Raw genomic sequence first — 57671 nt, 5'->3', positions numbered from 1 at the left:
TATACCATGGCCGTACCGAAATCCGGCTGCAGCATAATTAAAAATACCGGAATAGCTGTATACAGTAATAGCTTACCAAGAAGCTGTATATCAGTCTTTAACGTACTTACTTCAAATTTTTCTTTATGTCTGCTGATGACTGCCGATAAAAATAATATAGTTGATATCTTAACGAACTCTGCCGGCTGCAGCGTCAATCCTGGTATAAAGGTATACCAGCTTTTCGCACCGTTTATTTCTCTCGCAATAAAGTCTGGACTGATAGGGATAAGCGCCAGCAGCACAACCCCGCCTATATAAATGTAGAGGCTTGTTTTATATAACTGCTCTAAGTCTAAAAACTGAATAGCAGCAATCATACCGACTCCAATTGCGTAAAAGAGCATTTGCCGTATCAGAAAGTTTGTACTATATTGTTCCAGCTGCTGTGCATTGTACACGGCCAGAAAGCTTATTATTGCGAAAGCAATCAATAATAAGATTAAATCGGTTTGAAAATAATAATTTTGTTTTTTATTCATCGGATTCCCACCAAATTTCTCCTGTCGCTACCCTTGATTTTCATGAGCCAACCTCACAAGATAAGCTGTTATCATTAATGATAAATTCAACATAATCCATTATGTTACATAAAAATCAATCTGCATTCTTGCAAATCACAAGCTTTCATTATTTACTATTTCTATTCTAACATTAAAGAAGGATTTGCGTTTAAATCAAGTGCTTTAAATTTTTCTTTTTCATACAAAATCGTTCCGGCCGCCGCAATCATAGCGGCGTTATCTGTACATAATTGAATCGGTGGAATGTACAATTCCGTATCTGTATGATTAAAACGATTTTTCAAGCTTTGCCGCAAGCCTTTATTCGCTGCAACACCGCCCGCAACAATGACCTGTTTCATCTTATACTCCTGTGCTGCCCGGTATGTTTTTTCAGTCAATACGTCAATTACACTTTGTTGAAAGCTCGCAGCAACATCTGCGGGATTCAGGGTTTCCCTGCGCTGTTCAGCGTTATGGAGCGTATTGATAACTGCTGACTTTAAGCCGCTGAAGCTAAAGTCATAGCTTCCTTCTTCCAGCCACGCACGCGGGAAATCAATCGTATCCTTCCCTTCTGCACTTAAACGGTCAATTTGCGGCCCTCCCGGGTAAGGAAGCTTCAGCATTCTTGCTACTTTATCATAGGCTTCTCCAGCCGCATCATCTCTTGTTTCACCAATTAATTCATAATCATAATGATCTTTCATAATAACCAGCTCTGTATGCCCTCCAGAAACAATCAGGGCCAATAACGGAAAAGCAAATTCATTTTCTAAACGGTTTGCATAAATATGCCCGGCAATATGATGAACACCAATAAGCGGTTTATTTTTTGCAAAGGCAAGAGCTTTCGCAGCATTGACCCCGACAAGAAGGGCGCCTACTAAGCCCGGGCCTTCTGTGACTGCAATTGCATCGATATCCTCCCAGGTTACGTCCGCCTGATTCACTGCTTCCTCTAAAACCATCGTCATTTGTTCGACATGATGTCTGGAAGCTATTTCAGGAACCACACCGCCGAATCGCTTATGGCTTTCAATTTGTGAGGCAACCACATTTGAAAGTATTTCACGTCCGTTTTTTACAATCGATGCAGCCGTCTCATCACAGCTTGTTTCTATACCTAATATCATTGTATCTTTTTTCATTTTAAATTCACCCACATTACAATAGCATCTTCAAAATTATCCGTGTAATAATGCTTTCTAATCCCGCCAGGTACAAGCCCGAATTTTTTGTATAGAGATTGTGCAACGGTATTTGAAACACGAACCTCCAAGGAGAGACGCTCCACCCCGTTACCGGTCATAAATGTCGTAACATATCCAAACAGCTTTTCCCCGATTTTGCGCCCGCGCATATCGGGATGAACAGCAAAATTTGTAATCTGCCCATCTTCAAATACAACCCATGAACCAATATAGCCGACAATTCTGTCCCTTAGGCAGGCTACAAAATAATAAGCATGATCATTTTCACATAGCTCTTTATGAAAAATCTCTGCATCCCACGGTCCTGTAAAAGCAGCTTCTTCCACTTCCATTACTCCCGGAACATCCTCCAGATTCATCTGACGAATAACAAGCTCACTCATGAATCTGCTTGTTCCTTCTGCTGTTTTTGCCAATTTGCTTCTGCCTCTGCCAAACGAAGATAGTTCGGAACGAGCGCATGCACAGAATCAGCTTCTCTTTCTCTTCCCAGCAAAGCCAAGTGGGCTGCTCTCGGGAGCTGGAATGATGAATCAGCAATCACAGCCTTATCCTGTAAATGCTCTTTAATAACTTCTTTAAATGCCTCGATATCCTGGCTTAAGAACAAAACGTTTTCTCCCGTTTCTTTCAGTTTTGCCAGCCATTCTGTCATTAAAATATTTTCTTCTTCCATTACCGTTTCAAGCTCTCCATTTTTCCATCGATACGCCCCTGTATAAACTAAACCGCGTCTGGCATCAAAAAACGGACAAATGATTCCATCAAATAAAATCCCCTGGTAAGCGAATGCTTCCAAGCTCGATACACCGATAACCGGTATGTTTAACGCCCAGGCCATTGTTTTGGCTGTAGCCAGACCAATTCGAACACCTGTAAAGGAACCGGGGCCTTTCGCAACGACAATACGGTCTAATTCAGATGGAGTGATATGTACATCCTGCATCAGCTTTTCCACCGCCGGCATTAAACGTACGGAATGGTTCTTAGCAATATTCGTAGTGATTTCACCGATTAATTGTTTATCTTCTAATAATGCCACACTTAAAACCTGATTGGAAGTATCCATCGCAAGTATTTTCATAAAAAAACTCCTAACTTAATGCTTTGACAACTTGTTCAAAATGCTCCCCGAAAGGAGTAAGTGTTATTTCACGCTGATCCGCATCTTCTGTATAATGCAGTTTGATATCCAGCCGTTCCCTTGGAAGAAAATCTTCAATAAAGCTTGCCCATTCAATCACAGTGACACCATCTCCAAAGAAATAGTCATCAAAGCCGATATCCTCCATCGAATTTTCCAAACGATACACATCCATATGATAAAGCGGCAAACGCCCACGGTATTCCTTTACAATTGTAAAAGTCGGACTGCTGATATTCCGCTTGATATCTAATCCCTGTGCCAGACCTTTTGTAAACGTCGTTTTCCCGACACCTAATTGACCTTCAAGCGTCAAAACATCGTTCGGCTGTAATTTTTCAGCCAGGCGGCAGGCAAAATCCTGTGTATCTTTTTCTGTTTTTAATAGCCTCTGCATCAACGCATTCACCTACTTTAAATGTGTATATCCACTTTTCATTAATTTTTTCGTCTCTCCATGCGTCTGAATGAGAACACATGGCTCTTCTGCTTCACGGACATAGCCAATCTGCTGGATAGGCGTATCTGTCTGGACAGCAATTTCCTGTACTCGCGGCCAATGCACCTCTGACACAGTCCCCAGGAGCTCAAAGTCTTCTCCTCCTGACAGCTTCCAGTCATACTGCTGCTCTTTGGAAAACTGTTGAAAACTGTTAGAAACAGGAATTTTTTCTTCTATAATTGTAAGCTCCACATTGGAAGCCTCTGCTATTTCATTTGCTTCACTTGAGATACCATCACTGATGTCATTTAAAGCCACACGGTCTATCTCACATAATCCTGATGCCAATGCCACTCTCGGATTCGGCAGGCGATGACGTTCTATATAGTAGTCTTTATCTTTACATTCCTGTCCTTGCAGCAATATCTCTAATCCTGCTCTGGAATCTCCTAAGGTTCCAGTCGCAAAAACAATATCATTTGGCTCTGCATGGCTTCTGTATCTTGCTTTATTCTCTGGCACGTAACCCATTGCTGTAATCGAGATCATCAACCGTTCACTCGATACCGTATCTCCGCCAATCAAGTCCATTTGATACATCGATGCCAATTCATGCATTCCTTGATAAATCTCCTCTAACGCTGATTGTTTCCATTTTTTTGGGATACACATCGACACCAAATAAAAGGCGGGCTCTGCTCCCATAGCTGCTAAATCACTAATATTGGCAGCCAGTATACGATACCCAATATGAAAGGGAGCCATTGTTTCTAAGGAAAAATGGATATCTTCCACAAACGTATCTACTGTGGTGACAATATCAGATGTGCTGCGGAAAACAGCAGCATCGTCCCCGATTCCTTTAATCAATGCAGGTTGATTATATGTATTGGGTTTAATGGCGTTAATAAATGAAAATTCATCCATGCTATCACCAATTCCTTTATTTTCTACTATTTATCATAGCAAATCAACGGCAAAAAATAAAAATTTATGTCATGCAAATCAATATAAATTATTCCGACGGCCTGTTTTTCTTATTTTCACACACCTAAGCATGCTTGCTTCATTTATTGCATTAAAAAAACACATGTTTCTCATCGGAAACCATGTGTCGCTGATTACTATTATTTTTAAAAATCATGGCGGTCCGGACGGGACTCGAACCCGCGACCTCCTGCGTGACAGGCAGGCATTCTAACCAACTGAACTACCGGACCTAAGTATGTATTCTCTCTTATCCAGTACTTCGATGGTGAATCTGGATCTTATTTGGTTGCGGGGGCAGGATTTGAACCTGCGACCTTTGGGTTATGAGCCCAACGAGCTGCCAGACTGCTCCACCCCGCGATGTGAATAATCAATTTTTTTCAATGCCTTATTTAAGGACAAGATTTATTATATCTCTTTTTAGAGAATAATGCAATACCTTTTTAAAACTTTTTCATTTTTATTTGCTTATCTATAAGTTTATCCAGTAGAAGCGTTATTTATAACTGTTTTGGAGAATGATGAAAGATTGTTTACAAGCAGTTATATGTTTTCTTTAAAACAGTTATTATCATTTAAAACAGCATCTGATACAATTTGTTAATAAGTGACATTTATCTTATATACATTTCTAGCTTCAAAAATTATTAAATAAGAAATAAGGAGAATATTGAATTGACTTTTTTAACCCTTTTTATCCTGATTTTGCTAATCATACTTCCACTTATTGCATATGTTTTTTTCTCAGTCTATAAAGAAAAAAAGCTTAGATTACTTTCTTATTACTTAATGGAAGCTATTACTATTTTATTGCTCACAACGATTGGTCATATGTATTATTATTACGTTTATAATTTGAATGTTTTACCAAATACTAAAAATTTAAATACGATGATTTTTATCCTATTAGGCGTAACGATCATCCTCTATATTTTTAACAGTATCTCCAGCAGATTAAAAAAAACAAAAAAAGTATCTATTCAAGCGGTCGCTGTTTTCTTTCTCATCATATTACTCTTTCTCACTTGGATAATTCCTTTAGGACATAAATATTTATATGTGAACAGGCTGGATACAAAAGAGGAATTATTTGCAAACCCAAATGAAAAAAGTGTAGTGACAGATGAAGATAAGAATATGATGGTAGCACTCATTGACTCATCATACGATCCATTAACGCGGCCGCGTACCGGCAGAACATATGATAATTATTTTCACATAAGAAATAACGGAAGCACTCCATATAACGGAAATATTTACTTAACACTGTTTAATGAAGATAATGAGACTACCGATGTAAAATTGTTTAAAGATGTAACCGTTGGTCCAAATTCTGAACAGCTCCTTATCGAAACAAGAAAAAATTCGTTTCAGGCCAGTGAGTGAGTGGAACGAGCAGTCTTTTACTACAAAGCAAAAGGTTGAAACCTTTGAGGCGTTGATATCAGGCAAATAAATCGTTTATCTGATAATGCCTGAAAGATGAATAGACATTAATAAAACGCTTATTTCATCTATTAGATTAGACAAAATAAGCGTTTTTCAGAGCATGTTATCAACTTGACTTCAGTATGGAAAAGAAATTGATATTTTTTATATTCCTTTATCAGTCTCTTTTACTAATGCACATATTTTTTTATAATCAGTGTCTGTACAATCATAAACATTCCGCCGACAGCCCAATACAAAGGCAAAGCCGCAGGTGCATTTAAAGAGACCACTCCAATCATAATCGGGGATATAAAGCTCATAACAGCCATTTGCTTTCGCTGCGTTTCATCCATACCAATCAGACTCACTCTTGCTTGAAGATAGTATATGAGTACAGCAAAAACAACAAATAAAATATCTGTTTCTCCTAAACTAAACCATAGAAATGAGTGCTCAGCTATTTCCGGAGTCCGCATAATAGCATAATAAAACCCCAGAAGAATAGGCATCTGAATGATTAGCGGCAAACACCCCACAGCCATCTTTACCGGATTAAAATCATGCTTTTTATAAACTTCACTAAGCTCTCTCTGCATGCTTAGCTGATCTTCTGTACTGCTCTTTCCTTTATATTTCTTTTGAATCTCATCCATCTCAGGCTTCATAACTGCCATTTTCTTTTGCGAGTCTTTACTATTCTTTGACTGGCGAATAAAGAACGGCATTAACACAAATCGGATAATAATTGTAATCAATACAATAGCAATTCCATAGTTACCCTGAAATAAAGAAGCAATCTTTTTTATTAGCAGAGAAAAGGTATATACAAAATAATGATCAAAGAACCCTGTTGATGAACTGTCAATAGGTGTGTTATTACCTCCACACCCTGCAAGTACAAAGACTAACAATATTACTAAAAAGAAAAACCTGTATTTTTTAAAGGCTGTGAGTAAGCCATGTTTTCCCATAATTCTCCTCCTCTTATTTTAAACTCATTTTTAAAATAAGAGGATACATTGTCCATTTTATCATCTTTTTGGTCGACTCTTTTAAATGTGATGATGAGCCAAATCAGAAAGGGTTCATTAATAATTAAAGTCTTTCTCATTTGATTCATATTAATTTTAATATTTTGGTGTTTACTGCCAAAAGAGTATTCATAGATAACCGGAGTATTATGATGCAGATTAACAAAATACATAATTCCCATCGTCATAAAAATAACACCAAAATACATATAAAAGATGGAAGAATCTATGAAAGCATTATTAAACAATTCCAATAACATACTTACTCACCTCCTTCACATATTAATGTTTAAGCTGATTATAATTATATCAAAAAAACAAACGATTTCCTATCTGCATCTGCTTTCAGAACTAGAGAGTTTATTATTGGTTTCTTTTTTGTATTGCTTCAGTCAATAGAGTAAAATAATAAAAAGAACACTGGACTACACTGATACAAAAGGAGTTGACGGGCTATGACAGGATATATTGCATTGTTACGAGGTATTAATGTAGGAGGAAAAAATAAGATTAAGATGGCGGAATTGCGAGAATCCCTTACAGCAATAGGTTTAAAAAACGTTCGAACATATATACAGAGTGGAAATATCTTATTTCAATCCAATAAGCAGGAAAAAATTATTAAAGAGGAAATAGAATATAAAATAATGCAAGATTATCAACTTTCCATTCCTGTGATTTTGAGAACCTCCGAAGAATGGGAACAAATAATGAAAGCTTGCCCCTTCTCTGCAGAAGAGATCACAAAAGCTGAAGCAGATTCTATAGGAGAGAGTCTCTATGTAGCTTTTTTTCCAAGCAATCCGTCGAAAGATAATTTAGTAAGTTTACAAAAATTCCAAAATGAAAAAGAAAAATATCATATTCAAAACAAAGAAATCTATCTTCTATTTTATGATAGTATCCATAACTCTAAACTGGCAAATCAACTTCAGAAACTAGATACCCAATCTACAACTCGTAATTGGAAAACAGTTAATAAATTAGCAACAATGTCCAAAATAACGGAATAAAAAAGGCTAAGGTAAAAGCATTTAAACTTGATAAACTTCGAAATATTGATTATACGAGTAATTGCAACACTTTTAGCCAGTCAGACAAGCTCATATATATACTGAGCTTGTCTTTAGTGTATTAATTAATGTTTACTTATGCAAAAAAGAGCTAAGCATGATGCTTAACTCTTTTTCAATATGCCTGGCAACGTCCTACTCTCGCAGGGGGAAGCCCCCAACTACCATTGGCGCTGAAGAACTTAACTTCTGTGTTCGGCATGGGAACAGGTGTGACCTCTTCGCTCTCGCCACCAGACCTACACGATGTAGGTCGTTCGATGTTGTCCACAAGAAGGTGGACGGTTTTAATCGAACATCCTTCAATGTTTATCTTGTACAGGATATTGCACCCTGAAAACTAAATAAGAGTAACGTGACATGAAAAAACTTAGATAAGTCCTCAATCGATTAGTATCCGTCAGCTGCACGTGTCGCCACGCTTCCACCTCGGACCTATCAACCTCATCGTCTCTGAGGGATTTTACTCACTTCAAGTGATGGGAAGTTTCATCTTGAGGGGGGCTTCATGCTTAGATGCTTTCAGCACTTATCCTTACCACACGTAGCTACCCAGCTATGCTCCTGGCGGAACAACTGGTACACCAGCGGTGTGTCCATCCCGGTCCTCTCGTACTAAGGACAGCTCCTCTCAAACTTCCAACGCCCACGACGGATAGGGACCGAACTGTCTCACGACGTTCTGAACCCAGCTCGCGTACCGCTTTAATGGGCGAACAGCCCAACCCTTGGGACCGACTACAGCCCCAGGATGCGATGAGCCGACATCGAGGTGCCAAACCTCCCCGTCGATGTGAACTCTTGGGGGAGATAAGCCTGTTATCCCCGGGGTAGCTTTTATCCGTTGAGCGATGGCCCTTCCATGCGGAACCACCGGATCACTAAGCCCGACTTTCGTCCCTGCTCGACTTGTAGGTCTCGCAGTCAAGCTCCCTTCTGCCTTTACACTCTTCGAATGATTTCCAACCATTCTGAGGGAACCTTTGGGCGCCTCCGTTACCTTTTAGGAGGCGACCGCCCCAGTCAAACTGCCCGCCTGACACTGTCTCCGAACCGGATTACGGTCCTGGGTTAGAATGGTCATACAGTTAGGGTGGTATCCCACGGATGCCTCCACGTAAGCTGGCGCTCACGCTTCAAAGGCTCCCACCTATCCTGTACAAACTGCACAAACATTCCATATCAGGCTACAGTAAAGCTCCACGGGGTCTTTCCGTCCTGTCGCGGGTAATGCGCATCTTCACGCATAGTATAATTTCACCGGGTCTCTCGTTGAGACAGTGCCCAAGTCGTTGCACCTTTCGTGCGGGTCGGAACTTACCCGACAAGGAATTTCGCTACCTTAGGACCGTTATAGTTACGGCCGCCGTTTACTGGGGCTTCGGTTCAAAGCTTCGCTCCGAAGAGCTAACTCTTCCCCTTAACCTTCCAGCACCGGGCAGGTGTCAGCCCCTATACTTCGCCTTTCGGCTTCGCAGAGACCTGTGTTTTTGCTAAACAGTCGCTTGGGCCTATTCACTGCGGCTCACTCACAAGTGAGCACCCCTTCTCCCGAAGTTACGGGGTCATTTTGCCGAGTTCCTTAACGAGAGTTCTCCCGCTCACCTTAGGATTCTCTCCTCGCCTACCTGTGTCGGTTTGCGGTACGGGCACCTATGATCTAACTAGAGGCTTTTCTTGGCAGTGTGAAATCAGGAACTTCGGTACTCTATTTCCCTCCCCGTCACAGCTCAGAATCATGTCAGACGGATTTGCCTATCTGACTTCCTCGCATGCTTGGACGCACATCCATCGGTGCGCACTCCTTATCCTCCTGCGTCCCCCCATTGCTCAAACAATCATGAGGTGGTACAGGAATATCAACCTGTTGTCCATCGCCTACGCCTGTCGGCCTCGGCTTAGGTCCCGACTAACCCTGAGAGGACGAGCCTTCCTCAGGAAACCTTAGGCATTCGGTGAAAGAGATTCTCACTCTTTTTTCGCTACTCATACCGGCATTCTCACTTCAAAGCGCTCCACCAGTCCTCACGGTCTGACTTCGCAGCACTTTGAACGCTCTCCTACCATTGTTCGTAAGAACAATCCGCAGCTTCGGTGATACGTTTAGCCCCGGTACATTTTCGGCGCAGCGTCACTCGACCAGTGAGCTATTACGCACTCTTTCAATGATGGCTGCTTCTAAGCCAACATCCTGGTTGTCTGTGCAACGCCACATCCTTTTCCACTTAACGTATACTTTGGGACCTTAGCTGGCGGTCTGGGCTGTTTCCCTTTCGACTATGAACCTTATCACCCATAGTCTGACTCCCAAGCGTAAGTAACTGGCATTCGGAGTTTGACTGAATTCGGTAACCCGGTAGGGGCCCCTAGTCCAATCAGTGCTCTACCTCCAGTACTCTCTATCTTGAGGCTAGCCCTAAAGCTATTTCGGAGAGAACCAGCTATCTCTGTGTTCGATTGGAATTTCACCGCTACCCACACCTCATCCCCGCATTTTTCAACATACGTGGGTTCGGGCCTCCAGTCAGTGTTACCTGACCTTCACCCTGGACATGGGTAGATCACACAGTTTCGGGTCTACGACCGCATACTCATTCGCCCTGTTCAGACTCGCTTTCGCTACGGCTCCGTGTCTTCCACTTAACCTTGCATACGATCGTAACTCGCCGGTCCATTCTACAAAAGGTACGCCGTCACCCATTAACGGGCTTCGACTACTTGTAGGCACACGGTTTCAGGTTCTATTTCACTCCCCTCCCGGGGTGCTTTTCACCTTTCCCTCACGGTACTGGTTCACTATCGGTCACTAGGGAGTATTTAGCCTTGGGAGATGGTCCTCCCGGATTCCGACGGAATTCCACGTGTTCCGCCGTACTCAGGATACACTCCGGAGGAAATTCCTTTTCGATTACAGGGCTGTTACCTTCTTTGGCTGACCTTTCCAGGTCGATTCATCTAAAGAATTTCTTTGTCACTCCAATGGAATGTCCTACAACCCCAAGAAGCAAGCTTCTTGGTTTGGGCTCTTTCCGTTTCGCTCGCCGCTACTCAGGAAATCGATGTTTCTTTCTCTTCCTCCAGGTACTGAGATGTTTCAGTTCCCCGGGTCTGCCTCACCTACCCTATGTATTCAGATAGATGTACTGTTCCATTACGAACAGTGGGTTCCCCCATTCGGAAATCCTCGGATATCATGTTTACTTACAACTCCCCGAGGCATATCGGTGTTAGTCCCGTCCTTCATCGGCTCCTAGTGCCAAGGCATCCACCGTGCGCCCTTATTCACTTAACTAAAGTTTTTGAATAAGATGGCTGATTACAGAATGTAATCAGTTGTGTCGCTATATCAATAGCTTTTTTGCCTTATTTTTAAAGTTTGATGTCGTTGTTACTCTTATTTAGTTTTCAAGGTACAAACTTCCTTTGAGAGAATTGCTCTCTCAAAACTGAACCAAACAACCACGTACGAATTCCGTTATATATCCTTAGAAAGGAGGTGATCCAGCCGCACCTTCCGATACGGCTACCTTGTTACGACTTCACCCCAATCATTCGTCCCACCTTCGGCGGCTGGCTCACGTCTGTGTTACCTCACCGACTTCGGGTGTTACGAACTCTCGTGGTGTGACGGGCGGTGTGTACAAGACCCGGGAACGTATTCACCGCGGCATGCTGATCCGCGATTACTAGCGATTCCGGCTTCATGCAGGCGAGTTGCAGCCTGCAATCCGAACTGAGAACGGTTTTATGGGATTTGCTGGACCTCGCGGGTTCGCTTCCCTTTGTTCCGTCCATTGTAGCACGTGTGTAGCCCAGGTCATAAGGGGCATGATGATTTGACGTCATCCCCACCTTCCTCCGGTTTGTCACCGGCAGTCACCTTAGAGTGCCCAACTAAATGCTGGCAACTAAGATTAAGGGTTGCGCTCGTTGCGGGACTTAACCCAACATCTCACGACACGAGCTGACGACAACCATGCACCACCTGTCACTTTGTCCCCGAAGGGAAAACTCTATCTCTAGAGCGGTCAAAGGATGTCAAGACCTGGTAAGGTTCTTCGCGTTGCTTCGAATTAAACCACATGCTCCACCGCTTGTGCGGGTCCCCGTCAATTCTTTTGAGTTTCAGCCTTGCGGCCGTACTCCCCAGGCGGAGTGCTTAATGCGTTAACTTCAGCACTAAGGGGCGGAAACCCCCTAACACCTAGCACTCATCGTTTACGGCGTGGACTACCAGGGTATCTAATCCTGTTCGCTCCCCACGCTTTCGCTCCTCAGCGTCAGTTACAGACCAGAGAGTCGCCTTCGCCACTGGTGTTCCTCCACATCTCTACGCATTTCACCGCTACACGTGGAATTCCACTCTCCTCTTCTGCACTCAAGTCCTCCAGTTTCCAATGCACGTTTGCGGTTGAGCCGCAAGATTTCACATCAGACTTAAAGAACCGCCTGCGAGCGCTTTACGCCCAATAATTCCGGACAACGCTTGCCACCTACGTATTACCGCGGCTGCTGGCACGTAGTTAGCCGTGGCTTTCTGGTCAGGTACCGTCAAGGTACGATCAGTTACTATCGTACTTGTTCTTCCCTGACAACAGAGTTTTACGATCCGAAAACCTTCATCACTCACGCGGCGTTGCTCCGTCAGACTTTCGTCCATTGCGGAAGATTCCCTACTGCTGCCTCCCGTAGGAGTCTGGGCCGTGTCTCAGTCCCAGTGTGGCCGATCACCCTCTCAGGTCGGCTACGCATCGTCGCCTTGGTGAGCCGTTACCTCACCAACTAGCTAATGCGCCGCAGGCCCATCTGTAAGTGACAGCAAAAGCCGCCTTTCAACTTTCTATCAGGTGATAGAAAGTGTTATCCGGTATTAGCTCGCGTTTCCGCGAGTTATCCCAGTCTTACAGGCAGGTTGCCTACGTGTTACTCACCCGTCCGCCGCTCGTTCCACGAACTTCCCTCCGAAGAGTTCCGTTCGCTTCCCGCGCTCGACTTGCATGTATTAGGCACGCCGCCAGCGTTCGTCCTGAGCCAAGATCAAACTCTCCATAAAAGTGTTTGAAACATTAGCTTTCAGAAGTCAACTTCTGACTTATTTTTTAAGAAAAACGAGGTTGTCTTTCTTCTTTCGTACTGGTTGTTTTGTTCAGTTTTCAAAGAGCAATTTGTTTGTCGCCCCTAAAAACAGCGACCAAATAAATATACCATGTTTCAAAATCATTGTCAACAACTTTTTAAACGGAAGTTGTTGAGTGGGCCTGAGTGGACTCGAACCACCGACCTCACGCTTATCAGGCGTGCGCTCTAACCAGCTGAGCTACAGGCCCATAATTCTATGGAGCGGGTGAAGGGAATCGAACCCTCATCATCAGCTTGGAAGGCTGAGGTTTTACCACTAAACTACACCCGCTTGTCAAAATTAAAAGCTTCTGGTCGGGAAGACAGGATTCGAACCTGCGACCCCTTGGTCCCAAACCAAGTGCTCTACCAAGCTGAGCTACTTCCCGATGGCGCGCCTGAGAGGAGTCGAACCCCTAACCTCTTGATCCGTAGTCAAACGCTCTATCCAATTGAGCTACAGGCGCTTTATAAGCGAACTTTTATATAGTAACACATCTTTTAAATCGATGCAATTACTTTTTTAAATATATTTTTCAATCAATCTCTCAACCGCTCGTGCAATCAATCGACTTTTAATACTATAGCACGTCCTTTTCATTGTTGCAAGAAAAAATCATCCAAAAATTATAATCAAACTATTCTTTTAAATAGAAGCTCTTGTTCTCTCATCATTATAGATAACTTCTGTTCCCCATCGCAGTGAAGTCACTTACCCTCCATTCATCAATTCAGCTATCTTCTATATATAGATAGTAATTTCTCCCCAAAGGAAGATTTGAAAATCTTTTATTTTTTAATACTAGTTTTTCAGAAAATGCCTTATTTGAGACCAAAAGCGCAGTAACTCGTCCCGTCAAGACCGTTGGGACTGCGATTACTCGCCCCATCAAGGTCGTTTCTATTTGAAATGGAGAGGACGATTACCGGCTGTAAAGTTTTCTGTTTAAAAACGGGGTATTCTTTTTCCTTAAACGAAGTGCCCTAAAGCCAGTTACACTGCGATAAAAAATCTATCCCATCAAATTCCTTTCTATAATAAGATAATTAAATCACTACTTGTTATTGAATAGTACTGAACAACATGCTATAGTTGGTTTTATCACGGAGCATTGTCCGTAAAACACTCGCTGAATGAAGGTTCGTTTTTATCAGCTTACCTATAAAGAAGGTGACTTTATTGAATGCACAATTTAAAAAAGGGGTTCTTGAACTTTGTGTACTAGTGCTCCTTGATAAGCAAGATTTCTATGGCTATGAATTGATTAAACGAATTACGAATAAAATTGAAATATCAGAAGGATCGGTTTATCCCGTATTACGCCGGATATTGAAACAGGGGTACTGTACAACCTATCTTAAAGAGTCTACAGAAGGACCAAGCAGAAAATATTATCATTTAACGGATGTAGGCAAAGGTTATCTCCTGGAGCTTAAAGAAGCATACGAGAATTTTACACGAGGCGTTGATTCGTTAATGAAGGAGGAAAGTAATGAATAAGTTAGACTTTTTAAAGGAACTCACGGTTTATTTACAAGACTTATCGTCACAAGAACAAGAAGAAATCATTCAAGACTTTGAAGAACATTTTGAAATGGGAAGAGCAGAAGGAAAAACGGATGAGGAAATAGTTCGCTCTCTGGGTTCTCCACAGCAGATTGCGAATGAACTACAATCCACGCAGCAATTTGAAAAAGTGCAAGTAAATCATAGTGAACAGAGTCACCTCCGGAGAACAGGCATCATCATAGGACTCTTTTTCTTCAATCTGATTATTGTCCTTGGTCCTTCTGTGGGTATTGCCGGAATTATTCTGGCTGCATGGGTAACTGCTTTTTCTTTTGTTGCCCAATTGCTGATAGCGGGCGTGCAATGGATTATCCACCCTGAATCATTTTATTTATTTGAATTATTTACTTCCATTACATTTGCCGGTTCTGGATTATTCATTTTTATAGCTGCAAATTATATTACAAATGCTTTTATCCGTCTATTTTCTAAATATATCGGGTTCAATGTCCGCCTGGCGAAAGGAGAAAGCCATTCATGATAAATGTAAAACGAATTATTATTTTAGCTGTTATCCTGCTTCTTATTGGAATTATCGGGATGGCTGCTACTTTTTCCTCTTACAAGGAATCTGCTTTCAATGAAGAATCAGAATCTATCCCTTTCGATGCTGATGAAATTACTGAGATTGAAGTCGATGCAGAAAATACACAAATCCGTCTCCAGCCGGCTCATGTCGAAGAGCCAATCGCTGAATATACGACAACGGGGAGAAAGAGTGAAACGCAAGAACTCAGCACCTCAGTTAATGGAGAAAAGCTAACGATTCAAATCAAAGAAACCTCCTTTCCCTTCTTTGATTTCGATTTTATGTTTCATTCAAATGCTGCATTAGATATTTTTGTTCCTGATGACATGATGGAGAAAATGGAAGTAAAAACAACGAATAGCAAAATAAATGCTGCTGATTTACAAATCGATGCGTTACAGCTTCATACAAGCAATGGAAAAATCGAAGGAGAGAACATAGAAACTTCCTTCCTCGATATACAATCATCTAATGGAAAGATAGAACTTCAAAATGTGCAGGGCGATACTAATTTAAACACCTCCAACGGGAAGATTACTTTAGAAAATATCGTTGGTGAGGTAACAGCAAATACGAATAACGGAAAAATCGAGCTTGCTTCTATACAAGGAAATACGAATGTGGAAACTACAAATGGAAAAGTAGAAGCGCAAGATATTTCCGGGGAAATGAAAGCCAAAACGAATAACGCAGCTATCCATATCGATACTGAAAGCTTCGATACTCCAATGGACCTGCAAACCAGTAATGGAAAAATCACGATTATTTCTGAACAGAAGCCTGAAAATGCCACCTTCGATTTACGGACGAATAACGGAAGAATTCGTGTATTCGATTCAAAGGATTGGGATGTCACGTACGGTGATGGAGAAACACTGATTAAAGCACGTACAAGTAATGGCGGAATCAACATTGAATAGAACTGCTCAGTTTAAATAAAAGCCCTCCTCTGCTAGGAAAGTCACATTTTCTAGAGCAGAGGAGGGCTTTTATTATACTTTTTATAAAACGAAATTTCACTCAGTGAGAATTTTACGAACAGTTCTCCGTATAAACATTCTTCTCAAAGACAGCTTATATATAGCAAACCTGTCATAAAATACTTCTGCTTTACACATTACCAAGCATCGTTCTTAAACAAACACGAGCAAACAGCAGCATCAATTCCTCATTTTAGGATCCAGGACATCGCGCAAGCCATCCCCAACCAAGTTAAAACCAAGAACAACAAGCATAATAGAAACTCCTGGCATAATAAGCGTCCATGGGGCCAGCTGAATAAACTCTCTGGAACTGGCAAGCATTTGCCCCCATTCCGGTGTCGGAGGTTGGGCGCCGAGTCCGAGGAAACCAAGTGCTGCCGCTTCCAATATGGCAGTTCCAAATCCAAGCGTTGCCTGCACAATAATCGGCGTGATGCTATTCGGTAAAATATGATGAAAAATAATTCTGCCATTCTTCATTCCCTGTGCCTTAGCAGCCATAATGTACTCCTCTGCCCGTAAACTAATTACTCGGGAGCGCACAATCCTTCCGAATATAGGTATATTAATAATGGCAATCGCAATCAATGCATTTTGCAAAGAAGCACCAAGAATAGCAACAATGGCAATTGCAAGTAAAATACTTGGGAAGGCCAGCAGAATATCAAATATTCTGGAGATAATCATATCCACCCAGCGGCCGAAATAGCCGGCAATAATTCCAAGAAATGTCCCAAAAACCAGAGCACCTATTACTGCAAAAAAGCCAACCTGCAACGAAACCCTTGCTCCATATGCTATTCTGGTAAGTATATCTCTCCCCAAATCATCGGTCCCCATCCAATGCTCGCCAGAAGGAGGCAGCAGCCGGTTGGCCAGGTTTTGTTCATAATAAGAGTAGGAAGTAAGAAGCGGCGCAATAAGCGCAAGTATAAGAAAAAAGAGAATAATAATCATACCAGCCATGGCAAAACGATTTTTTCTCAAGCGCCTCCATGCATCTCTCCAAGGCGAGACAGTTTCTATCTGCTCCACATCCGGTCGGTCGTCTCTATTAACGGGGCTTGTTATTTGCTGTTCGATTTCTTCCGGCTTTCGTTCATCTAATTTCATCACAGCTTCCCCCCCTAATAATTAATCCTTGGATCAATGATTTTATATAGAATATCTACAACAAGGTTAATGATGACGAAAATAAATGCAACAACTAAAATGCCAGATTGAATTACCGGGTAGTCTCGATAGCTTATTGCTTCAAATACATATCTCCCTATACCGGGCCAGCTGAAAATCGTTTCGGTTAAAATAGCTCCGCCTAATAAAACTCCTGTCTGTAAGCCAATAACCGTTAACACCGGTATCAATGCATTCTTTAATGCATGCTTGTATATGACAAGAAATTGTCCGGAGCCTTTTGCACGCACTGTACGAATATAATCCGACTTCATCACCTCCAGCATGCTCGACCTCGTCATTCTGGCAATAATCGCCATCGGAATGGTACCAAGCGCGATACTCGGCAGAATTAAATGCTTCAATATCGTCCCTGCTCTGGAAAAATCCAAATGAATGAAAGAATCAAGCACATATAAATAAGTTATAGGAGCAATCGGATCCCTGTTGTCCTGTCTGCCATAGGCCGGAAACCATCCAAGCTCCTGCGCAAAAATCCATTGTTCCATCAGCGCAAGCCAAAAAACAGGTATGGAAACGCCAATTAAAGCAAAAAGCATCGCAAGAAAATCAAACCAGGAATTCTGCTTCCAAGCGCTGATAATGCCTGCATTGACTCCTATAAAAATCGCAAAAAGCATGGCGAAAATAGTTAATTCAAACGTAGCAGCGATATACGGCCAGATTTCTGTAGATATTTCCGCATTGGAGCGCAGAGAAGTTCCCAAATCCCCCTGCAGCAGGTCTTTGACATATATTCCATATTGCGTCAGATAAGGTTCATTCAGTCCCATGCTTTCTTCCAAATTTGCGATGGCTGTTTGGTTAGCGGTTTCTCCGAGTATCACCTGAGCCGGGTTTCCTGGAATCAAATGAACAATGGAGAAGGTGATTAATGTCATTCCAATCAACACGGGAACCATCATTAATAATCGTCGGATAATATAGGAAACCATTATTTCACCTCTATTCTTCTTTATGTATGTGAAATGTAAACAGGAGACTCTCTCCAGAAAAATCTGGCCTCTTTTCCAATGAATCAGAAATACCATTATGATTGCTACCTGCTGATTGTAGGAAGAGGACAGAACGTTGACTGGCGAAAGAGTCTCCTTCATTTACTGCTAATTAATTTGCTAGCTCTACTTCTGCTAACGATTCACTTGTCGATGGATGCGGTACATAATTTTCTACAGCATTTGTTGTGGCAAGCACCGGTCTGGAATGCACTAAAGGAACCATTGGTGCGTCATCAGCAATAAGTTCCTGTGCCTGCTGGTAAAAGGACGCCCGTTCATCCTGGTCAATGGATAATTTCGCTTGATTTAAAAATTCATCCACTTCATCATTATCATAGAATTCCCGGTTGCTGCTTCCGACATTATCTCCATGCAATAAGCTGCTAAGGAAGTAATCCGGATCTCCATTTGTTCCTGACCAGCCCAGCATATACATTTGATGTTCGCCATTCATTGTTTTTTCCAAATATGGAGCCCACTCTTCTCTGACAATCGTAACGGTAATACCTACTTCCTCCAGGTTGTTCTGAATAATTTCCGAAACGGTCTCTGGATCAGGCATGTACGGTCTAGCTACAGGCATCGTCCATAATTCGATTTCCAATCCATCTGCATAACCGGCATCCTCCAACAGTTCCCTAGCCGTGTCCGGATCGTACTCAAAGCTCTCTACTTCATTGTTATATCCCATATAGCTAGGCGGTAGCGGAACGGACGCAGGAGTCGCATAGCCAGCATATAAAGCCTCCGCAATAGCCTCTTTATCGATGGCATGACTGACTGCATGTCTTAAATCTTTATTATCGAATGGCTCTTTTTGAACATTAAACCCTACATAGCCAATATTATTCTCAGCCCGCTCATAAAGCTCCAGCCCTTCATCTGCTTCCACGCCTGCTGCATCATCTGGATTCAATCCATCCATAATGTCGATTTCACCAGAACGCAGCGCAATCAAACGGGCAGCATTATCTGGAATGACTTCAAATACAACGCGATCGAGCTTCGGAAGTCCCTCTATACGATAATCATCAAATTTATCAAGTACAATGGAATCATCTTTTGCCCAGCTGACAAATTCAAATGGTCCTGTCCCAACAGGATTTTCGTTAATGGCTGGACCATATTCCTCCAGTGCCGCCGGGGAAGTAATCGGAAAATAAGTCATCGCCATATTCTGCAGGAAGAATCCCAGAGGCTGGCTTAACACAAATTCGATTTCATGATCATTTACTACATTGATCTCTTCAACAACATGATTCTCATCACCTAGAAACCCGCCAAACATCGTACCGTACATGGAATAGACATAGCCGTCATCAGCAAAAGCATACTCATGATCAGGATCTGCCCAGCGTTCAAAATTGACCTTGACTGCCTCGGCGTTAAACTCTGTTCCATCATGGAAGGTTACGCCCTCCTCTAAATAGAAAGTATAGCTTAACCCATCCTCAGAAACCTCCCAGTCATGGGCTAGTCCAGGCAGAACTTCAAAGGACTCCTTATCAAATTCCAAAAGGCTTTCGTAAATTTGCTTGGTAATACGTGAGGATTCTCCATCCGTGGTGCTTGCCGGGTCAAGACTTTCTGAATCTCCGCCCCGGGCGAATATCAACACCTGATCTCCTTCCGCATCTCCAGTATCCGCTTCTGCTTCTTCTGCAGCATCTGGATCACTGCCTTCTTCCGATTCTCCCCCATTTTGTCCGCCATCACCTGAACATGCTGCCAGTACCAAGAAAATGGCAAGCAGCCAGACAATAAAAATTGAGAACTTCAACTTCATTGCTTTCCCCCCTCATATTTTGTTAATTTATCATGAAGAATCGTCCGTAAAACTCCCGCTTCAAAATAAAAAGTAAAAATAAATTTGTTCAGGCGGTAATTCACGGCCGCTAACTCCCTGGATCAATCCACTCACAGCGATTTTCGATGGAACGAGTAATTGCTGTCCCATGCAGAAGAAAAACCTCCCGCTGCATGAAGTTTCGTTTTATAAGATTCATATTTTGTCATCCCGTTTATTTATATAAATGACAGGCAACAAAATGATTATCTTCCACAGGCTGAAAAGCCGGCCTTACTTCTTTGCAGATATCCATCGCTTGCGGACACCTTGTATGAAAAGCACACCCAGAAGGCGGGTTGGCAGGACTTGGTACATCCCCCTTCAAAATAATCCTGTTCCTCGGCATATCTGGATCAGGAAGCGGCACGGCAGAAAGCAGCGCCTGCGTATAAGGGTGTTTCGGATTATCATAGAGCTTGTTTTTCTCTGTAAGCTCAACCATTCTCCCTAAATACATCACACCGATGCGATCACTGATATGCTTGACCACACTTAAATCATGCGCAATAAAAATATAAGTCAAGTTAAATTCATCCCGCAGTTTTTCCATTAAATTAAGTATTTGTGATTGAATCGATACATCCAATGCGGAAACCGGCTCATCGCATATAACCAGTTTAGGATTGTTGGCAAGCGCCCTCGCGATGCCGATCCGCTGCCTTTGCCCTCCGCTGAATTGATGCGGATATCTTTTCGCATGATAAGGACTCAAGCCTACTACTTCTAAAAGTTCGCCTACTCTGTCCAGCCGCTGCTTTGCAGATGTCATTCCATGCACCAGCAATGGCTCACTAATTATTTTTTCTACCGTATGCCTCGGATTCAGAGAAGCGTAAGGGTCCTGAAATATAATTTGCATATCTTTTCGCAAACGGCGCATTTCGCTGTTCGTTAAGCTGGTTATATCCTGATCCTGAAATTTCACTTTGCCTTCTGTCGGTTCAATCAGGCGCAAAATGGACTTTCCTGTGGTGGATTTTCCACAGCCTGATTCTCCTACGATACCCAGGATTTCCCCTTCCATCACCGTAAAAGATACATCATCGACCGCCTTTACCTCGCCGACTTTTCTCCCTATAGGTCCACCTTTAATATCAAAATATTTCTTCAGACCATCAACTTCCAATATCGGCTTTTGCATGCTTTTTTACCTTCCCTTCTGTATCCTCATGTAAAAAGCATCTGCTCTGACGTTGATTACCCAAAGCATAAAGACCTGGATTCTCCTGAAAACAACGTTCAAAAGCAAATTCGCATCTTGGCGCAAAATGACATCCGACGCTGTTCATTTTTGGCTTCGGCACCACACCTGGAATGGAATATAATTGCTGTTCTCTTTCATGCATGTTAGGAAGTGACTTAATCAGTCCTTGCGTGTAGGGATGCTCGGGGTCTTTTAATATTTCTCTGGTTGTCCCTTCTTCAACTATTTGTCCGGCGTACATCACCACTACTCTGTCGCAGATTTCTGCAACAACGCCTAAATCGTGCGTAATCAGCAAAATAGCTGTATCTTCTTCCTTATTTAAATTTCGCATTAAATCTAAGATTTGCGCTTGAATCGTTACATCAAGCGCCGTGGTGGGCTCGTCTGCAATCAATAATTCCGGATCACAGGACATCGCCATCGCAATCATCACCCGCTGCCTCATCCCGCCGGATAACTGATGCGGGTACTCCCCTGCAACCTCGTCCGCTCTGGGTATGCCAACAAGCTGCAACATATCGACCGCTTTTTTTCGTGCTTCTTTTTTTGTTATTTTTTGATGCAGCCGAATCGCTTCAATAAGCTGATTCCCTATTGTAAATAATGGGTTGAGAGATGTCATTGGTTCTTGGAAGATCATGGATATTTCATTTCCCCGCAGCTTTTTCATTCGTTTCTCGGAAGCTTTTACAAGATTTTCTCCTTTAAAATTCATTTCCCCGCTTACAATTTTTCCTGGCGGGCTGGGAATCAGGTTCATTACCGAAAGTGAAGTGACACTTTTTCCGCTGCCTGATTCTCCAACAATCCCGACGACCTCCCCCTTATGGACTTTAATACTTACGCCGTTGACAGCAGGTATTTCTCCGCTCTCCGTAAAAAAATGGGTATGCAGCTCTTTTAGTTCGAGGACGATTTCTGCCATTCGTGTTCCTCCCGTTCTCATTTATAAAGTAAAACGACATTTATTTAGCTCTCTATAAGGAATGAAAATTTGATAAATGAATTAATAAAAATTTGAAGTTGTTCAAACTCGTGGAATTATTTATACTTTTTGGAATATTGCTATCACTAATTATACTGAAAAAAGATGTTTTTGCAAGCGTTTTCAAAAAATAAAATTAATATCTTTATTTACACATTAGAAAACTTGGCTGTCACCACGCCTTTAGATGACAACCTTAGTTACACTTATGCAGTAGGAAAGTTTATACTTTTTTAACTGTCAAAAAAAGCTGTCAGCATTTTACACTAAACAGCTCGATGATCGCTTCTTCCATAGAAGAAAATAACCTCTATTCTTTTTCACTCAATCGATTGAAATTTTCGCTTACCTGTCTGCTTCCTGCATTCTTTGGACAACTGCTGCCCTGGCAGGCATCCCTTCCTGCGCACCGCGTTTTTCTACTGCCAATGATGCGGCTGCATTCGCAAACAGAATGGCTTTTTCAATATTCTTTTCTTTTGCATATTCCGTAACAAAAGCACCATTAAACGTATCTCCTGCTCCGGTCGTATCTTTCACCTCTGCTTTAAAGGAAGGAACTTTTTTCTCTTCTCCATCTGACAGGGTAAATACAACACCATGCTCTCCTCTTGTTTCAATGATTTTCCCTTTTATCAAGGAAGTATCTATCGACTGCTTCATTTCCGAGAGTTCCAAATTATTAGGTGTTAAAAATGCTGCCTTCTCTGCCACTGTCTCTGAAATATCAGCAAATGGCGCCGGATTAATAACTACAGGAATCTGATGCTCATACGCAAGGTTTACCGTAAATTCAATGGTTTCCATCGGTATTTCAAATTGCATTAAAATAATATCGCTGGACAGAATTATATCTTGTTTCTCTTGTATCAGATCAGGTGTGACATATTTATTGGCACCCGGGGCAACAATAATTCGATTATCCCCGTCCGAAACAATAATGGAGGCAACGCCGGTAGATTCATGAGGAACGGCAATAATTGCTTCGTTATCTGCACCTTCGTTTCGGAAACGTTCTTTTAAGCTTTTTCCAAAAGCATCCTCACCAACGGCTCCTACCATAACAACATCTGCTCCCAGTCTGGCTGCTGCAATCGCTTGGTTTGCTCCTTTGCCGCCGGGATAGGTTGTAAACGATTCACCAAGAACCGTTTCCCCCTGTTCAGGTACTTTATCTGTTGTTGTCACCATGTCCATATTGATGCTTCCAACAACACAGACTCTTGGACTTCTTTTCATCTCATTCACTCCTCGTATCAAAACTTCCTCGTTAGGGCGGATAAACGAAATGAAAGACTATCCGCTCACTCATTTTACCGTAGATTAACTGGTTATAAAAGCCGCGGGAAGGAAATGACACCCTATCTATCATGGTGAACCGATCGTAACCTCCGCCGAGCGAAGTTTGACTTTACAGGCTTTCCGGTTCTTTTGGTACTGCTTGTTTCGAACCGCCCTGCAATCGCAGGAAGTAAAATATTCCGGCAATAATTAGTACGCCGCCTATCATTTCCACCGAAGTAAGCACCTCATTCAAAAGAATAACAGCCAGTATGGAAGCACCGATTGGCTCTCCTAATGTACTCATTGAAACTGTTGTTGTATTAACATAGTTTAATAGCAGATTAAAAATAATATGTGCCCCGGTCGGAAAAATAGCAAGCATCAGGAAAACCATCCAATCATTCCCACTATAGCCAGTGAAAGCTATTCCGCCTATCAGATTAAACACGGCTACAGTAATCCCTGCCACCAAAAATACTAAAAAGCTGTACACCCAGTGATTGATAGATTTTACATTTCGTTGACCGATCATTAAATACAGCACTACAGAAACGACAGCAAGAAAAGATAAAATATTTCCTAGCAAGGCTCCGCTGCCGCCGCCAAAACTTCCGCCTCCGACAACAACCACGCCGGCAAATGCAATCCCCATTGCTGCCACGGTACGGATATCTATTTTTTCTTTAAAGAAAACCAGACCTCCAACCAAAGCAATTGCAGGCTGCAGTGCCAATATCAAGGTAGAGCTTGCCACCGTCGTATGATTTAATGATTCGAACCATAATCCAAAGTGACCCGCTAGAAAGATTCCGGCAAAGGAAATAGCTGCCCATTCTTTTCTTTTAATCTTTAAAAAGGATTTTCGGTATTTGTACACGATAGGAAGAATTAACAAACAAGCTAAAAACATCCGATACATTACCATAATGGTAGAAGGTGCATCCGATAATTTTACAAAGATTGCTGATAAGGATATGCAAATAATTGATACTACTAAAAGGATATTAATGGTTCCTTGTTTCAATGATTATCCCTCCTCTGAGAGTGATTTTTATTTTGTTAAGAAGAGATTCGAGTATTTCTATTTCGAAGCCGGCTCTTATATTTACAACAAAAATGAAACAATTACCGGATAATGCTAGCATGATGACATAGATATTTACTAACTACTCAACCACATAAAGTAATACATGTTTTTTTATTGACATACCTAATAAAATCAGGCGACGATTAAGTACATATCACCTGATTTTTTATAGTATTTCATATTAATAAAATTATTTAAAAACTTCGTGTTAGTATTTTCCTATACTTTATCTTATAAATAAATATTTTAAAACCTTTTTATAAAAAATTCAATAAAATTCAAAATAACGGTTAGGATTCTGCTAATATAAAGGATTCGTCTATCTGATTATTAGCCCCATCTCTCTCGGCTAAGTAGATGCATTTTTACTAATAGACAAACTGTGATAAATTCAAATAGAAAGCAATCAACATTAAAGGAGAAATTATGCCAAATTTAAAAGATCAAGTTGTATTAATAACCGGAGCAAATCGTGGACAAGGGAATGGAATCGCCCAACACTTCGCTTCACTTGGCGCAAAAGTTGCCCTTGGAGCCAGAAATTTGGAGGATGCAGAAGCCCTCTCCTTCGAAATGGGGCAAAGCCAGAGTCTTCCTGTCCAATTAGATGTAACAAAAGAAACAGATTGGGCAGCTGCCATTGAATCTGTTATTCAAGCCTATAATAAAATAGATGTACTGGTTAACAATGCAGGTATTTTCATTAAAAAACCTTTATTAGAGACGACTGCAGAGGATTTTCATCAGTTAATCCAAGTGAATCAGCTCGGTGTCTTTATGGGGATAAAGGCGGTCGCACCCTACATGGAGAAACAGCAAAAAGGATCCATTATTAATAATGTATCTATCTCTGCTTTTTCTCCAATCAATGATGCAGCGGCTTATGCAGCTTCCAAAGCAGCAGTGTCCAATCTTTCAAAATCTGCTGCCATCGAATTAGGACCAAAAGGAATCAGAGTCAATTCGATTCATCCAGGTGTTATTCAAACAAACATGGTGAGTAACAGCAATCTAGAGGTAGATGAGGCCGAGGCTATTCCCTTAAAAAGACTCGGACAGTCTAACGATATCGCAAAGGTAGCTGCTTTTCTCGCTTCGGATGAGAGTGCTTATTGTAATGGTGCTGAAATTGTGGTAGATGGAGGGCTTACACTGGGAACCAATATTTAACCGTTGGCTTGCAAGGAGTAATTTAAAGGGTAATGATGTCGCTTCATTCCATATAAAAACAGAGAGACTTTTCAGCTCTCTCTGTTTTCTTCAAATTACTCTAAAATATTCTGTTTTCTATGTAAAACCTCCAACGTAATCCTGCTGCTGTTGGAGGTTCTTCTTAAAAAATATTATATTGTTTTTTCAACCTGGTTGAAGCAGCGGCCATAAATCCATTTATAACCTTCTTCATTCAAGTCTCTCGGATTCCCAATTGTTTGCGGATCTTTCATTGCTTCTTTCGCAAGACGGTCGGTCATATCTGGTGATACGCCTTGTTCTTCTAGGCTGGGAACCTCTAAATCTTCTACCAATTGATAAACTTCATTCACAGCTGCTTTAGCTGCCTCTTCCTCCGTCAAATTAAATGTATTGATACCTAGCCCTTTAGCAATACGTGCAAATTTCGCTGGGTGACCTTTCCAATTATATTCCATAACAGGGCCCATCATCGCTGCGACAGCCTGACCATGCGCTACTGGAATGATTCCTCCAAGTGTTTGCGACATCGCATGTGCTGCCCCTGCTGATTCACTGCCATAGGATAACCCTGCTAACATCGCAGCTTGTGCCATCCCGTAGCGTGCTTCCAGATCATTTCCATCTGAATACGCTCGTCGAATATATTTACCGACGTATTCTATCGCAAGTAATGCTGCAGCATCTGTCACCGGCTGGGCATAATGCATGGTATAACACTCGATGGCATGTGCTAACGCGTCAATCCCAGTCATTGCTGTTACATGCGGTGGCATCGAAACATGCAGCTCTGGATCAATAATTGTTAAATAAGCAGCAATCAATGGTCCGCCTGTATTAAATTTAAATTCTCTTTCTTCATCTGTAATAACAGCCCATTGCGTTACTTCCGAGCCTGTTCCAGCTGTTGTTGGAATTGTTGTTAGCGGAGGTATGCGATTTTCTAACGGTTTTTTCCCATCCGCTGCTTCGTAATCCAGTACGCTTCCATCATGGGTCGCTTCTACACCGATTCCTTTAGCAGTATCCATTGAGCTGCCTCCGCCCACTGCTACAAGTCCATTACAGTCTTCCGATTTATATAAACTGGACCCTTCTGCAATCAAACGCACTGGAGGATTCGGCTCTACTTTGTTGAATAGAACAACTTCTATGCCGGCATTCTTCAAAGATGCTTCAATCGGCGCAGTCACACCTGCCTGATAAATCCCCGGGTCTGTTACTAATAAAGCTTTTGTAACTCCCAAGTTTTTTACCTCTTCCCCAACATGTTTTATCGCGCCGATTCCATGTTTTATCGCTGTTGGTAATTCAAATTGATGAAATTTATGCATATGCTCTACTTTCATATGAAGACTCATTGTACATTCCTCCAAAAACGTATTTAATATCTATTTCATTATCAAAATCATATTCTACTATCCTCAAAACCAATTTATCGGTTCTGGATTTATATTATGGTAAACATGCTTTGTTTCCTGATATTCTTCTAGGCCAAGTTTGCCTAATTCCCTGCCGATGCCTGACTGCTTGAAGCCTCCCCATGGAGCATGCGGAAAGTATACATTAAAATCATTAATCCATACTGTACCCATCCGCATGTTAGCAACACATCGCTCTGCTTTCGCAATATCTTTTGTCCAGACCCCGCCAGCTAATCCATAAATAGAATCATTTGCGAGACGGATAGCTTCTTCCTCATTACGAAATGTTTCTATCGTAATAACCGGACCGAACCCTTCATGCTGTACAACATTCATTTCCGTTGTACATCCAGTCAAGACGGTTGGTAAATAGAAAAAGCCATTTTGCAGTGCTGGTTCATCAGGACGAGTTCCTCCAACCGCAACCTTTGCGCCTTCTTTCACGCCATTATTTACATAGGCCATCACTTTTTCTAAATGTATTTTTGAAATTAACGGTCCCATTTGCGTATTCTTATCAAAACCACTGCCTAACCGAATCTTTCTCACACGTTCCACCAATTCCTCAACAAACGCATCGTGAATACTTTCCTCCACAATAATGCGTGTTCCTGCTGAGCATATTTGTCCTGCATGGAAGAATACCGCATTCAATGCCTGATCAACTGCGGTTTCAAAATTTGCATCAGCAAAAATAACATTGGGATTTTTTCCGCCAAGCTCTAAAGCTAACTTTTTCACATTGGAGCTGGCTGACCGCATAATACGTTTCCCTGTTTCAATCCCGCCTGTAAAAGAAATCAAGTCCACATCTTCATTGATGGCTAACTCCTCTCCAACCGTTGCTCCAGCTCCCAATACAAGATTAACCACTCCTTTTGGCACGCCTGCTTCTTCCATGAGTTCAAATACTTTAATGGTTGTTAAAGGAGTAATTTCACTCGGCTTCATAATTAATGTATTTCCTGCAACAAGCGCAGGAGCTAATTTCCAGGAAGCCTGTAATAAAGGATAGTTCCACGGAGTAATTTGTCCACATACACCGACAGGTTCTTTGACTACCTTGCTGATGGTATGCGGGACGGGTGAATCAATTATTTCACCGCCATCTTTATCTGCTGATTCTGCATAATACCGAAATACGCCGGCAATATCATCCATATCGCCTCTGCTCTCTTCCACTGTTTTTCCAGTATCGAGCGATTCTAATTCTGCTAATTCTTCCTTATCTCTTTCTATCAGTGCTGCAATATCACGAACGATATTTCCCCGTTCAGTTGCTGAAGTCGCTGACCAATCACCTTGGTCAAAAACATTTCTAGCTGCAGCAACGGCCATTTTAGCATCTTCTTCATTACCTTCTGCAACAAGCGCAATGACTTCCTGATTAAAAGGGTTAATTATTTCTCTTGTCTCTCCAGAGAGGGCAAGCACCCATTCCCCATTGATATATTGTTTTCTGGTATCCAAATGAGTTCCTCCTAACTTACGTTAACTTTGTTAAGAAAAAATTTAACGTTTTGAACAAAATTAATAATAACGAATAAAATTAATCCTGTCAAACGAACCCATTTTCTTCTTATATGTAAAAATTATATTGCTTCTGAATCCACGAATCATTTGACAAATTTATTTATTTTACTATCATTAAGTTTGTTAAGAAAAAATTTAACTTTATGGACATTGATCTGTAGGAGGTCATTATTTTGAACAATCCCCATGACGAGAGGGCAAGAGAACAAATAGAAGAGGCAAAAGATCAGGTTATTCAATCGATATCGGAAACGATGGACTTATACGGTGTAACACCAGCTGCCGGTAAAATATATGCAACGATGTATTTTGAAAATCAAATGAATTTGGATGAAATGCGGGAAGAGCTTGGTATGAGCAAGCCTAGTATGAGCACCAATGTACGCCATCTCCAGCAAATTGGAATGGTAAAAAAGAAATTCCAGCGTGGTTCCAGAAAACATACCTATACTGCGGAGAAAAATTTCTTTCATTCCTTTATGGCCTACTTCTGCCAAATGTGGGAACGGGAAGCAAATACAAATATGGAAGCTATCCATCAGGCTGAAAAACCACTTCTTGAAATTATTCATGATGAGCATGTTTCTGACAGCTTCAAAGAAGAAGCTAGACATCATTATGAATTATTAAACCAGTCCAAGGTTTATTACAACTGGCTGGATCAGTTGGTACACAGTATTCGATCCGAAGAAATTTTTGAGTTTTTACCAAAGGACACATCCCAAAAAGACTAAGAGGAGAGATACCATCTTTAACTTTCAAAAACAACCTATAAATATTCTCATTATCACAGCAATTTCGATTCTATTATTAAGTGCATGCGGCGGAAATACATCGAACGAATCCGCGGCAGAAGATGATAACCCCAACAGCCTCGATATGGGCCAAATCAGCTGGGAAGAAAATATCGCAATTACAAATATGTGGAAATTCATTCTAGAAGAAGAAGGTTATGAAGTAAACTTGCATTTATTAGATATCGGGACGCAAATGGCGGCACTTGAAAATGATGAGCTGGATATCAGTCCTGAAATATGGCTGCCTGTTCAAGATGCAGAATATGTAGCACAATATGAAGATGCTATTAATTTCTCAGAAGAAACTTGGTATGATAATGCAAAAGTTGGTTTAGTCGTACCGGCTTATATGGATTATTTGGATAGTATAGAAGATTTAAATGCGAATAAGGAAAGTTTAAATGGAGAAATAACTGGATTCGATGCCGGAGCAGGCACGATGTTAGTAGTGGAAGAAGCAATGGAAGCATACGAGCTGGATTATGAGCTCACGGCCAGCTCCGAACCCGCTATGCTGACCGCGTTACAACAGGCCATCACTAATGAAGAGGATATTGTTGTGCCGTTATGGAACCCACATCGTGTATTTTCAGAAATGGACTTAAAATATTTAGACGACCCTCAAAATATCTTTGGAGAGGCTGAAAAAATTCATCACGCAACCCGCCAAAATTTTCATGAGGATTATCCAGAAGTCGATCAATGGTTGAAAAATTGGAAAATGGATGATGAACAAATTGGTGAATTGATGAGCTACGTCAGTGAGGCTGAAAATGAAGGAAAAGAAGCGCTGGAAGGTGCTGAAAAATGGGTGAATGATAATCGAAATCTTGTGAATCAATGGCTGGAAAAATAACTCGATATGAAGCAGTCTGATGGGAATTCCAATCAGACTGCTTCATTTTATCAATGCAACTATTGATTTTAAAAGCTTAATTGATAATAAACAAAAGTAAGAGGCTTTCCTTCATAAACCGTGTCTTCCCTGTTTATTTCCTCAAACCCTTTCTTTTCCAACACTTTCTGAGAAGCTATATTCTCTGCGGTGGTTTGCGCCTTGATCCCCTTTAATCTTAATGTTTTCTCTGCCTCCACTTTGAGAAGCTCAACTGCCTTTCCTGCTATCCCTTTTCCTGTATGAGCTTCACCAACTCGATATCCTAAAAAGCCGATTTTCTGTGAAGGACAAATATCTGTTAAGTTAACCCTCCCCAAAATTTCTCCGTCCGCATCCTTGATCAGAAAAAAATAAGATTTACTATCTGCCTGTTCCTTCAGCAATTCACGTAGTCTGTCATGAAAGTAATCCTTTTGGTAAAACGCTTCTCCACGGGAAGGAACAAATTTTTCAAAGTACTTTCTATTATGTAATTCAAATGTATAAAGCTTATCCTCATCTTCTATTTGCAACGGAGCAATATGTATCATCTAACAGACACCCTCTTCTGTATCCGACGGTATATATGACCTCGATACTTTTTTCATATATTATTTCACAACAAAAGCTTTCTGTCGACAGGATTGGAAATCTGGTTATTCCTGAGTGGAAAGAAATATATTTTAAAATAACCGGGCTGATGATTTTATATACAAAAACAGTCGAAGCAGTGGCTGTATCAAGAAACAGCACTGCTCCGACTGTTTATTATTAATCAATGACCCTGTGGTTCTCATCGACTTGAAGCTTTTCCGTCTTCTCCACAGCGGCAACAAATCCATCACCATGACAAACGGTGCAAGTATACTGCCACTGCTCATCATCTCTTAATAAACCTGTTCCTTCACAAGCTTTACAAGCATGTTCCTGAGATCCCATTGCTGACTTCCTTTCTATTGTTTTTCTTTAATCCAATTAATAATTCCGCCGGCCAGCAGAATTTCAAGATGACGTTTAGTAAGGTCATGCTGCACAGCAATCGTACGTTCTGTCCCTTTCAGCTTAATATCAAAGGTGTGCTGATTTTGAATCGTTTGATGGATTTGGCGAAATTCGAGCACATCCTCCTGCCGAACCAAATCATAGTCTTCCTCATTGACAAACGTTAATGGTAAAATACCGAAATTAATCAAGTTCTGCAGATGAATACGGGCAAAGTCTTTAACAAGTACGACCTTTAATCCTAGATAACGCGGTGCGAGCGCCGCATGCTCCCGGCTCGAACCTTGTCCGTAGTTAAAACCTGCAACAACCATATGACCGCCGTCATCACGTTGTTTCATTGCCGTTTCGTAATAATCATCATCAATGATTTCAAATGCAAAGGTACTGATTTTTTGAATATTACTGCGGTATGGCAAGACGCGTGAACCGCCGGCAAGGATTTCATCTGTTGAGATGTTATCATTCATTTTCAGTAATATAGGAACATCAAAGTTATCCTCAATCGGATCAAAATCTGGGATAGTCGTGATATTTGGCCCTTTTTCTAAATCAATTTGACTATTATCCTTCGGCGGCACTTCCAGCATACCCTTTGTGGAAAAAGTAGTCGGTTCTTTTATTTTCGGATAAGACATATCCAATGTTCTTGGGTCTGTAATAACTCCTGTTAATACAGAAGCAGCAGCTGTTTCCGGACTGCATAGGAACACACTGTCTTCTCTTGTCCCGGACCGTCCTGGGAAATTTCGGGGTGTCGTCCGTAAACTATTCTTACCCGTAGCCGGAGCCTGCCCCATACCAATACAGCCGTTGCATCCTGCCTGATGCATACGGGCACCGGCTGCCAGCAGATTCGCAATATGCCCGTTTTCAACAAGCTGCTCCAGCAGTTGACGGGAAGTTGGATTAATATCCAGAGAAGTACCGTTTGCGATTTGCTTTCCCTTCACAATTTCACTGGCAATCGCAAAATCGCGGTATCCCGGGTTAGCAGAAGAACCGATGTAAGACTGATAGATGTCTTCTCCGGCAACTTCCATAACAGGCACTACATTCCCCGGACTGGACGGTTTTGCAATTAACGGTTCCAACGCAGATAAATCAATTTCTTCATGTTCATCGTAATCCGCTCCATCATCTGCTTTTAATTCAATCCATTCGTCTTCGCGCCCTTGTGTTTTTAGAAAATGTTTAATTTCTTTATCTGACGGAAATACTGTGGCGGTCGCTCCAAGCTCTGCTCCCATATTGGCAATCACATGCCGATCCATAGCAGATAATTCCTTCACACCTGGTCCATAATATTCAAGGATTTTTCCGACACCGCCTTTTACGCCATGGCGGCGCAGCATTTCTAAAATAACGTCCTTGGCGCTGACCCAATCAGGCAATTTTCCTGTTAATTCAATTCCCATAACCCGCGGCATTTTCACATAATAAGGTTCACCGGACATTGCCATCGTGACGTCAATTCCGCCCGCTCCCATAGCCAGCATGCCCATACATCCATTGGCACATGTATGACTGTCTGAACCTAATAAGGTTTTCCCGGGGCGTGCCAGCTGCTGCATATGGACAGGATGACTGACACCGTTTCCAGGCCTGCTGTAATAAATGCCGAATTTCTGTGCCGCACTCCGTAAAAATAGATGGTCATCTGCATTCCGAAAATCTTCCTGAATCAGGTTATGGTCCACGTACTGTGCCGATGCCTCTGTCTTCACTTTATCAATGCCCATCGCTTCCAATTCCAGCATCACCATGGTACCTGTCGCGTCCTGTGTCAACGTCTGGTCAATTTTTAAACCAATCTCTTCTCCGGGCTTCATCTCTCCTGACAGCAAATGATCTTGAATTAATTTTTGCGCTGCATTAAGCTGCATGTTGCTTCCTCCTTATAATATACTGTCCTGATTAGAATATGCTTATATAGTAATTATTACACGTAGCAAATGAAGTTAAACTTGATGTTCCTTCCTCAAAACCTCCGATTCATACCATCTGTGAGGCGTTAACAGGCAAACACATCCTCCTTCCCTCTCTGCATATACGATTTTTGAAGCATACCCATCCTTTATTTTGATTTCATTTTCTTTTCCATCACTGGACGAAAAAATGCCCCATAAGTAAACCCTCCCATCAGAAAACCAATTATTCCATTCCAATAAGGCTCTCCTCCAAGAAGGATACTGACCATAAACATGATGACGGAGCCCGTTAAAGCATATAAAAGTCCACTGACCCAACGGTTTTTCACGGTTCGCCGCTCCTTCCAAAGTGCTTTATACGTGTTTACCCTTGAATAAAAGCCGGAAAACGATGAATTAAGGTATATAAGAAGGCTTTTATTAGCGCTGTATCACACCTATTCCTGCATAGCAAACGTATTAAAAAAAGAGAAACATGCGTGGATAATTTAAGTACGTTAAAATTTGCGCTTACGAAACAAGCCCTCTATAATAAATGTACATTCAAATTAATCCCAAAGGGGAGTAGCATAATAGCAGCTGTCGTCATTACAGGAGAAATCCTCGGCACTGCTGGCAACCGTTTCATTTCGTTGCTTGCGAGACCTTTGTCCAAAAAATATGTGGGCAAAGGTCTCTTTTTTATTAGCTTTTGCCGCACATAAGCCAAGGAGGAAAAGAAATGTCTAAACTTACGAAGCTTCTCAAGTCTAAAATGGTAAAAGAAGGAATAAAACAAGCGCAAAAACATGCCTTGCCTGTGATCAAAAAGGAATTAACCAAAAGAAAAGGCAGTTTTAAAAAATAATGAAACAATCCATGTACAATCACTATGTAACCACCGTTTTATTTACGAAGAAACACAGACGTATAAAAATACTCGGGCATCATAGTGACTTAGAGCTCTATGGGGCGGGGAGGAGTGCCGCTGTATTCAGAATAAAAAATGAGCATAAAGTGATTAAAATTTTCTACCCGTCTTTTGAAAAAACAGCAATGGAAGAAAAGCTAAATTACGAAAAGCTACATGGCAGTCCTTACTACCCAACGATATATGAAGCAGGAAGTAACTATTTAGTAATGGATTTTATTGAGGGCAAAACATTTTTTGAATGTCTGGCAGAAGGTATTCCGCTGACATCTCAACATATCAAGGATGTGGATAATGGATTAAATGCTGCGAGAGAGGCGGGATTAAATCCTTCAGATATTCATCTGCATAACCTTATCCTGACCAAAGAAGGCGCTGTGCGTCTGATTGATACAGCCCGTTTTTCTCAGGAGAAAAAATGTACGCAATGGGAAGATTTAAAATGGGCTTATGCACGATATTATCAGCGTACGAATTTCCCAAAAAAGATTCCAAGATGGGTCATGTATGCCGTATCAAAGCTTTACCGATTCTATCAGTATCTTCCTGTCAGAAAGGAAAAAAATTAGATGCGAGTTCTTTCCCTTTTTAATCACTAAATTTTAATAAAAAATACACAAACCAATTCAAATTGGTCTGTGTATTTTTTATAATTGCTTCCAAACTGACTGATATACTTGTTTCAATGGAATTCCATGTTCTTCAGCTATCGCTTTACAGTCTGCATACTCTGGTGAGCTTTGAAAGACCTCTCCATTCGAGATCCCCTGTTTCACTGTTACTGGCCCCCATGCTGTATCCACTTGAATAAACTTTCTTTCCATGCGGTGGACAGTTAGCGGATAATAACGGATGCCTAGCGTCGTAGTTTCCTGCAACAGGATTTCCTTCATTTCAGGAAGTGCTTGATTGGAACAGAGCAATTGCAGTAATACCCCCGGCCGATTTTTTTTCATATAAATGGGGGTGTAAAATACATCATTTGCCCCAGCTTCAAATAAGCGGTCCATTACAAATCCAAGCCATTCCCCTGAAATATCATCCAAATTGACTTCCACTTTTATCATATTATCATCAATATGTTCCTGATTCGGAGGATGTTTTGGTGCCATCTAGACAACTCCCTTCTTATTGCGAAATGCTACTCCTCTTTTCCTTGAGCCAGCCGGTCAATCAATACGGCATTATATGCACCGCCGAAGCCATTATCAATATTGACCACGCTGATTCCGCTCGCACAGGAGTTCAGCATTGTCAGTAATGCCGACAGGCCTTGGAAGTTCGCACCATAGCCTACACTTGTCGGCACCGCAATGACTGGATGCGAAACAAGACCGCCGACCACACTTGGGAGCGCCCCTTCCATTCCTGCGATGACGACCGAAACCGTTGCGTCCTGAATCGCTGGAGCCTGATCTAATAACCGGTGAATTCCAGCAACTCCGACATCATAAAATCGGCGTACATTACTGCCCAATGCTTCAGCAGTAACGGCTGCTTCTTCAGCGATCCGCAAGTCAGAGGTTCCGGCACAGAGAATAGCGATATATCCTTCTTTTTTTTCTCTTTTCTCTTCTACCTTTAAGGATAGGATTTGTGCCATATCATGGTACGTCAATTCAGGATGAACCCCTAAAATTTTATCTGCCTTATCCGGTGAAATCCTAGTAATTAAAATATCATTCTGCTTCGCTTTGATTGCTTGCAGGATAGCTATGATTTGCTCCACGGTTTTTCCTTCTCCGTAAATCACTTCCGGAAAACCCTGCCGTTGTTTCCTGTGATGATCTACTTTGGCAAAACCTAAATCTTCATAAGTCGCTAGCTTCTTTTTCGCGTCCTCTATGCTTAATGTTCCATTTTGGACTTCCTTTAAAATTTCTTCCATTTACTTGTCCTACTCTCCAAACTTTTTCAATGTTTATGCCTCTTCGCCAATGATAACCCGGAGTACATTGGGGTGATTCGGAAATGTTTTCGTACCGGCACCATATCCCACTTTCACCACTTTCATAGACGGCATATCACAAAACTCCTCCGCTAACACCGCAGCAAAAGCAGCCCCAGTCGGCGTTGTCAATTCTGCTTTCAAGTCACTTTGCGCAATCGGTACTCCACGCAAAATCTCCAGCGTAGCCGGTGCCGGGACAGGATACACGCCATGATCAATATGAATTTTTCCGGATCCTGTTGGAACAGCTGCTGACTTGATTTCATCAATCTCAAGCTCTTCCAATAAAATCGCTGTCCCTACAATATCAATAATCGAATCAACAGCGCCTACTTCATGAAAATGGACATCCTCCAGCGGCACACCGTGAATATGCCCTTCTGCTTCACCAATTTTTTTAAAGATCCTCAACGCCATATCTTTCACGTCTTCTGATAAATCTGCTTCTTGAATCATATTTACAATATCACGATAGGAACGATGATGATGGCTATGATCGTGATGGTGATGATGTCCCTCATCGTGACTGTGACCATGATGGTGCTCATGATGATGGTCGTGGCTATGCCCGTGATGATGCTCATGAACATGCTTATGGCTATGCCCGTGCTCATGGTCGTCCTGTTCAGAATGATCATGGCGGGAATGTCCATGCTCCTCATTCTTCAGCACAACATCAAATTTTGTGCTTGTAATCCCATTCTTCACTACTTTATAAACATTTAATTCGTATTCATCCACTAAAGGAAGCTTCTGCAACTCGTTTTGCAAATGAGAAAAACTCCCTCCCACGTCAAGCAGCGCTCCTATTGTCATATCACCGCTTATTCCTGAAAAACAATCCAAATATAACATCTTCATGAAAATTACTCCTTTGTTTATCTTCTTTATACTCTTTTCACGCGAAAAAGCAGTTTTTTCAACTGCTTTCCCGTAAAAGATCATGTTTAAATTTATCCGGAGAATCATCCGTAAAACTCCATCTCTAAATAGAGAGTAAAAATAAATTTATTCAGAGAGGAGATAGCGGGTGCTAACTCCCCCCCCCTGAGGCACTCAGGCTAATTCCGGGGGAGAAAGGAAACAACTCCCACGGAATGAAGTTGTGTTTTAAGCATTGGCAGCGATTTGCTGTTTTGACGAAGCTGCTGGCAATACTTCATTCATGCTGCCTGTACGGTAACCGCGTAAGTCTATCGATACATAGTCAAAACCAAGAGATACCAGTTTATGTTGAACCTCTGTACGTTTTTCCAGTAATTCCACCATTTTATCAGCTGCTACTTCGATACGCGCCACATTATCATGATAACGTACACGCACTTCTTCAAAACCGGCACGTTTTAAATAAAGCTCCGCCTGATTAACCTGATTTACTTTTTGTTTGTCCAGTTTTGTACCATACGGAAATCTGGATGCTAAGCTGCAGGAAGCTAATTTATTCCATACTGGAAGCTCCAATTCCTTCGCAAGCTCGCGGACTTCCGGTTTATATAGATTTGCTTCCTGAAGGACACTGCGGATGCCTTCTTCCGTTCTTGCCTTTAGCCCCGGGCGGAAATCTGCTTCATCATCCATAATCATTCCGTCTAACACATACGGATAATCCCATTCCTCCGCCAGCTGATTCAGGCGGGTGTAAAGCAATTTTTTACTGTAATACCAGCTGTCTGGGTTATTCGCTGTAATTTGAGGCTGGTTCAATTCTTTTATTTCTGTTTGGTGCACCTTCACACCCAGATCCTCTGCTAATTGAACCGCAGCCTGAAATTCGGATTCACGGAATAATTCTGATGCAACAACAACTGCCAGCACGTTATCTCCTAACTCCTGCTGCGCTCTTTTCAAAACAACTGTACTGTCTACACCGCCTGAAAATGCCACCATGACACGTCCCATTTCCTTCAGTGTTTTCCCTAAATAACGATTTTTCTCATTGATTTCCATCATTTTATTCACCTCATTTCCCCTGACTGAAGGGGGGGATTTTACTAACAAAAGGATATAAAAAACTTTCCCATTTATTGACTAAATACATTTCATTCTATTACCAGTATACTACGCTCAGCTCAGGATTTCACTTTTTCTTCAACATAAGGTATCGTCAATGGCCCTAAAGGCATCACAGCAACGGTCATCGATTCCCCATACTTTTCCTTTAACTCTTCTAACGTCTGTTCTATATCATGAGTCGGCTTTAACATGGCATTGGTTACTTGTTCGTCCGTCAGCTTGGAATAAACATAAACATCCGCCCAGACCTGAATGACAGCCTGTTTCTGAACCTGCCACTGATCAAACATTTTAAATTCCGGATTATTAATCATATCCAGCAGATCCTGCGGGCTCTTTGCCATATCAAAAATTTTCGCATAGTTTCCATGGTCAGGTAAGCCATCTGAACACTCGGATGCTACAATAATCGAACCGCCCTCTTTGACAATTTTATGGGCAGCGCTCATCCCTTTTACGGCCTGATATAAATTTTGGTCCAGCGGATAGCCGGAATTAGATGTAATCACGACATCAAACCGCTCTTCACAATGGAACATCGCGTGCTCTTTTGCATACGCACATCCTTCATCATGTGCCTGATAAAGCTCGCCAGCAAACACATTCGTAATTTCTTTCTCCCGATTTAATGTAACATTTAACATAAATTCGGGCTTACACATCCCGTTAATTTCACGGGTCATATCCTGAACCGGATTATTCTCCATATTCCCCCACGTGGAGAGCGGATCTCCAATCATCCGCGCATTATGGAAGGTCATAATCGTTTCAATCCCCGCTATTCCGGGCATGATTCCTTTTGGACCTCCAGAAAAGCCTGCGAAAAAATGCGGCTCTATAAAACCGGTTACAATTCTAAAATCAGATTCTACATAATCTTTATTCAGGTAGACATCGCAGCCAAATTTACTTTTCCCGAGATTAACAAGTGTATCCTTTTCATGACAGTGATTGTTTACAATTCGAATATTGTCTACAACCCAGCTTCCTAACATTTGAACAAATTCTTCCCTTGTCTGGTCGCGGTGTGTTCCAGTTCCATTAATAATAACAAAATTCTCTAAAGGAACATGGCTTAACTCCTCAATTAATACCGGAACCAGGATATGATTTGGTGTCGGTCTGGTAATATCACTAATGACAATCGATACCGTATCGGTAGCCTTGACAGATTCTTTCAAGGGCGCGCTGCCAATCGGATTTCGCAAAGCCTGACGGACTGCTTCCTTTTCATCTTCCATCTTTGGCAGATTGGTCGGTTCAATAAGTAAAGCGTTTTCTGGCAAATCTAAAGAAATTCCATTCTTTCCATATAGTAAATCCGTCCTCATATTCAAAAACCTCATTTCATTTAATAGCTTATATCCTGTACTTTTTTAGGTTTAAACGACATTTGCAGCAAACCGTTACTGCTAAAAAGCATTTATTTGTAAAATAACATATCATTCTATCATCAGAATAACATGATTTGTCGAATAAAACCTGCTTCTTATAACCTATCAGTCATTAACCGCATATTTCGTTTCCTGTTTATCCTCTTTTAACCCCAAATCTTCTTTTGTACCATCGATTCCTTTTTTCCGCTGATACTTGTCTATTAAAATAACACCTAAAGGACAAAGCAGCGAAGTCGTGATGGTGGATATGGAAATCTGAGCGGTCGCCATCGGAACAATACTCTGAATCGCTTCAAATTCTGCTTGTGTCATGGCTCCTGCACCAACGGCTACTGACGCTGCTGCGGCTACTGCGGCAGGTGTTGCGGCGGCGTTTCCTGCTGTGGAAGCCTCTGAGATAGGAGCAATAAAGCTTTTTTCTCTAAATAATTTAAATACAAGAATACCTGCCCCAGCTGAACAGAAAAAGGTAAGAAAAGCAAGTGTTAATCCGCCTGTAAGTACAGAGGGATTGAAGAAGTTCGCCAAATCCATGCCAGCTCCCAGAGCAAAGGCGAAAAATGGAATCGTAACCGCTTCTCCCGGCTTTAAAAACTCTCGTATTTTTGGATCCAGGTTTCCTAAAATCATTCCAATCCCGATTGGCAAAAGAACTGCAATAAATGAAATCATCGGAAATGCTGTACCTAATACCCCAAGTGCAGCTAATGTCAAAAATGGCCCGTCATTGATAGCCAGAATAGAGAGACCGCCCACATCGGATCTATTTCCAAATTTTCCTGTCAATGCAGCATACATCCCGCTATTGCTGTTTGTCATACCAGCAATTAATGCAAGGGTGGACAATCCAAATAGTCCGCTCATCGGGTCAAAGAAGAATCCAAAAGCCATCCCGACGGCTAAGCCGGCTCCATACTTCGAACCTGTAATTAAAATCCCTTTCTTTAATGCTTTTCCGCCGACTTTCAAATTCATCTGGCTTCCCACACAGAATAAGAATAAAGCAATCAATACAAGGGCACTATCCTTAAATAATTCTTGTGAAAATCCGCCAATTCTTAAAAATTCATAGTAGCCTTCCTCTGTTTGCGGTGCTCCGAGAAATTCAAGAACTCTCATCACTGCCGGTATATGCATTTGGTCAATCGTGTTTAAAGAAGCTCCTAATAGAAGTGGAACTACCATTAACCCTCCAGGTACTTTTTCAATTGTATCCTTAATTCTCATAAATCGCTCCCCCTTTGATGTGATTAAAAGCGTAAAAATAAGAACGAACCACCTGTTCAGCACTTAATTCCAATAGGATAGATGCATTTCGCATAGACTCTTCTAACGTCATTGGTTTATTGACAATACTGTGGATACTGACAACGCCAAAATCATGGAGCACTGCCGTATCGTCACCTGCCGATCCTGCTAAAATAATCGTTGGAACTCCTTGCCTTTGCGCTGTTTGCGCTACTCCCAGCGGCGTTTTACCAGAAGCAGTCTGCCCGTCTACTTTTCCCTCGCCGGTAATGACTAAATCTGTTCCTGTTAAAAATTGGTTGATGTTACTATACTCCAGGACAACATCAATTCCTCTTTCCAGTTCACATGGAAAGAAGGCCTGAAAAGCTCCTCCGATGCCGCCTGCAGCTCCTGCACCCGGCATATCATGCAGCTTGATACCTGTAACCTTTGCAACCTGATCCGCAAAATGTGCGAGATTTTGATCCAGCCGCTCTATCATTTCCGATGTTGCACCTTTTTGCGGGCCAAAAATATGAGATGCCCCATTTAATCCAATCAACGGATTCTCTACATCAGAGGCGATTAAAAATTGACAATCTTTAATTCTGGGATCAAATGAATCGATTTCTATGGAAGCAATTTTACCTAATGCGTCTCCTCCATAACCGATTTCATTTCCTTCTGCATCTAAAATCCTTAGCCCCAGCGCCTGCAGCATGCCGGCACCTCCGTCATTCGTAGCGGAGCCTCCTAATCCCACAACAAAAGAAGTAAAACCATCATCCAGAGCCTGTTTAATCAGCTGCCCTGTCCCATAGGTTGTTGCTGCCAATGGGGAAAGTTCTTCTTCAGATAGTAAAGTGAGTCCTGAGGCTGCTGCCATTTCAATGACACATGTTTTCTTATCTCCTAAAATTCCATATCCAGCTTCGACCTTATTCCCCAATGGATCTGTGACAATGACATGCTTCATCTCTCCTTCTGTAGCAGTAACAAGTGTTTCTAATGTTCCTTCGCCTCCATCAGCAACAGGGATCAAGACGGTTTCTGCGTCTGGAAAAGCTTTTTTGATTCCTTTATCTATGGCATTAGCTGCTTCGACTGCACTTAAACTTCCTTTAAATGAGTCTGGAGCAACGATAATCTTCATTCCATCACATCCTTTAGTAAGCGTTTTCTTTTTTATCTGTAGTTTAAATTATACGAATATTGACTTATATTGTATATGGCTATATCATACAAAAATAAGAGGAATATATAGTTTAATATTGTAGGGTATAAACAAAGGAGCTTGAATTATGGATATGTTGACAAAAGAAATTGCGAATGCCATCGTCAGAGAAACCTCCCTCCGTTTAAATCGAAACGTAAATATTATGGATATGAACGGAGAGATTATTGCCGCTCTGGATGAAACTAGACTGCATACTGTTCATGAAGGGGCTGTAGAAGTGCTGAGCAGCGGAGAAACACTCTCTATTTATCCTGAACAAGGGGATTCCTGGCAAGGCTCGGAGCCTGGAATCAATTTACCTATCGTCTTTCAGGACACTATCATCGGGGTGATTGGGGTTACCGGCAATCCGGATGAGATGGAGGATATCGGGGAGCTGGTGAAAATGACTACAGAGCTGATGATTGACCAGGAATTTATTACTTCACAGCTGGAATGGAAACAGCGTACAAAAGAGATGGTTATTGACCAGCTGTTAAAAAGCAATGCCTCTTATAAAACGATCCAGCAAGGGCTTGATATGCTGAAAATAGAATTAACGCCTCCATTCATGGCATTCGTCATTCAAATAGATACGCTCACTATCCAAAAACAAGAATTGATTCAAAAAATAGAGCGGTTATTTGGTAAGCGTCCTGCTATTGCCGGATTTATAAACCTTAATCAGCTGTTTATTGCCGTGTCTGAAATGGAAGAGACCGAAGCCGTGCGAAAAGTAGAAGCGCTGCAAGCACTATTTCATAAGCTGGGTATTACCTTCAGAATAGCCAATAGTCTGGCTTTTCATGAACTGAAACATTTTTATCAGGCTTATTCCGATTGCGAGCTCGCTTTAAAAATCAGTGCACCGGAAATCGAAGTAATTTCATTCAGCCAGATTGAAGTACGGGCATTGCTTTATCAGCTTGACCAGACGCTGAGAGAAAGGTTCTCCAGGCGAATTCTGAACGGTTTAGATGAAACGCAGGCAATGACATTAAAAGCATTTTTTGCACATGATTTAAATATCCAAAAAACAGCTGATGCCCTATTTTTACATCGGAATACATTGCTTTACCGGTTAAATAATATCACAAGGGAAACAGGATATAATCCGAAAATTTTCAATGATTCTCTTATTTTGCAGGTGGCCTTATGGATTCAGGAACAAAATAAATAAGGCAAGGGAAGTTTGATACACTGCTTATCAAACTCCCTTGCCTTTCAATCCATTCTCTACTCTTCGCTTTCCACATCCGTGTGCCGGTATCCGCTGATCTCATTTTCACGATTCACATATACAATGATGGATGCCGGCTGTTCCGAAAACTCCACATCATATACAAACGAATAATTTCCAGCAGAAGGACCATAATAGTCTTTTTCATGATTCAACTCAAAACGAACCCATTCTCCATACTCCCGCTCAACATTATTACGCCACCTTTCCAAATCTTCAGGAGAGGCCTCTGCTTCAGCATCATCTAAGAGATCTGCCGCCTCTTCATAATCTTCAGCAGCAATAAATGTTAAAAAATCCTCGGCTGTCTGATGCGCTTCTTCCGGATAGATGTAATTCTCTTCTTCATCATAGCTGCGGGAATAATAACCTGTAATTGCATTGTCCTCATTTACATAGATATTAAAAAGAACCAGCTGTTCCCCAAACGTTGCAGCATAAATAAGAGAAGAATCTCTGGAAAACGTCTGTTCATCATAAAGATGAATATCTGCGAATTCCCCATTCGTTTCCTCCAGCCGGCTCCAATCAGACGCAATATCTGCCGGTGCTATATCTGATTCCATATCATCTTCCACTAAGTCAGCCGCTTCTTCAAAGGCACCCTCCCTCGCAAATTCTAAAAATCCTTCCGCAACGTCATGGGTCTTTTCTGAAAACTGTAATTCTGGATCAATGTTTGTCCGAAAATTAAATACTTCATTATTTCTGTTAATACCGATATAAAAGAGCGCCTTACGCGCACCAAATTTGCCTTCATAAACAAAATTAAAGATGGACGAATATGTATCTTCCTCTTCCTCCATTAAATCAATACTACTTAATCCACCATAAATTTCAGCTGTTGGAACAAATAAATCTTCAAAATCTTTTGATGTCCATTCACTGATAGAATTATCACTCAGAGAGGATGCCGCTTCTTCAAATTCTTCCTCGCTTAAAAAGGATAAAAATTCTTCTGCTGTTTGCATCGCTTCATCTCTGGCTTCCTCTCTAGTCTCTCCTTCTGATTCAGAATCAGTTTCCCCGCATGCAGAGAGTATCAAACCAAGTAAACTGACTGTTAATAGAATGGTTAACTGTTTGAACTTCAAATTTTATGCTCCTTTACCCTGATTATTTCCTTGCCGGTTAGCAGCGGATTCCTCCCTGCACAACGATGTTTTTCAAAATCGACTTATTATGTATCTATTAAACTCCATTTGCGAAAATACGCTTAATCTTTTCATATCGTACCATATGCCAGGGAAGCTTGCTAGTACTCTAATAGATGAGAAAGTTTCTATCAGAATTTCACTTTCATATCCCTTCAAACAAGGTTCATCGTGTCATCTTTTCAACTGCATTGGAAATGCTGCTTCGTATTAATCTTTTTTAACAACAATGAGGAAGAAACTACAGCCTTAAAGAAAGGTTATTATCGAAAATTTTCACCTGCTATGAAGTGAGAAAACAACAAAAAATAGCAATACCAAAGACGTTTTACCCAATGGCAGTGCCATTTTTGGTGTATATTTTTTACAGCGTGCATATCATCGGATATTTCCAATTGTTCTTTCTGTCATTACTTTATGACTCCCCCGCTTAATTCCTGTCATAATCTCTAAAAACACATGAATGCATAGCCTGTAAAATGACTCAGCCTGATAGCTCCCATTCTCCAGTTAGATCACTAATTCATCACCATTTTACAATTCATTCACTATCCTTTCGTTCAACCTCTTTACATCTGCCCCGTATCAGATATAATGTCCTTTGTATCAAAATGCACCAACATAGAAGGAGTTTCGAAAAATGCATGATTCAAACACCAAAATATGGTCATTATCCTTTATCTTTATCGTGGTTTCCAACGGTTTAGTTTTTATGATTTTCGAGATGCTGCTTCCCACGCTTCCTCTCTTTATTACTGCAATTGGAGGCGGCGCCAGCCAAGTCGGCATCGTCACAGGAATATTTATGTTATCTGCTATTCTGACTCGTCCTTTTGCTGGTCTTCTAGCAAGTAAAATGGACAAAAAATTCCTCTTAATCCTAGGTATTTTAATTAATGCCTTGGCGACTGGAGCCTATTATCTTTCAAGTGATATCACTACGCTATTGATTATTCGGCTTTTTCATGGAGCAGGGTTTGGGTTGATTACGACATATTTCGCTACATTAGCAGCCGAAATCATTCCTAAAAAGCGGCTCGGAGAAGGAATTGGATATTTTGGTATGGGTGAAACGATTGCTATTTCTGTCGGTCCCATGATAGGTATCTTAACGCTGGAATTATATGACTTTCAGCGCTTATTCTTAGGCGGAATGGCAGTATTGATACTGGCTGTAATCATGGCCATATTGATTAAACGCGCACCAAATGGAAGAGAATTAGATAGAACAGCCAGTGTAAAGACAAAAATTCTTGAAAAGAAAGTTCTCTTCCCTGCCCTTCTGATTTTATTAGTCGGAACGGCAGCAGGAGGAATCATGTCATTCTTTTCTTTATATGCCTTGGAAAAGGATTTTTCTCATGTAGGATTGTTTTTCTTCGTTATAGCGGCAGCCAGCTTTGCAGTACGATTGGTTTCTGGCAGGCTGTTTGACTTGCACGGACCAGCCGTCATCTTGATTCCAGGTTCTATCTTTGCAATCATTGGATTAGGTCTTTTATATATTGCCAATACAGACACGGTCTTTTTTACAGCAGCAATATTTTACGGTCTAGGTTTCGGAGCATTGCTTCCTGCTATACAAACCTGGTGTATCAACCTAGTCGATAAACAGAAGCATGAAGATGCCATGGCCTCTTTCTTCAATTTTTTCGATATTGGGATAGGCGGCGGCTCATTGGTACTGGGATTAATAGCAGAAGCAGCGTCTTATCAGACTATCTATATTGTATCTGCCTTCGTATACGTCTTATTTTTCATTATGTATGTAGTTTATTTACTTATAAAAAAACGTTCAAAAGAATTAGTTTAAGTGGAATATCAAGGGTTTAATACCCTTGATATGATTAATTGAAAAAGCAGCCATGCACTTACTTTTTTCTGCTGCTGCACATGCCAGGAAGTATTTTTAGATTCCCGCTTTGATTCTCAGAAAACCGCTTATACCCCGGTTTCTCGATTTCATAGATGGCAATTTTGCCTTCTTTATTAAAATGAAAACTTCTTCAGTAAAGCAGAAGCTCATAAAGTTAATTACTTTCTATAAAGGGAGATTCCTCTATACCCGTCCACTGAAGACTTTTAATATATAAATCTTTTTGGCGTTCTTCATTATACGAAACAGGGGAAGTCTGTTCTATTTTATTATCTTTAAAAAACTTCCCTGTAACATCTTTCACTTCATTGGATGAAGCCAAATAAGCAGGCAAAGTGGCACCTTGCTCTGGATTTTTTGAAAATAACTTCATAACTGGTCTTAAAAACTTCGGTGCCATTCGGGTTGCCTGAGGGGTATAAATAAATCCTGGGTGCAGTGCATTGACGGTCACACCGCTGTTTGACAAGCGCTCACTCAGATAATACGTCATCATCAGAACAGCGGTTTTTGCAGTTTTATATGCCTGCATTCCCGAATAATCAGAAGCAGTTTGATTTACTGCATTATCCGGCTCAAACTCTTTGTCTTCCATGACAGATGCGATATTAACCACTCTTCCTGAACCGGAAGCCTTCAATTGATCAAGCAGCAGATGAGTTAATAAAAACGGTGCTAAATAATTAACCGCAAAAGTCATTTCAAAGCCGTCGTTATTGACTTGATACTGACCGAATACACCGCCGGCATTGTTTATGAGAACATCTAATTTGGAATAGCGCTTCTGAACCTGCTCTGCCAGCTTTCTAATCTCCTGCTGTGAGGACAAATCAGCGATCAGTAAATCTATATCCTTATTATCAGCAGCAGCTAATAATTCTTGACGTGCTTCTTCCCCTTTTCGCTTATTTCTGCATACTAAGACGATACGACAGCCTTGTCTGGCTAAAATAGCAGCTGTTGCGAATCCAATTCCTGAATTAGCTCCAGTTATCAAAACCGTTCTCCCTTCCATTCATCTCGTCCTCCTAATATTTAAGTCAAAGCATCCTTCATATACTTGAATCAGTTTGGTAATTTCAATAATATAATTTATAAAAATACAGGGGGTTACAAGCAGAGGCAGATATGAGACGGTAGCATTGCAGGCAATTGTCCGTGATATACTCTCTACTAATGTAACCCTTCTTTGATCAAGACATTTTATAACCTTGTTATACATCCATAAATGATTTATACTTTTAAAGCACAAAAGTATCCAAGCTTAATCAGCATACTATTACTGGACAACAAAGTGAGTAATTCATAGAAAACACCATTCCGCTTCGTATTACAACTTATCGGGAATTATATTTGTTCCTTCTGCTCTTCATTATCTTTTCCATATAATTTCTCCAAATGTTCCAGATGCTCCGTCCCCCAGCTTCTCATTGATACTAATAACGGTTTTAAACCATGACCGTACGGTGACATAGAATACTCCACTTTTGGAGGCACCTGCTGATAAACCTTGCGATGAACAATATCGTTATATTCTAATTCTCTTAATTGGGAAGTTAACATTTTTTTAGTGATTTCCGGAATAGCCCGCTGCAGTTCACTAAAACGCAATTTTTCGTTTTCCATAAGGTGAAATAAAATAATCGGTTTCCATTTTCCTACAATAATATCTAACGCAACTTGAAGCTCTCCACAATTTTCACCTGTCGTTATATTCTTCACTTTTCAACCGCTCCTTTATAAATATATGCATGAACCCCTTATATATCAAATGGTTTCCTAAAAGTAACTAGGTATAAATAAAGTGCCTTCTTCTCAAAAAGGCACTTTAGGTTTATTATAACTCTTGTAATCAAATTAATACAAACTTATTATTTGATTCATTACATCTAAATTTATACGGAGGTTACAGCATGACAAGAATTGGTATTATTACAGGAAGCACACGTGATGTACGTGTTAATTTACAAGTTGCAGAATGGGTTAAAGATTTTGCAGATAATAAAGATATAGACGCAGAATTTGAAATTGTTGATATAAAAGAAAGTGGTCTTGGACGTTTCAATGAAGCAATCCCCCCGCTTATGACAAATAAAGAATACGCAACAGAAGAACAGCGTGCATGGTCAAGAAAAATTGATTCGTTTGACGGGTTTATTTTTGTTACACCGGAATATAATAAAAATTTCCCTTCGTCCCTTAAGGATCATTTAGATTATTTAGGTTCAGAGTGGCATCATAAAGCAGCAGGCATCGTAAGCTATGGCTCTACGCTTGGTATTGCAGCTTCCCTTGCATTACGTACAACGTTATCCAATTTAAAAGTAGCTACAGTTGAACCACAAGGTGCATTCAGCTTATTTAATGACTTTGAGAACATGGCAACTTTCGCACCAATGGAAGTGCATAAACCAAGATTTGGCGAAATGATTGATGATGTTGTCGCTTGGTCCAATGCCCTTAAATCTGTGAGAAAAGAAAAGAGCCTTGTGTAAGTTATATTATCCAACAGTTTATAAAATAGAATAATTCCACTAAAAAAAACAGACACCCTTTCCATTATTGGAATAAGTGCCTGTTTTTTTACAACGGACCAAAACATTATATAGATTTAAAAATTAATATTTCTCCTCTTTAGATTTAGTTACAAGGTACACTAGCGGTCCGCCAAAAATCAATCCTGCTGCTCCTATGCCTAAAAAAACAGCCGTGTATGAGATGAATTCCATTTCCCTGCCTAAAATAAAATCAATTATCATACGGCCAATGGTGATTATTGCAGGGAAAGCAAGCGACCAAAGCAAGATAATTTTTAATCCTTTTGACACGTTATCCCTCCACAAATCCTTCTAGCTATTCTGATACAACCTTTTGTCATATTCATTTCAGGACAATTCTCCCCAATCTCTATACTCAATTCTACTATAATCATAATTTTCATTTTATTTCAAGCGAAGATTATCTAAACGGATTCCCATATTTTTCACAGTATTTATAAAATCCATGCTTATACATATACATCATTTTTTTAATATTTTCGGAGGTATCAAATTCAATCAACTCTAAAATCAAATGTGTAAATTCAATCGGAGCTGTTCCGTTTGCAGTGACTAAATTTTTATCTGTTACTGCTTGCTGCTGAAAAAAACTGCTCTTAGCATGATAATTTTCATAGCCCTTCCAAGCATCAACAGAGTTACCCGTATGATTATAATGATTTAGAAAACCGTTTTTCGCTAAATAATCCACAGCTCCGCATATAGCTCCAACAGGTATATTATTTTGAAATGCCGTTTTGATTAGATGCAAAAGCTTTTTATTATCATTATTCCATGTATTCCCGCCTACCGTTACCAATAGATGAGCATCCTCAGGTTCAGAACCAATGATTTAATCGACAGCAGTTCTAAAACCGCCAATGGAACTTACCGTATCCTCCAAAGAAATCGTATGAACCGACCAATCCTCCCTCTGATTTAATGTTGTTGATAAGTAAGCACCTTCCCAATCTGGTATTCGTCCAGGATAAGAAATAAAGCCTGTTTCATAAGCATCACACCACCTGTTAATAATTTACAACCTTGCAGTGATTGCCTCATTTAACTCATTTATAAAATCACTACATTCTTATTTATTAAAGTAATTATACCAAAAAAGATTTATATTATGAATATTATAAATCTTTTATTGAGCTGGTTTATTGGGTTTACATTCTTTCAAGTCAATATGTTCCAGCAACTAGAGATATTTTTAACAGGCTCATCGAAAAATTGGTGAACACGTTAACCTTGAAGCTATCTACTGACATGATTTAAGGTATTTTCCCGTTGCTTTACTAGTTCCTCAAAGCGAAGAACACGTAACCTTTAAAGAACGCCTGGGGCGCTCATCCATTACTACGATAATTAATGTTTAGTTGTTCTCTAGTAAGCAAAGAGAAACTGCTGACAAATTGGATGATTTATTCTAAATCCGAACGTTTCATTTTTACCATTTATTCACATGGTCAAAAACTGGTCAAAACTATATAAAAAAACACCCATTTCATATAGAAAAATGAGTGCATAAAAAAATATCAAAGGTCTGCAACCCTTGATATGACTGGTTTGTACATATGATGCGGTCGGTGGGATTTGAACCCACACGGGTTATTCACCCACCAGGCCCTCAACCTGGCGCGTCTGCCATTCCGCCACGACCGCATAATATAAAAAAATGGTGCGGATGAAGGGAGTCGAACCCCCACGTCCTTAACGGACACTGGAGCCTGATTCCAGCGCGTCTGCCAATTCCGCCACATCCGCAAGATAAAAATGGTGAGCCATGAAGGATTCGAACCTTCGACCCTCTGATTAAAAGTCAGATGCTCTACCGACTGAGCTAATGGCTCCTATATATGACAGGTCATTATTTATAGTCCCTATCAATAAAAAAATACTATTATCTGTAATAGTATTATCATGTATTCCTTCTAAAAAGAAAATGGCTGGGCCACCAGGATTCGAACCTGGGGTACACGGGATCAAAACCCGATGCCTTACCGCTTGGCTATGGCCCAACTATAATGGCGGTCCGGACGGGACTCGAACCCGCGACCTCCTGCGTGACAGGCAGGCATTCTAACCAACTGAACTACCGGACCAATTATTTATTTTGATTTCTTAGAAAGATGACCCGTACGGGATTCGAACCCGTGTTACCGCCGTGAAAGGGCGGTGTCTTAACCGCTTGACCAACGGGCCATTATGAAAATTAAAATGGCGGAGAAGGAGGGATTTGAACCCTCGCGCCGCTTACACGACCTACACCCTTAGCAGGGGCGCCTCTTCAGCCACTTGAGTACTTCTCCAAATAATGGCTCCACAGGTAGGATTCGAACCTACGACCGATCGGTTAACAGCCGATTGCTCTACCACTGAGCTACTGTGGAATATAAAAGTAATCAGTCACTATCTATGTAATATCCTAATTACGCAACAACAAGAAATATCATACAATATATCCTGTTTTTTGTCAACAAAAACTGTTAAATTTCTTAAAAAGTTTTTTTCGCTTAGAAAGTTATTCAAAAATCCAAGCCATTCGACAAAGCTGCTGAACAGGTCATTCGCAATGAATGAAAACTGTCATTTCATATCAGCTACATTAATTTATCATGGATCATATTATTCGTCAATACTTAATTGAAAAAAATTAAATCAGATGTAATCTCCCCCTGCATTTTCCACATCGATACCTGGATACATCTACTTTCCTTACTCTTTTATAAACCATTTTACATTTTTGGCATTCATATATATGCTGGTAGCGCTGCTGATTCGAAGGAAGCTGTTTACAATGACGGGGAGAGCCCGTTTTTGCAAGCAATTCTCTAAAATCTTTATCTCGATGCTGGTACCCTTTTCCTTCAATATGCAAATGGTAATGACAAAGCTCGTGCTTAATAATCCCGTGAAACTCTTCCTTATCAGATTCCAGTACATATTTGGGATTCAATTCAATTAATCGTTTACTTGGGATATATCTCCCTCCAGTTGTCCGCAGACGGGAGTTAAATCGTACTTTGTCCATAAACGTTTTATTAAAGAAAGCTTCTGACAGCTGATTAACTAACTGGTACAATTCTTCCTCCGGCATTGGGTCCATCTGTTTCAACCTCCAATATATAAAGAAAGCTTCATTATTTTAATGTTCTTCTTACCTTCCTGACAATTCAAAACATACTTCTTTATTATACGCCATCAGAAATTCCCAAAAATTGTTTAACTGATGACAACTCATTTTAACATAAAAAAGAAGCTGTCGGAACTTCTATTCTCTATCTTATATTTCAGTTATACTAAGAGTTTTATTCTCATTTAAAAAACTTAATTGAGAATTAGTAGAATCACTTATCTAATATATTATTTTATTCTAAAAGAAAACAACACTTTACTAACATTTGCTTAAAAATACGATACCCACCGTCAAGAAGGACTTCTATATCAAAATAAAAAAATGTCATTCAAATTAAACAAGAATATTAATAGCAATCTACTATTTATTATGTTATTATAATAATTGTATTTAATATATAGGAGGGAAACTATCTATGAGTGAAAAAAGAAAAATGACCACTGCATTTGGAGCTCCTGTTCCAAATGATGATGATTCTAAAACGGCCGGTAAACGTGGTCCATTATTAATGGAAGATTTTTGGTTTCTTGAAAAGCTTGCACACTTTGATCGCGAAGTAATTCCTGAGCGCCGTATGCACGCAAAAGGATCCGGAGCTTATGGAACATTAACGATTACTAACGACATTACTAAATATACAAAAGCAAAAGTCTTCTCTGAAGTCGGGAAGAAAACAGACATGTTTATCCGTTTCTCTACCGTAGCTGGTGAACGCGGAGCTGCTGATGCAGAACGCGATATCCGCGGTACTGCGATGAAATTCTACACAGAAGAAGGAAACTGGGACTTAGTCGGTAATAATACGCCTGTATTCTTTATGAGAGACCCTAAACGTTTCCCAGATTTGAACCATGTTGTAAAACGTGATCCAAAAACAAATATGAAGAATGCTGATGCAAACTGGGATTTCTGGTCTAATTTACCAGAAGCACTTCATCAGGTAACTGTTGTTATGTCTGATCGCGGGATTCCAAAATCTTACCGCAACATGCACTTATTCGGAAGCCATGCATACAGCTTATATAATGAAAATAACGAGCGCGTATGGGTGAAATTCCACTTCAGAACACAGCAAGGTATCGAAAACCTTACAAACGAAGAAGCTGCAAAAGTTGTCGGTGAAGACCGCGAAAGTCACCAACGTGATTTGTACACTGCTATTGAAGAAGGAAACTTCCCTAAATGGAAAATGTACATTCAGGTTATGACTGAAGAAGAAGCTAAAAATATGCCTTACAATCCATTCGATTTAACAAAAGTATGGTACAAAGATGAATTCCCGCTTATCGAAGTTGGCGAATTAGAACTGAATAAAAACCCGGAAAACTATCATGAAGAAGTAGAACAGGCTGCATTTGCTCCTACAAACATTGTTCCTGGCATTGGTTTCTCTCCAGATAAAATGTTGCAAGGCCGTCTATTCTCTTATGGAGATGCACAGCGCTACCGTTTAGGCGTGAACCACTGGCAAATCCCTGTTAACTATCCGAAAAACGCGAAAAACTTCCACCCATATCATCGTGACGGCGCAATGCGTGTTGTCCCTTACACTGGCGGACAAGTCAGCTACAGCCCGAACCAATATGGAGAATGGGAAGACAGCAAAGAGCATCAGGAGCCTGCATTACAGCTGGGTACAGATGTAGATGCTGATTACTTTGATTTTGATGAGGACGATGCGCTTTACTACGAACAGCCAGGTAAGCTATTCCGCTTAATGTCTGATGAGCAAAAACAAGCTCTTTTCCAAAATACAGCGGATGATATTGCTCCAGCAACAAAATCAGTAAAACTTCGTCACATCAACAATTGCTATAAAGCTGATCCAGAATACGGAAAAGGCGTTGCAGAAGCAATTGGCATCTCTCTTGATGAAGTGGAAGCTGCAAACGAAGAATCTGTAAAATAATAGAAAAATAAAAAAAGACCTCTCCTTATCTAATGGTGAGCGTCTTTTTTTATGGTTGAAAAAGAGGGAACTTCCCAGCATGGAAGCTCCCTTATCTTATTTATACATTATTGAATCATTGAAAGCGCAATTCTTCCTTTTTGGACATTCACATCATCGACCCAGACGGTGACTACATCACCAACAGAAGCGACATCCATGGGATGCTTGACGAACTGCTTGGACATCTTAGAGATATGCACAAGACCGTCCTGTTTAACACCAATATCAACAAAGACTCCAAAATCAACCACATTTCGCACCGTTCCCTGAAGCTCCATGCCAGGTTTTAAATCTTCCATATTCATGACATTTTTCTTTAATAACGGCTGTGGAAAATCATCACGCAAGTCACGTTCCGGCTTGCTTAATGCCTCCAGAATATCTTCTAATGTCGGCAGTCCAATCTCTAATTCTTCCGCGACAGCCTGCTTGTCTATTCCTTCTATCTTTTGCTGCAAAGGCGCTGTCCCCAGAGCTTGTTCATCAAACTTGAGCTTGTTTAATAATGCTTTCACATGTGGATAGCTTTCCGGATGAATAGGAGTACGGTCAAGCGGTGTATCCCCATCTACAATTCTCAAGAAACCGATCGCCTGCTCATATGTTTTCGCCCCAAGTCTCGGGATTTTCTTTAATTGCTTCCGGCTGGTAAATTTCCCTTCCTCTTCCCGTTTTTTGATCACATTATTTGCAACGGTTTTACTTAAACCAGATACGTACTGCAAAAGAGAGGAAGAAGCTGTATTTACATTAACACCGACTTGGTTAACCGCTGTTTCCACAACGAATGTCAACGAATTGGACAGCTCTTTTTGACTGACATCATGCTGATATTGCCCAACGCCGATGGACTTCGGATCAATTTTCACCAGTTCCGCTAATGGATCCTGTACCCGTCTTGCAATAGATACAGCACTTCTTTCCTCTACTTGTAGATCAGGGAATTCCTCTCTTGCTAAAGCGGAGGCAGAGTACACACTTGCTCCTGCTTCATTTACAATAATATACGGAATATCCAGCTTGTTATTTGTTAATACATCTGAAATAAATTGCTCTGTTTCCCGTGATGCTGTACCATTTCCAATCGCAACCAGCTCTACATTAAATTGATTTATTAAGCTGATAACCACCTTCTCTGCGCCCTTCACATCTTTCTTTGGAGCAGTCGGATAAATCACATGGATTTGATGGACCTTCCCGGTTTCATCCACAATCGCAAGCTTACAGCCAGTACGGAAAGCCGGATCCACTCCTAAAATGACTTTCCCTTTTAATGGCGGCTGAAGTAATAGATTCCTTAAATTTACGGAGAAAACTTCAATCGCCTGTGCTTCCGCTTTTTCTGTAAGTGCACTGCGGATTTCTCGTTCCACGGAGGGTTCAATCAACCTTTTATAGCTATCCTCTACAGCTGCTGTTAATAATTCCTTCATATGCTGCGGGCACGTTTTTTTAATTACCTTTTTCTCTAAATAGGCAATTATTTTATCAACAGGCGGTTCTACCTGTACTTTTAAAATCCCCTCTTTTTCTCCGCGGTTAAGTGCAAGAATACGATGGGAAACTAATGAGCGAACCGTTTCACTATATTCATAATACATCTCAAAAATCTGTTTTTCATCTGCTGCTTTATTTTTCTCTTCAGATTGGATGGTTCCTTGCTTCATCGTGGCATTGCGAATAAATTCACGGTAAGCCGGTTCATCAGAAATCCATTCTGCAATGATATCATTTACTCCCTGAAGTACCTCTTCTACGGTGCTTAGCTCATGCTCTTCAGAGAAATATTGTGTGGCTTCCTGTTCTAACTCAAGTGATTCGCTCTGCTCCCAAATAGCTTGGGCAAATGGCTCTAATCCTTTTTCCTTTGCGATAGTAGCTCTTGTACGGCGTTTTTGTTTATAAGGGCGATACAGATCTTCTACTTTTTGAAGCTGCGTCGCTTTTTCAATGTCGTTTCTTAATTCATCTGTCAGCTTACCTTGTTCTTCAATGATACGAAGTACTTCTTGTTTTCGTTCAGACAGGTTAAGGACATATGTCCACCTATCCTGTATCTCTTTTATTTTTACTTCATCCAATCCGCCTGTGGCTTCTTTTCGATATCTTGCAATAAACGGAACGGTATTCCCTTCATTTAAAAGAGAAATCACTTTCGAAACAGTGTTTCCTTGAATATTGGTATCTTTTGATACGATTGCAATTAATTTTTCATCTGCACTCACTGTTGCTTCTCCTCCTTACTCTACGTTCTATTGTATCAAATTAAACGTGTCAATGCTTTCTGACACAACAAAAAAGATTGATTTATAATCAATAATAAATGAATCCATGTTCATGTTATTGTGATTATAAATCAACCTTTTTCTCCTTTGTATCTAATTGCCAGTAACGTTGTATCATCCTGCCTGGTACCGTCACTATGCTGCGCATAAGTATCCGTAATCTGCTCTACATTGTAGTCTTTAAAATAATACGCAGATAACTCTTTATCTTTTACGCCGTCTGAAAATACAATGAAATTTGTTCCATCGGTTAATTTTTCCGTCATAGCCTTTACGCCTCGGTAACGAGATCCCAAATATCCAGAGCTTGGAATATTTCGCTTTTTCTTACAGCCTCGCTCCAAAATAATAATCCCTATATTTCCAATGGAGGAAAAAGTAAAGGTCTGATCGATGAAGTCTAATTTTAAAATCCCCATCACTGCACCACGCATGCCAAGCAATTTTTTATTGCATAAATCAACAATTTCTTTTACTGTTTTAAATTTATGCTCCTTCACAATATCGATTACTGCCTGTGAGGATTCTTTTGCAATTGCCCCGCTTCCAAGACCATCCGCGAGCACTCCTAGAAACATATGGTCTTCTTCTATAAAAAAGTAACTGTCTCCACATAAATGATTACCCTTTTTAGATTGTTGATAGACGGAAACATCGACATATTTATCGGAAATCAATCGAATACCTCCGTACTTTCTGTTTGCATTGTTTCTCGCAATTTACGGAGTGCTCGTCTTTGAAGCCGTGACACATGCATTTGAGAAATACCCAGCATTTCACCTGTTTCTTTCTGGCTCATGTTTTTAAAATAGGTGCATTCTAAAATAAGCTGCTCCCGTTCTGATAAAACAGGAAGAACTTTTTCAAGAATCATTTTTTGCTCCAAGTTTTTAAGACTATTGTCTTCGTTACCAATTAAGTCCAATATAGCAACAGTGCTGCCGTCTGAATCAGCTTCAATTTTATGGTCAACTGATAAAGCTTTATAGCTTTTACTCATTTCCATTGTTTCTAAAACTTCTTCTTCCGGTACACCAATGTGTTCTGCAATTTCTTGTATGGTAGGAGATTTTTGATTTTTAGTCGTTAGTTCATCAGCACTTTTGCGGATTTTTGGTCCCAATTCTTTAATACGACGAGGCACATGGACACTCCATGTCTTATCTCGTATAAATCGCTTTATTTCACCAATAATGGTTGGGATAGCGAAAGACTCAAACGACTTACCATATGACGGATCGTACCTCTTAATTGCCCCAAGCAATCCAATCATGCCGACTTGTACAAGGTCTTCATGAATAGCGCTATTTTTGGAGTACTTCCTGGCAATAGATCCAACGAGATTC

50 protein-coding genes, 14 tRNA genes, 3 rRNA genes and 1 pseudogene (2 of these 68 running past the window's edge) are annotated in these 57671 nt (G+C 40.8%); 14 read left to right on the top strand and 54 right to left on the bottom strand.

All coding sequences use genetic code 11. The annotated features are described in order from the left end of the window. From MKY45_RS05970 to MKY45_RS05935, 8 genes are all read right to left on the bottom strand, one after another. A protein-coding gene (locus MKY45_RS05970; RefSeq protein WP_042532526.1) for an FtsW/RodA/SpoVE family cell cycle protein crosses the window boundary here: on the bottom strand, window positions 1–521 show its 5' portion. Its footprint begins 652 nt before the window's first position; the window shows 521 of its 1173 coding nt (coding positions 1–521); the start codon lies at window positions 519–521; the stop codon falls past the left edge of the window. A 161-nt stretch (window positions 522–682) separates the two neighbouring features. Continuing rightward, window positions 683–1693, bottom strand: coding sequence for a tRNA (adenosine(37)-N6)-threonylcarbamoyltransferase complex transferase subunit TsaD (tsaD, locus tag MKY45_RS05965; protein WP_341172651.1), 1011 nt, complete (start codon window positions 1691–1693; stop codon window positions 683–685). Continuing rightward, window positions 1690–2172: a ribosomal protein S18-alanine N-acetyltransferase gene (gene rimI, locus MKY45_RS05960; protein WP_306432763.1), complete on the bottom strand. Its 483-nt coding sequence runs from the start codon at window positions 2170–2172 to the stop codon at window positions 1690–1692. The genes tsaD and rimI overlap by 4 nt, the downstream gene beginning before the upstream one ends. Further along, window positions 2136–2840: a tRNA (adenosine(37)-N6)-threonylcarbamoyltransferase complex dimerization subunit type 1 TsaB gene (gene tsaB / locus MKY45_RS05955; RefSeq protein WP_042532520.1), complete on the bottom strand. Its 705-nt coding sequence runs from the start codon at window positions 2838–2840 to the stop codon at window positions 2136–2138. Before tsaB ends, rimI begins: the two co-directional genes overlap by 37 nt. A 10-nt stretch (window positions 2841–2850) precedes the next feature. Further along, window positions 2851–3297, bottom strand: coding sequence for a tRNA (adenosine(37)-N6)-threonylcarbamoyltransferase complex ATPase subunit type 1 TsaE (gene tsaE, locus MKY45_RS05950; RefSeq protein ID WP_042532518.1), 447 nt, complete (start codon window positions 3295–3297; stop codon window positions 2851–2853). 12 nt (window positions 3298–3309) lie between these two features. Continuing rightward, a complete protein-coding gene (thiL, locus tag MKY45_RS05945; RefSeq protein WP_042532517.1) occupies window positions 3310–4269 on the bottom strand; it encodes a thiamine-phosphate kinase in 960 nt (319 codons plus the stop codon). Between the two features lie 216 nt (window positions 4270–4485). Continuing rightward, window positions 4486–4562: transfer RNA gene (locus tag MKY45_RS05940), tRNA-Asp, on the bottom strand. A 53-nt stretch (window positions 4563–4615) separates the two neighbouring features. Continuing rightward, a tRNA-Met gene (locus MKY45_RS05935) sits at window positions 4616–4692 on the bottom strand. 315 nt (window positions 4693–5007) lie between these two features. Between MKY45_RS05935 and MKY45_RS05930 the strand changes: the two genes are divergently transcribed. Beyond that, window positions 5008–5718, top strand: a complete 711-nt coding sequence (locus MKY45_RS05930) for a hypothetical protein (protein WP_332094332.1) — start codon at window positions 5008–5010, stop codon at window positions 5716–5718. Window positions 5719–5951: 233 nt separating this feature from the next. On the opposite strand, the gene yidC is transcribed toward MKY45_RS05930, so the two are convergent. Continuing rightward, window positions 5952–6734: a membrane protein insertase YidC gene (yidC, locus tag MKY45_RS05925; protein ID WP_042532513.1), complete on the bottom strand. Its 783-nt coding sequence runs from the start codon at window positions 6732–6734 to the stop codon at window positions 5952–5954. Further along, complete coding sequence (locus MKY45_RS05920; RefSeq protein ID WP_341172650.1) at window positions 6680–7054, bottom strand: hypothetical protein; 375 nt, start codon at window positions 7052–7054, stop codon at window positions 6680–6682. The genes yidC and MKY45_RS05920 overlap by 55 nt, the downstream gene beginning before the upstream one ends. Before the next feature lie 195 nt (window positions 7055–7249). Between MKY45_RS05920 and MKY45_RS05915 the strand changes: the two genes are divergently transcribed. After that, complete coding sequence (locus tag MKY45_RS05915) at window positions 7250–7807, top strand: DUF1697 domain-containing protein (RefSeq protein WP_332094333.1); 558 nt, start codon at window positions 7250–7252, stop codon at window positions 7805–7807. Between the two features lie 182 nt (window positions 7808–7989). On the opposite strand, the gene rrf is transcribed toward MKY45_RS05915, so the two are convergent. The 7 genes from rrf to MKY45_RS05880 form a co-directional block, all read right to left on the bottom strand. Then, window positions 7990–8105 (bottom strand): 5S ribosomal RNA (gene rrf / locus MKY45_RS05910). Between the two features lie 132 nt (window positions 8106–8237). Beyond that, a 23S ribosomal RNA gene (locus MKY45_RS05905) occupies window positions 8238–11159 on the bottom strand. 197 nt (window positions 11160–11356) lie between these two features. Beyond that, a 16S ribosomal RNA gene (locus tag MKY45_RS05900) occupies window positions 11357–12920 on the bottom strand. Together the 16S, 23S and 5S rRNA genes with 4 tRNA genes alongside form the textbook arrangement of a ribosomal RNA operon. A 200-nt stretch (window positions 12921–13120) precedes the next feature. Further along, window positions 13121–13194: transfer RNA gene (locus MKY45_RS05895), tRNA-Ile, on the bottom strand. Between the two features lie 9 nt (window positions 13195–13203). Next, a tRNA-Gly gene (locus tag MKY45_RS05890) sits at window positions 13204–13277 on the bottom strand. Between the two features lie 20 nt (window positions 13278–13297). Then, window positions 13298–13374 (bottom strand) — tRNA-Pro (locus MKY45_RS05885). 1 nt (window position 13375) lies between these two features. Further along, window positions 13376–13452: transfer RNA gene (locus tag MKY45_RS05880), tRNA-Arg, on the bottom strand. A gap of 713 nt (window positions 13453–14165) precedes the next feature. On the opposite strand from MKY45_RS05880, the gene MKY45_RS05875 reads away from it, so the two are divergent. The 3 genes from MKY45_RS05875 to MKY45_RS05865 are packed head-to-tail and all read left to right on the top strand — an operon-like array spanning window position 14166 to window position 16004. Further along, on the top strand, window positions 14166–14486 hold the full coding sequence (locus MKY45_RS05875) for a PadR family transcriptional regulator (protein ID WP_193065055.1): 321 nt from the start codon (window positions 14166–14168) through the stop codon (window positions 14484–14486). Then, window positions 14479–15036, top strand: a complete 558-nt coding sequence (locus tag MKY45_RS05870; protein WP_042532505.1) for a DUF1700 domain-containing protein — start codon at window positions 14479–14481, stop codon at window positions 15034–15036. Before MKY45_RS05875 ends, MKY45_RS05870 begins: the two co-directional genes overlap by 8 nt. Beyond that, window positions 15033–16004: a DUF4097 family beta strand repeat-containing protein gene (locus MKY45_RS05865; protein WP_193065056.1), complete on the top strand. Its 972-nt coding sequence runs from the start codon at window positions 15033–15035 to the stop codon at window positions 16002–16004. The genes MKY45_RS05870 and MKY45_RS05865 overlap by 4 nt, the downstream gene beginning before the upstream one ends. 240 nt (window positions 16005–16244) lie before the next feature. Here MKY45_RS05865 and nikC read toward each other — a convergent pair whose 3' ends face one another. The 7 genes from nikC to MKY45_RS05830 all read right to left on the bottom strand — a co-directional run bounded on the left by nikC (window position 16245) and on the right by MKY45_RS05830 (window position 24608). Continuing rightward, window positions 16245–17180, bottom strand: a complete 936-nt coding sequence (gene nikC, locus MKY45_RS05860) for a nickel transporter permease (RefSeq protein WP_042532501.1) — start codon at window positions 17178–17180, stop codon at window positions 16245–16247. A gap of 14 nt (window positions 17181–17194) precedes the next feature. Continuing rightward, window positions 17195–18196, bottom strand: coding sequence for an ABC transporter permease (locus MKY45_RS05855; protein ID WP_042532499.1), 1002 nt, complete (start codon window positions 18194–18196; stop codon window positions 17195–17197). 172 nt (window positions 18197–18368) lie between these two features. Beyond that, on the bottom strand, window positions 18369–20045 hold the full coding sequence (locus MKY45_RS05850) for an ABC transporter substrate-binding protein (protein ID WP_341172649.1): 1677 nt from the start codon (window positions 20043–20045) through the stop codon (window positions 18369–18371). Between the two features lie 235 nt (window positions 20046–20280). After that, a complete protein-coding gene (locus MKY45_RS05845; protein WP_256705817.1) occupies window positions 20281–21249 on the bottom strand; it encodes an ABC transporter ATP-binding protein in 969 nt (322 codons plus the stop codon). After that, window positions 21224–22240 (bottom strand): ABC transporter ATP-binding protein, encoded by a 1017-nt coding sequence (locus tag MKY45_RS05840; protein ID WP_256705816.1) that lies wholly within the window; start codon window positions 22238–22240, stop codon window positions 21224–21226. The genes MKY45_RS05845 and MKY45_RS05840 overlap by 26 nt, the downstream gene beginning before the upstream one ends. A gap of 405 nt (window positions 22241–22645) precedes the next feature. After that, window positions 22646–23539: a ribokinase gene (locus MKY45_RS05835; RefSeq protein WP_193065060.1), complete on the bottom strand. Its 894-nt coding sequence runs from the start codon at window positions 23537–23539 to the stop codon at window positions 22646–22648. A 172-nt stretch (window positions 23540–23711) separates the two neighbouring features. Further along, entirely contained in the window at window positions 23712–24608 is an 897-nt protein-coding gene (locus MKY45_RS05830; protein WP_042532489.1) for a DMT family transporter, read from the bottom strand. 489 nt (window positions 24609–25097) lie between these two features. Between MKY45_RS05830 and MKY45_RS05825 the strand changes: the two genes are divergently transcribed. Continuing rightward, window positions 25098–25841, top strand: a complete 744-nt coding sequence (locus MKY45_RS05825) for an SDR family NAD(P)-dependent oxidoreductase (protein WP_332093820.1) — start codon at window positions 25098–25100, stop codon at window positions 25839–25841. A gap of 173 nt (window positions 25842–26014) precedes the next feature. Here MKY45_RS05825 and MKY45_RS05820 read toward each other — a convergent pair whose 3' ends face one another. Both MKY45_RS05820 and betB read right to left on the bottom strand, forming a co-directional pair. After that, on the bottom strand, window positions 26015–27223 hold the full coding sequence (locus MKY45_RS05820) for an iron-containing alcohol dehydrogenase (protein ID WP_042532486.1): 1209 nt from the start codon (window positions 27221–27223) through the stop codon (window positions 26015–26017). A 63-nt stretch (window positions 27224–27286) separates the two neighbouring features. Beyond that, window positions 27287–28756: a betaine-aldehyde dehydrogenase gene (gene betB, locus MKY45_RS05815; RefSeq protein WP_256705813.1), complete on the bottom strand. Its 1470-nt coding sequence runs from the start codon at window positions 28754–28756 to the stop codon at window positions 27287–27289. A 236-nt stretch (window positions 28757–28992) separates the two neighbouring features. Here betB and cudC point away from each other — a divergent pair, with 236 nt between their 5' ends. Further along, a complete protein-coding gene (gene cudC / locus MKY45_RS05810; RefSeq protein ID WP_042532482.1) occupies window positions 28993–29553 on the top strand; it encodes a choline uptake/conversion transcriptional regulator CudC in 561 nt (186 codons plus the stop codon). Then, entirely contained in the window at window positions 29516–30472 is a 957-nt protein-coding gene (locus MKY45_RS05805; RefSeq protein WP_226895164.1) for a glycine betaine ABC transporter substrate-binding protein, read from the top strand. Before cudC ends, MKY45_RS05805 begins: the two co-directional genes overlap by 38 nt. A gap of 68 nt (window positions 30473–30540) precedes the next feature. Here MKY45_RS05805 and MKY45_RS05800 read toward each other — a convergent pair whose 3' ends face one another. From MKY45_RS05800 to MKY45_RS05785, 4 genes are all read right to left on the bottom strand, one after another. After that, a complete protein-coding gene (locus MKY45_RS05800; protein ID WP_193065063.1) occupies window positions 30541–31044 on the bottom strand; it encodes a GNAT family N-acetyltransferase in 504 nt (167 codons plus the stop codon). A 220-nt stretch (window positions 31045–31264) separates the two neighbouring features. Further along, complete coding sequence (locus tag MKY45_RS05795) at window positions 31265–31432, bottom strand: hypothetical protein (protein WP_175297038.1); 168 nt, start codon at window positions 31430–31432, stop codon at window positions 31265–31267. A 14-nt stretch (window positions 31433–31446) separates the two neighbouring features. Next, window positions 31447–33381, bottom strand: a complete 1935-nt coding sequence (locus tag MKY45_RS05790) for an aconitate hydratase (protein WP_193065064.1) — start codon at window positions 33379–33381, stop codon at window positions 31447–31449. Window positions 33382–33572: 191 nt separating this feature from the next. Then, entirely contained in the window at window positions 33573–33755 is a 183-nt protein-coding gene (locus tag MKY45_RS05785) for a hypothetical protein (RefSeq protein WP_042532476.1), read from the bottom strand. A gap of 392 nt (window positions 33756–34147) precedes the next feature. Between MKY45_RS05785 and MKY45_RS05780 the strand changes: the two genes are divergently transcribed. Further along, the gene (locus tag MKY45_RS05780) at window positions 34148–34273 is read left to right on the top strand and encodes a hypothetical protein (RefSeq protein WP_256705811.1); all 126 of its coding nucleotides are present in this window, start codon (window positions 34148–34150) and stop codon (window positions 34271–34273) included. Further along, window positions 34273–34905 (top strand): protein kinase family protein, encoded by a 633-nt coding sequence (locus tag MKY45_RS05775; protein ID WP_193065065.1) that lies wholly within the window; start codon window positions 34273–34275, stop codon window positions 34903–34905. Before MKY45_RS05780 ends, MKY45_RS05775 begins: the two co-directional genes overlap by 1 nt. Window positions 34906–34983: 78 nt before the next feature. On the opposite strand, the gene larC is transcribed toward MKY45_RS05775, so the two are convergent. The 7 genes from larC to MKY45_RS05740 form a co-directional block, all read right to left on the bottom strand. Continuing rightward, window positions 34984–35448: a nickel insertion protein gene (gene larC, locus MKY45_RS05770; RefSeq protein ID WP_042532469.1), complete on the bottom strand. Its 465-nt coding sequence runs from the start codon at window positions 35446–35448 to the stop codon at window positions 34984–34986. Window positions 35449–35477: 29 nt separating this feature from the next. Further along, entirely contained in the window at window positions 35478–36224 is a 747-nt protein-coding gene (larB, locus tag MKY45_RS05765; RefSeq protein WP_042532467.1) for a nickel pincer cofactor biosynthesis protein LarB, read from the bottom strand. 33 nt (window positions 36225–36257) lie between these two features. Next, window positions 36258–37148, bottom strand: a complete 891-nt coding sequence (locus MKY45_RS05760) for a LarC family nickel insertion protein (RefSeq protein WP_193065066.1) — start codon at window positions 37146–37148, stop codon at window positions 36258–36260. A gap of 249 nt (window positions 37149–37397) precedes the next feature. Further along, window positions 37398–38237, bottom strand: coding sequence for an ATP-dependent sacrificial sulfur transferase LarE (gene larE, locus MKY45_RS05755; protein ID WP_042532465.1), 840 nt, complete (start codon window positions 38235–38237; stop codon window positions 37398–37400). A gap of 119 nt (window positions 38238–38356) precedes the next feature. Then, window positions 38357–39631 (bottom strand): nickel-dependent lactate racemase, encoded by a 1275-nt coding sequence (larA, locus tag MKY45_RS05750; protein WP_193065067.1) that lies wholly within the window; start codon window positions 39629–39631, stop codon window positions 38357–38359. Between the two features lie 168 nt (window positions 39632–39799). Continuing rightward, window positions 39800–40924: a 2-keto-3-deoxygluconate permease gene (locus MKY45_RS05745; RefSeq protein WP_256705808.1), complete on the bottom strand. Its 1125-nt coding sequence runs from the start codon at window positions 40922–40924 to the stop codon at window positions 39800–39802. Continuing rightward, window positions 40914–42080, bottom strand: coding sequence for a glycerate kinase (locus tag MKY45_RS05740; RefSeq protein WP_193065069.1), 1167 nt, complete (start codon window positions 42078–42080; stop codon window positions 40914–40916). Before MKY45_RS05740 ends, MKY45_RS05745 begins: the two co-directional genes overlap by 11 nt. A 148-nt stretch (window positions 42081–42228) precedes the next feature. Between MKY45_RS05740 and MKY45_RS05735 the strand changes: the two genes are divergently transcribed. Then, window positions 42229–43323, top strand: coding sequence for a CdaR family transcriptional regulator (locus tag MKY45_RS05735; protein ID WP_042532457.1), 1095 nt, complete (start codon window positions 42229–42231; stop codon window positions 43321–43323). A 56-nt stretch (window positions 43324–43379) separates the two neighbouring features. Here MKY45_RS05735 and MKY45_RS05730 read toward each other — a convergent pair whose 3' ends face one another. Further along, a complete protein-coding gene (locus MKY45_RS05730) occupies window positions 43380–44477 on the bottom strand; it encodes a DUF3887 domain-containing protein (RefSeq protein WP_042532455.1) in 1098 nt (365 codons plus the stop codon). Between the two features lie 700 nt (window positions 44478–45177). Here MKY45_RS05730 and MKY45_RS05725 point away from each other — a divergent pair. Continuing rightward, window positions 45178–46350 (top strand): MFS transporter, encoded by a 1173-nt coding sequence (locus MKY45_RS05725; RefSeq protein ID WP_341172648.1) that lies wholly within the window; start codon window positions 45178–45180, stop codon window positions 46348–46350. 217 nt (window positions 46351–46567) lie between these two features. Here MKY45_RS05725 and MKY45_RS05720 read toward each other — a convergent pair whose 3' ends face one another. Together MKY45_RS05720 and MKY45_RS05715 are read right to left on the bottom strand one after the other, a co-directional pair. After that, on the bottom strand, window positions 46568–47428 hold the full coding sequence (locus MKY45_RS05720) for an SDR family oxidoreductase (RefSeq protein ID WP_341172647.1): 861 nt from the start codon (window positions 47426–47428) through the stop codon (window positions 46568–46570). Between the two features lie 332 nt (window positions 47429–47760). Beyond that, window positions 47761–48126 carry a winged helix-turn-helix transcriptional regulator gene (locus MKY45_RS05715; RefSeq protein ID WP_042536035.1) on the bottom strand — a complete coding sequence of 122 codons (366 nt, stop codon included), beginning with the start codon at window positions 48124–48126 and terminating at the stop codon, window positions 47761–47763. 200 nt (window positions 48127–48326) lie between these two features. Here MKY45_RS05715 and MKY45_RS05710 point away from each other — a divergent pair, with 200 nt between their 5' ends. Continuing rightward, complete coding sequence (locus MKY45_RS05710) at window positions 48327–48908, top strand: NADPH-dependent FMN reductase (RefSeq protein ID WP_042532449.1); 582 nt, start codon at window positions 48327–48329, stop codon at window positions 48906–48908. A gap of 123 nt (window positions 48909–49031) precedes the next feature. Here MKY45_RS05710 and MKY45_RS05705 read toward each other — a convergent pair whose 3' ends face one another. The 11 genes and pseudogenes from MKY45_RS05705 to MKY45_RS05655 form a co-directional block, all read right to left on the bottom strand. Next, on the bottom strand, window positions 49032–49241 hold the full coding sequence (locus MKY45_RS05705) for a hypothetical protein (RefSeq protein ID WP_042532447.1): 210 nt from the start codon (window positions 49239–49241) through the stop codon (window positions 49032–49034). Window positions 49242–49371: 130 nt separating this feature from the next. Then, window positions 49372–49961, bottom strand: a pseudogene (locus MKY45_RS05700) (type 1 glutamine amidotransferase family protein). A 570-nt stretch (window positions 49962–50531) separates the two neighbouring features. Beyond that, window positions 50532–50615: transfer RNA gene (locus MKY45_RS05695), tRNA-Leu, on the bottom strand. 14 nt (window positions 50616–50629) lie between these two features. Beyond that, window positions 50630–50717 (bottom strand) — tRNA-Leu (locus tag MKY45_RS05690). 10 nt (window positions 50718–50727) lie between these two features. Then, window positions 50728–50803: transfer RNA gene (locus MKY45_RS05685), tRNA-Lys, on the bottom strand. A gap of 93 nt (window positions 50804–50896) precedes the next feature. Then, window positions 50897–50971, bottom strand: a tRNA-Gln gene (locus MKY45_RS05680). Between the two features lie 7 nt (window positions 50972–50978). Then, window positions 50979–51055, bottom strand: a tRNA-Asp gene (locus tag MKY45_RS05675). A 28-nt stretch (window positions 51056–51083) separates the two neighbouring features. Then, window positions 51084–51155, bottom strand: a tRNA-Glu gene (locus MKY45_RS05670). 16 nt (window positions 51156–51171) lie between these two features. After that, window positions 51172–51262, bottom strand: a tRNA-Ser gene (locus MKY45_RS05665). Between the two features lie 6 nt (window positions 51263–51268). Continuing rightward, window positions 51269–51343: transfer RNA gene (locus MKY45_RS05660), tRNA-Asn, on the bottom strand. 263 nt (window positions 51344–51606) lie between these two features. Then, window positions 51607–52059, bottom strand: coding sequence for a SprT family protein (locus MKY45_RS05655; protein ID WP_042532445.1), 453 nt, complete (start codon window positions 52057–52059; stop codon window positions 51607–51609). Between the two features lie 445 nt (window positions 52060–52504). Between MKY45_RS05655 and MKY45_RS05650 the strand changes: the two genes are divergently transcribed. Further along, window positions 52505–53998, top strand: coding sequence for a catalase (locus MKY45_RS05650; RefSeq protein WP_042532443.1), 1494 nt, complete (start codon window positions 52505–52507; stop codon window positions 53996–53998). Window positions 53999–54105: 107 nt separating this feature from the next. Here the strand turns inward: MKY45_RS05650 and MKY45_RS05645 are convergent, their stop codons facing one another. The 3 genes from MKY45_RS05645 to sigB all read right to left on the bottom strand — a co-directional run. Then, on the bottom strand, window positions 54106–56265 hold the full coding sequence (locus MKY45_RS05645) for a Tex family protein (RefSeq protein ID WP_193065073.1): 2160 nt from the start codon (window positions 56263–56265) through the stop codon (window positions 54106–54108). A gap of 131 nt (window positions 56266–56396) precedes the next feature. Further along, a complete protein-coding gene (locus MKY45_RS05640) occupies window positions 56397–57002 on the bottom strand; it encodes an indirect negative regulator of sigma-B activity (protein ID WP_341172646.1) in 606 nt (201 codons plus the stop codon). Then, window positions 56999–57671: the 3' portion of an RNA polymerase sigma factor SigB gene (sigB, locus tag MKY45_RS05635; protein ID WP_042532438.1), read on the bottom strand. 119 nt of this gene lie beyond the right edge of the window; only the last 673 of its 792 coding nucleotides appear in the window; the start codon falls outside the window, past its right edge — the gene reads right to left on this strand; the stop codon is at window positions 56999–57001. The genes MKY45_RS05640 and sigB overlap by 4 nt, the downstream gene beginning before the upstream one ends.

The sequence above is a fragment of the Oceanobacillus sp. FSL K6-0251 genome, from assembly GCF_038004725.1.
GTDB classification, from domain to species: domain Bacteria; phylum Bacillota; class Bacilli; order Bacillales; family Amphibacillaceae; genus Oceanobacillus; species Oceanobacillus oncorhynchi.
Note: the sequence above shows the minus strand (reverse complement) of the source record. Positions and strands in the feature narration are given on the sequence as shown.

Bases quoted from the DNA above. Each gene is read 5' to 3' on its own strand.
- MKY45_RS05865 (WP_193065056.1), top strand. From the start codon at position 15,033: ATGATAAATGTAAAACGAATTATTATTTTAGCTGTTATCCTGCTTCTT.
- MKY45_RS05650 (WP_042532443.1), top strand. From the start codon at position 52,505: ATGAGTGAAAAAAGAAAAATGACCACTGCATTTGGAGCTCCTGTTCCA.
- thiL (WP_042532517.1), bottom strand. From the start codon at position 4,269: ATGGATGAATTTTCATTTATTAACGCCATTAAACCCAATACATATAAT.
- MKY45_RS05760 (WP_193065066.1), bottom strand. From the start codon at position 37,148: ATGAAGATGTTATATTTGGATTGTTTTTCAGGAATAAGCGGTGATATG.
- MKY45_RS05915 (WP_332094333.1), top strand. From the start codon at position 7,250: ATGACAGGATATATTGCATTGTTACGAGGTATTAATGTAGGAGGAAAA.
- MKY45_RS05790 (WP_193065064.1), bottom strand. From the start codon at position 33,381: ATGCAGCTTAATGCAGCGCAAAAATTAATTCAAGATCATTTGCTGTCA.
- MKY45_RS05800 (WP_193065063.1), bottom strand. From the start codon at position 31,044: ATGATACATATTGCTCCGTTGCAAATAGAAGATGAGGATAAGCTTTAT.
- MKY45_RS05720 (WP_341172647.1), bottom strand. From the start codon at position 47,428: ATGGAAGGGAGAACGGTTTTGATAACTGGAGCTAATTCAGGAATTGGA.
- tsaB (WP_042532520.1), bottom strand. From the start codon at position 2,840: ATGAAAATACTTGCGATGGATACTTCCAATCAGGTTTTAAGTGTGGCA.
- MKY45_RS05850 (WP_341172649.1), bottom strand. From the start codon at position 20,045: ATGAAGTTGAAGTTCTCAATTTTTATTGTCTGGCTGCTTGCCATTTTC.
- MKY45_RS05735 (WP_042532457.1), top strand. From the start codon at position 42,229: ATGGATATGTTGACAAAAGAAATTGCGAATGCCATCGTCAGAGAAACC.
- larA (WP_193065067.1), bottom strand. From the start codon at position 39,631: ATGAGGACGGATTTACTATATGGAAAGAATGGAATTTCTTTAGATTTG.
- MKY45_RS05780 (WP_256705811.1), top strand. From the start codon at position 34,148: ATGTCTAAACTTACGAAGCTTCTCAAGTCTAAAATGGTAAAAGAAGGA.
- MKY45_RS05845 (WP_256705817.1), bottom strand. From the start codon at position 21,249: ATGCAAAAGCCGATATTGGAAGTTGATGGTCTGAAGAAATATTTTGAT.
- MKY45_RS05820 (WP_042532486.1), bottom strand. From the start codon at position 27,223: ATGAGTCTTCATATGAAAGTAGAGCATATGCATAAATTTCATCAATTT.
- MKY45_RS05745 (WP_256705808.1), bottom strand. From the start codon at position 40,924: ATGAGAATTAAGGATACAATTGAAAAAGTACCTGGAGGGTTAATGGTA.
- larE (WP_042532465.1), bottom strand. From the start codon at position 38,237: ATGATGGAAATCAATGAGAAAAATCGTTATTTAGGGAAAACACTGAAG.
- MKY45_RS05725 (WP_341172648.1), top strand. From the start codon at position 45,178: ATGCATGATTCAAACACCAAAATATGGTCATTATCCTTTATCTTTATC.
- MKY45_RS05795 (WP_175297038.1), bottom strand. From the start codon at position 31,432: ATGGGATCTCAGGAACATGCTTGTAAAGCTTGTGAAGGAACAGGTTTA.
- MKY45_RS05855 (WP_042532499.1), bottom strand. From the start codon at position 18,196: ATGGTTTCCTATATTATCCGACGATTATTAATGATGGTTCCCGTGTTG.
- nikC (WP_042532501.1), bottom strand. From the start codon at position 17,180: ATGAAATTAGATGAACGAAAGCCGGAAGAAATCGAACAGCAAATAACA.
- larB (WP_042532467.1), bottom strand. From the start codon at position 36,224: ATGGAAGAAATTTTAAAGGAAGTCCAAAATGGAACATTAAGCATAGAG.
- MKY45_RS05840 (WP_256705816.1), bottom strand. From the start codon at position 22,240: ATGGCAGAAATCGTCCTCGAACTAAAAGAGCTGCATACCCATTTTTTT.
- tsaD (WP_341172651.1), bottom strand. From the start codon at position 1,693: ATGAAAAAAGATACAATGATATTAGGTATAGAAACAAGCTGTGATGAG.
- MKY45_RS05655 (WP_042532445.1), bottom strand. From the start codon at position 52,059: ATGGACCCAATGCCGGAGGAAGAATTGTACCAGTTAGTTAATCAGCTG.
- MKY45_RS05775 (WP_193065065.1), top strand. From the start codon at position 34,273: ATGAAACAATCCATGTACAATCACTATGTAACCACCGTTTTATTTACG.
- MKY45_RS05825 (WP_332093820.1), top strand. From the start codon at position 25,098: ATGCCAAATTTAAAAGATCAAGTTGTATTAATAACCGGAGCAAATCGT.
- MKY45_RS05870 (WP_042532505.1), top strand. From the start codon at position 14,479: ATGAATAAGTTAGACTTTTTAAAGGAACTCACGGTTTATTTACAAGAC.
- MKY45_RS05710 (WP_042532449.1), top strand. From the start codon at position 48,327: ATGACAAGAATTGGTATTATTACAGGAAGCACACGTGATGTACGTGTT.
- tsaE (WP_042532518.1), bottom strand. From the start codon at position 3,297: ATGCAGAGGCTATTAAAAACAGAAAAAGATACACAGGATTTTGCCTGC.
- larC (WP_042532469.1), bottom strand. From the start codon at position 35,448: ATGGCACCAAAACATCCTCCGAATCAGGAACATATTGATGATAATATG.
- MKY45_RS05920 (WP_341172650.1), bottom strand. From the start codon at position 7,054: ATGTTATTGGAATTGTTTAATAATGCTTTCATAGATTCTTCCATCTTT.
- MKY45_RS05740 (WP_193065069.1), bottom strand. From the start codon at position 42,080: ATGAAGATTATCGTTGCTCCAGACTCATTTAAAGGAAGTTTAAGTGCA.
- yidC (WP_042532513.1), bottom strand. From the start codon at position 6,734: ATGGGAAAACATGGCTTACTCACAGCCTTTAAAAAATACAGGTTTTTC.
- MKY45_RS05835 (WP_193065060.1), bottom strand. From the start codon at position 23,539: ATGAAAAGAAGTCCAAGAGTCTGTGTTGTTGGAAGCATCAATATGGAC.